The following is a 56,984-nucleotide window of genomic DNA, read 5'->3' as shown; positions in this document are numbered from 1 at the left end:
CACCGACGCCACCTCTGGTCCGGAGACCAACCAGCAGGGCGTCCAGACCGGTGGGACGCAGATCAACCTGAAGTTCAACGACGCGGGCAAGAAGGCGTTCGGGGCGATGACCACGCGGCTCGCCGCGCTGCAGTCCGACGCCGACCGCAACCGCTCGGCGATCATCGTCGACGGTCAGGTGCTGGAGGCGCTCGGCACCCGGGAGCCCATCACCAACGGCGAGGCGCAGATCACCGGCGGGTTCACCCCCGCCAGCGGAAAGCTGCTCGCCGACGAGCTGAAGTTCGGCGCGCTGCCGTTCTCGTTCACCCAGCTGACCAACGACCAGATCAGCCCGCAGCTGGGCCAGGACCAGCTGCAGAAGGGTCTGCTCGCCGGCGCCGTCGGCATGCTGCTCGTGGTGCTGTACTCGCTGTTCCAGTACCGCGTGCTCGGCCTGGTCACGGTCGCGTCGCTGGTCATCTCGGCCCTCTTCACCTACGGCCTGGTGACCTTCCTCGGCTACGCCAACAACTTCCGCCTCACGATGGCCGGCGTCACGGGTCTGATCGTGGCGATCGGTGTCACCGCAGACAGCTTCATCGTCTACTTCGAACGCGTCCGTGACGAAGTCAGATCCGGCCGACCACTGCGGTCGGCCGTGGAGACTGGCTGGCAGCGCGCGCGGCGGACGATCATCATCTCCGACGTCGTGAACTTCCTGGCATCGGCGGTCCTGTACATCCTGTCCGAGGCCAACGTGAAGGCCTTCGCGTTCACCCTCGGCCTCACCACGCTCATCGACATCGTGGTCGTCATGATGTTCACCCACCCGCTGCTCACGCTGCTGGCGCGCACGAAGTTCTTCGGGAGCGGCCACAAGTGGTCCGGCTTCGACCCGGACCGGCTGGGCGCCAAGGGCGTGACGTACGCCGGTCGCGGCCGGGTGACGATCGCGGACCGCCGTCGCGCGGCCGCAGGAGGACAGATCTGATGGCCAGCTTCGCCCAGTTCGGCAACGACCTCTACACCGGTCGCCGGCAGATCAACTTCATCGGCCGTCGCAAGCTCTGGTACGGCATCACCGCGGTGCTGCTGCTCATCGCCGCGCTCGGCCTGTTCGGCCGCGGCCTCAACCTGAGCCTGGAGTTCAGCGGTGGCGCCGAGCTCAAGGTCCGTGGGGTCACCAACACCCAGAACTTCGACACCCGCGCGCAGGACGCCGTGCACCAGGCGACCGGCACCGAGGACAACCTGATCGTCACCAAGCTGGGTGACCGGGACATCCGTATCCAGACCGAGAAGCTCGGCAACGGCACGGCCGCTGCCACCGAGGAGGTGCGCGGCGCCCTCGCCAAGGAGTTCGGTGTCCCGGCCGCGCAGATCGACTCCCAGTTCATCGGTCCCTCGTGGGGTGAGACCGTCACCCGCAAGGCCGTGCAGGCGCTGCTGTGGTTCCTCGCGCTGCTCAGCGTGGTGCTCGCGCTCTACTTCCGCACCTGGAAGATGGCCCTGGCGGCGATCGTCGCGGTGATCCACGACCTGTTCTTCACGGTCGGCATCTACGCCCTGACCGGCTTCGAGGTGTCGCCGGCGACGATGATCGGCTTCCTGACGATCCTCGGGTACTCGATCTACGACACGGTCGTGGTGTTCGACAAGGTGCGCGAGAACACCCACGAGGCGTTCGTGACCGGTCAACGCAACTACGACCAGGCGGCCAACTATGCGGTCAACCAGACGCTGGTCCGGTCGATCAACACGACCGTCGTCGCGCTGCTGCCGATCGGGGCCATCCTGGTCGTCGGCTTCACGATGCTCGGCCCGGGCACGCTGCTGGACCTGTCCCTGTCGCTGTTCATCGGTATCGCGGTCGGCGCGTACTCCTCGATCTTCATCGCGACCCCGCTGCTGGCGGACCTGCGACGTGGGGAGCCGGCCATCAAGGAGCTCGCGGCCCGCGCGAAGGCGTACCAGACCTCGCAGCGTGCAGCGCTCACCGAGGCCGACACCCCACGCGCGACGCCCGGTGAGTCGGCGTCCGGTGTCGTCGAGCCGGAGCGCGCGGCGGCCGCCGCGGCCGCTCGGGCCACCCGTACCAAGAAGCGCGAGACCCACCCGCTGGCTCGCCTGGACCGGGATCGGGACCGCTGAGCATGGGCACGGCCTCCGAGGAGCTGCTGAAGCACACGCGGGACGTCCCCGACTTCCCGAAGCCGGGGGTGCTGTTCAAGGACCTCACCCCCCTGTTCGGGGCGCCGGACGCGTTCACCGTGGTGATCGACGACATCGCCGCCCAGCACCGCGGGCACGTCGACGCCGTCGCCGGCGTCGAGGCGCGCGGCTTCATCATCGGTGCGCCGATCGCGCTGGCACTCGGCGTGCCGTTCGTCCCGATCCGCAAGGCGGGCAAGCTGCCCGGCGAGACCGTGTCGACGGCGTACGCGCTCGAGTACGGGACGGCCGAGGTCGAGGTGCACGCCGGTGCGTTCGAGGACCACCGCCGGGTGCTCGTCCTGGACGATGTCCTCGCGACCGGCGGTACGGCGGCAGCCGCGTGCGCCCTGGTGGAACGGGCCGGGGGAGAGGTGCACGCCGTCCAGGTGCTCCTCGAGCTAGCGTCCCTGCACGGCCGCACGCACCTCGAGGGCTACGACCTGCGGACCGTGGCGACCGTCTGAGGCCGGGGTCAGACCGCGTCCTCCGCCTGCCGTGCGTACGCCGATCCGGCGACCTCTAGACTTTCGTCATGGCTGAGGAGTTCCGGCACCAGGCACCCAGCACGTCACGCGTGCGGGCCCGGTTGGTGCGCCTCGGCGGCCCCCGTCACAGCAGCTCGAACCGCGTCCTCGAGCCGCTGCTGCGGACCGTGCGGACGACGCACCCCAAGGCCGACACCGCCCTCATCGAGCGGGCGTACGAGGTGGCCGAGCGCTACCACCGCGGCCAGATGCGCAAGAGCGGCGACCCGTACATCACCCACCCGCTCGCGGTGACGACGATCCTCGCCGAGCTCGGCATGACACCGCCCACGCTCGCGGCGGCCCTGCTGCACGACACGGTCGAGGACACCGAGTACTCCCTGGACCAGCTGCGCTCCGACTTCGGCGACGAGATCGCGATGCTGGTCGACGGCGTCACCAAGCTCGACAAGGTCACCTACGGCGACGCCGCGCAGGCCGAGACCGTGCGCAAGATGGTGATCGCCATGGCCCGCGACATCCGAGTGCTGGTGATCAAGCTCGCCGACCGGCTGCACAACGCCCGGACGTGGCGGTACGTCTCGGCCGAGTCCGCGCAGCGCAAGGCCACCGAGACGCTGGAGATCTTCGCCCCGCTGGCGCACCGCCTCGGGATGAACACCATCAAGTGGGAGCTGGAGGACCTCTCCTTCGCCACGCTCTACCCGAAGGTGTACGACGAGATCGTCCGGATGGTCGCCGACCGCGCGCCCGCCCGCGAGGAGTACCTCAAGGGTGTCCGCGACCAGGTGACCGCGGACCTGCGGGCGGCCAAGATCAAGGGCACCGTGACCGGTCGGCCCAAGCACTACTACAGCGTCTACCAGAAGATGATCGTGCGCGGCCGTGACTTCGAGGACATCTACGACCTCGTCGCGCTGCGCGTCCTGGTGGAGTCGGTGCGCGACTGCTACGCCGTCCTCGGCACGATCCATACGCGGTGGAGCCCCCTGCCCGGGCGGTTCAAGGACTACATCGCGATGCCGAAGTTCAACATGTACCAGTCGTTGCACACGACGGTCATCGGTCCGGACGGCAAGCCGATCGAGATCCAGATCCGGACCTACCAGATGCACCGAAGGGCCGAGTACGGCGTCGCCGCGCACTGGAAGTACAAGGAGGACGCGCGCAGCGCCGCGGTCGGTGAGGTCGCACCGGCCGGGGACGCCGGTCCGATCAACGACATGGCCTGGCTGCGCCAGCTGCTGGAGTGGCAGCGGGAGACCTCCGACCCGGGCGAGTTCCTCGAGACGCTGCGGTTCGACGTCGGCAGCCGGGAGGTGTACGTGTTCACCCCGACCGGCGAGATCATCGGGCTCCCAGCGGGATCCACTCCGGTCGACTTCGCCTACGCCGTGCACACCGAGGTCGGGCACCACTGCATCGGCGGGCGGGTCAACGGGCGCCTGGTGCCGCTGGAGAGCCCGCTGGAGAATGGCGACGTCGTCGAGATCCTGACCTCCAAGGCCGACGGCGCCGGCCCGAGCCGTGACTGGCTGACGTTCGTCAAGAGCCCCCGCGCGCGCAACAAGATCCGCCAGTGGTTCTCCAAGGAGCGCCGCGAGGAGGCCATCGAGTCGGGCAAGGAGCAGCTGGCGCGTACGGTCCGCAAGCAGGGTCTCGGTCTGCAGCGGCTGATGTCGCACGACTCGCTCACCAACGTCGCCGAGCAGCTGCGGTACCACGACATCGACGCGCTGTACGCCGCCATCGGGGACAGCCACGTGTCGGCCGAGCACGTCGTGCGTCAGCTGGTCGCCTCACTCGGCGGCGAGGACGGGACGACCGAGGACATCGCCGAGGCCACGACGCCGGCCTCGGTCCGCAAACGGCTCAACGACCCGGGCGTGACAGTGGTGGGCACCGACGACGTCTGGATCAAGCTCGCCCGCTGCTGCATGCCGGTGCCCGGGGACGACATCATCGGGTTCGTCACCACCGGCAAGGGCGTCTCGGTGCACCGTCGCGACTGCACGAACGCCGAGCAGCTGCTCAGCCAGCCGGAACGCCTCATCAACGTCGCCTGGGCGCCCTCGGCCGAGAGCGTGTTCCTGGTCCAGCTGCAGGTCGAGGCGCTGGACCGCAACCGGCTGCTGTCGGACGTCACCCGGGTGCTGTCCGACCAGCACGTCAACATCCTGTCCGCGAGCGTGAGCACCAGCCGGGACCGGGTCGCCATCTCCAAGTTCACCTTCGAGATGGGAGACCCGAGCCACCTGGACCACGTCATGCGCGCCGTGCGCCGGATCGACGGGGTGTTCGACGTCTACCGGATCACCGGAGCGGGGGAGCGACGCCAGGACGCCTCGGCCTGACCGAGTTGTCCTGGCGGCGGAAGCGCCCCGGCGTCAGGCCGGCGACAGGAAGCAGGCGAGCGCGGCCGCGTACATCGCCTGGTCCTCGGCTCCGGTGAGCTCCCGCGTCGAGTGCATCGACAGCGTGGGCGCCCCGAAGTCGACGGTGGACCCACCGGTGAGCGCAGAGGTGATCGGCCCGACGGTCGAGCCGCAGGGCAGGTCGCTGCGCATCACGAAGTCCTGGCACGGCACGCCCGCCTGCTCGCACGCCAGGCGGAACGCCGCACCGCCCATCCCGTCGGTGGCGTACTTCAGCCCCGTGTTGGTCTTCAGTACCGGGCCGCCGTTCATGGCGATGGTGTGCTGGGGCTCGTGCCGGTCGGCGTAGTTCGGGTGCGTGGCGTGGGCCATGTCGCCGGAGGCGATGACTCCGCCGGCGATCGACCGGTGCAGGTCCTCGCGGGACCCGCCCAGGGACGCCGTCATCCGCTCGAGCGTCGTCATCAGCAGGGACGACGCCGCGCCGCGCTCGGAGACGCTGCCGACCTCCTCGTGGTCGAACAGGGCGATCACCTGGATGGTCGGACGCACCGGCTCGACGTCGACGGCCGCGATCAGCGCGCGCGTGGCCGCGTAGCTGGTGGCCAGGTTGTCCTGCCGTGCGCCGGCCACGGTGTCGCGCCGCAGACCGGTACGTCGCGCGGGCGTCAGGTCGTGGGTCATGAAGTCCCAGCCGAGGACGTCCTCGGCGGCGACGTCGAGCTGGTCTGCCACGAACCCGATGAAGTCGCCCGGCTCCTCGCCGAGCCCCCAGTGCGGGGCCATGTGCTGCTGGGCGTTGAGCTTCAGACCTTCGGTCCGTACCGAGCGGTCCAGGTGCGGCGCCAGCTGGGAGACGCGTAGCACCGGGTCGTCGACACGCAGCAGCTGTGCCTGGATGCCGTGGGCACCGCGCACCGCGACCCGGCCGGACAGGCCCAGGTCACGGTCGAGCCAGGAGCTCTCCAGCGCGCCGCCGTACACTTCGACGCCGAGCAGCTGCCAGCCGGCGCGAGCGAGGTCCGGGCGCGGCTTCACCCTCAGGTTGGGGGAGTCGGTGTGGGCACCGATCAGCCGTAGGGGCGAGGCGGCGTCCGCCGCGTGCTCGGTCGACCAGGCGATGAGCGAGCCACCGCGCACGAGGTAGTAGCGCCCGCGACCGGTCGGCCATGCGTCCGTCTCGTCCAGCCGAGTGAAGCCGGCGCCGTCCAGCATGGCCGCGGTGGTCTCACAGGCGTGGAACGGCGACGGGCTGGCATCCAGGTAGATGCACAGGCCGTCGGCGCTGTCGTCGGTGGTGAATCCGGAAGGGGAGTAGGTGAGTGTCGAGGAGTCAGCCACCGAACTCGGCCAATCCGCCGCGGGCCTGGTCGAGCCACACCTGACGGGCCGCGAGCGCGTCCTGGGCGGTCTTGATCTTGCGCGCGTCACCGGTCGCCTCGGCCTTGGCCAGGTCGTCCTTGAGCCCCTGCACCGCTGCTTCCAGCTGGTCGACCATCGACTGGGCTCGCGCAGCGTGCTCGGGGTCGGTCTTCTTCCAGCGGGCGTCCTCGGCGTCGCGCACGGTCTGCTCGACCTTGCGCATGGCCCGTTCGATCCGGTCCATGTCCTTGCGGGGCACCTTGCCGGCGGCGTCCCACCTGTCCTGGATCGTGCGCAGGGACGCCTTGGTGGCGGGGAGGTCCTTCACCGGGAGCAGCGCCTGCGCCTGCGTGAGCAGCTCCTCCTTGACCTTCAGGTTCGCCTCGAACTCGACGTTCTCGGCGGCGACGACCTCGTCCTTGGCGTGGAAGAAGGAGTCCTGGGCGGCCTTGAACCGCTGCCACAGCGCGTCGTCGTCCGAGCGAGCCGCTCGCCCGGCCTGGCGCCACTCGCCCATCAGCCGCTTGAACGCCGACGCGGTCGGCCCCCAGTCCTTGCTGGCCGCGAGCCGCTCGGCCTCGGTGACCAGGCGCTCCTTCTCGCGCTTGGCGTCGGCGTGCTGCTCGTCCAGGCGGGCGAAGTGCGAGCGGCGGGTCTTGTCGAACCCGTTGCGGGCAGTGGAGAAGCGGTGCCAGAGGGTGTTCTCGCGCTCCTTGTCCAGACGAGCCTCGCTGCGCTGCAACGCCTTCCACTCATCCAGCAGCTGGCGCATCCGCGTCGTGCTCTGCTTCCACTGGACCTTCTCGACCGGCTGCGCCGCGATCGTCTCGGCCTCGGCCACGACCGCCTCGCGCTTCTCCAGGGCCGCCTTCTTGGCGGCAGCGCGAGCCTCACCCTCGACCTGCGACTTCGCCTTGAGCGCCGTCGCGATCTGCTCCACCGTGGCGTCGAGCTGGGCGAGGTCGCCGACGACGTGGGCGTCACCGATCTGTGCCCGCAGCGCCTTGAGCGACTCCTGCCCGTCGTGGGTGCTCAGGTCGGTCTGGGTGACGCGCTGCAGCAGCAGGGTCGCGGTGGACGCGAGCTCGTCGTACTTGCGCGCGAAGTAGGACAGCGCCTCCTGGGGGGTCGAGCCGGGATACGAGCCGACCTCGCGCTCACCGTCCGGGGTCGTCACGAACACGGTGCCGTCCTCGGCGACCCGACCGAACGAGGCGGCGTTGCTCGCCGGAGCGTGCACCGGGTCCGGTACGGCAGCGGCCGGGCTGTCAGCGGCCGGCGGGTGCGGCGTCGGGCGGACCGCCGCGGGCGTCGGGATCGATCCTGGCGTCGGGACGGACGGCTTCGGGTCGGTGGGCTCCGGGGCAGGTGCGGCCGACTCCGGCTCGGGCGCAGGAGCGGTGGCCGGTGTTTCGGGCTCGGGTGCAGCAGCCGCGGCCGGCGCCGCGGGCTCGGGCGCTGCAGGCGTGGCCGACTTCTCGGCGTCGGCCTCGGCCTCGGCGGCAGCAGGGGGCTTGTCGGTGTGGTCCTCAGACGGTGGGGTCGCCGTCTCGGACAATGGGTGGGGCTCGCCGGCGACTGGAGTCGCGGTGGTGTCGTCCTGGGACGGGCTCGGCGCGGCCGCGCTCTCCTGGACCGGCGCCTGCGGCGTCGACGCGTCCGTGGACAGCTCGTCGGCCGACGCCGTGGTGACGGTGTCGTCGGTCGGGGTGTCAGACATGGTGCTCAGGCCTTCTTCTCAGTGACAGCAACGGACAAGATGCTGATGGGCTGTGCAGGTGGGCCGTCATAGGGATTGGCGGATGTGCTCTCGACGCCAGCCTTCGCGATCCGCGCCAGGATGTCCATGCCCGAGGTCACCCGGCCAAAGATGCTGTACCCGCCCCCGTCGGTCGGAAGCGCCGTCGTGTCGTACACGAAGAAGAACTGACCGCCATTGGTGTCCGGGAGTTGCCCGCGCGCCATGGCCAGCGTCCCGGCAGGATAATTGCCGTCGACCGGGGCGTTCTCGATGCCGTAGCCGTAACCCGGTCCGCCGGAGCCGGTCCCCGTGGGGTCGCCGCACTGCAGCACATGCAGACCGGCGGTGGTCAGCCGGTGACAGGGGCTGTCCTTCCAGTACGCCTTCTGCGCCAGTTGCACGAACGACGCGACAGTCTGCGGTGCCTTGGCGCCGTCGAGCTCGAGGGTGATGTCACCACAGTTCGTGTGGATGGTCGCCTCGAACGTCTTGCCAGCCGCGGTCGCCTTGTCGGGCGGCGCGGAGAACGACGGCACGGAGCCCGGCAGCTGTGGTGGAGCCGAGCAGGCGCCACCGGAGGGCGAGGCCGCGGACGTCGTGGTGGACGCGGCCGATGGCGTCGCGTCGGCGGTGGGGGAGGACCCCGCACCTCCGGAGGTCTCGGAGCCGCACGCAGCGAGGGCGAGGGCGAGCGCCACGGCGGCGCCCACAGCAACGGAACGGGTCCGGGTTCGGGGCAGCACGCAGCAACTCCTGACATAGCGACGGGTGCGGGACAGTCTACGGATGTCGTTGACAGGCGGAACGCTGGATTCATCACGACCTGGTGACGGTGGATGCCGGCCCCCGCACTCACCCCGTGCCGGGGAGGACGCCGCCGCCCGTAGGCTGCTGGCGTGCTGACCGTCTCCTTCCCCGCCGCAGCGTTCGGCACGAACTGCTACGTCCTCGCCCCCGGTCGAGGGCAGGAGTGCGTCGTCGTCGATCCCGGGATCGGCGTCGAGGAGCAGCTCCGCGAGGTGCTGCGTGAGCTCGACCTCAAGCCCACGGCTGTGCTGCTGACGCACGGGCACGCGGACCACGTCTACTCCGTGACGCCCGTCTGCGGCGGCCGGATCGGCGCGTACATCCACGAGGACGACCGCTACCGACTCAAGGACCCGCTCGGTGGCCTGGGCTCCGGGCTGGTGGCGATGCTCGAGCAGCAGTTCGGGACGAAGGCGTCGTGGACCGAGCCCGAGGACGTCCGTGAGCTCACCGACGCGCAGTCGCTGGAGCTCGCCGGCCTGCGGATCGGCGTCCGCCATGCCCCCGGCCATACCGAGGGCTCGGTGATGTTCTCCCTCGACCAGGTGCCCGACGGGCTGCCGGACGAGGTCGAGGTGTCATCGAGCCTGCTCGCCGGCGACGTGCTGTTCGCCGGGTCCATCGGGCGCACCGACCTGCCCGGCGGTGACGACGAGGCGATGCAGCGGTCGCTGCGCGACGTCGTCCTGCCGCTGCCGGACACCACCCTCGTGCTGCCCGGCCACGGACCCGCGACCACCATCGCCCGCGAGCGTGTGACCAACCCGTACCTGACCAACCTGTAAGGATCACCATGGCCAGCAAGGTCACCCCCATCAGCGGCTTCCAGGAGTGGCTGCCGCGCGAGCGCATCGCCGAGCAGTACGTCCTCGACACGATCCGCGAGGTCTTCGAGCTGCACGGTTTCGCCTCCGTCAGCACCCGGGCCGTCGAGCCCGTGGAGCGCCTCTCCGACCAGGGCGAGGACGCCGACAAGGAGATCTACGCCGTCTCCCGGCTCGCCGGCGGCGACGACGAGGCACGTCTCGGGCTGCACTTCGACCTGACCGTCCCCTTCGCCCGGTACGTCCTGGAGAACTCCGGGAAGCTGACGTTCCCGTTCCGCCGCTACCAGATCCAGCCGGCCTGGCGGGGCGAGCGGCCGCAGCGCGGGCGCTACCGCGAGTTCATCCAGGCGGACGTCGACATCATCGACGCCGCCGAGCTGCCCGGGCACTACGAGGCAGAGCTGCTGCTGGTCATCGCGGACGTCTTCGGCCGGCTGCCGGTCGGCGCCTACCAGGTCCACGTCAACAACCGGAAGATCTGCGAGGGCTTCTACCGCGCGATCGGCATCGAGGACGTCATCGGGACCCTCCGGATCGTCGACAAGCTGGACAAGATCGGCGAGGACGGCGTCGCGTCGCTGCTCCTGGCCGCGGGGTGCTCCCAGGAGCAGGCCGACCGCTGCCTGGCGCTTGCCCGGATCCGGACCTCCGACACCTCGTTCGTGCAGCAGGTCCGCGCCCTCGGCGTGTCGCACCCGGTGCTGGAGGAGGGCCTCACCCACCTGGCGTCGGTGATGGAGACCGCCGCCGAGCACGCGCCCGGTGTGGCGGTGGCCGACCTGCGCATCGCCCGTGGCCTGGACTACTACACCGGCACGGTCTACGAGACGATGCTCGAGCGCGACCCCGGCTACGGCTCGGTCTGCTCCGGCGGCCGGTACGACGCGCTCGCCTCGGACGGCAAGCGCACCTACCCCGGCGTCGGCATCTCGATCGGTGTCTCGCGGCTGCTCGGCCTGCTGATCGGCGAGGAGGGCCTGACGGCCTCCAGGGAGACGCCGGCGGCCGTCCTGGTCGCGGTCAACGACGAGGAGACGCGCTCGGACTCGATCCGCATCGCGGCCGCGCTGCGGTCTCGTGGCGTGCCGACCCTGGTCGCGCCGAAGGCGGCGAAGTTCGGCAAGCAGATCCAGTTCGCCGACCGCCGCGGCATCCCCTACGTCTGGTTCCCGGGCGCGGGGGAGCGCGGCGGTGACGCGGTGAAGGACATCCGCTCCGGTGACCAGGTCGACGCCGACGCCGCGTCCTGGACGCCGCCGGCGGCCGATCTGCACGCGACGCTGGTGACCCCCGGCTCGTCCGACTGAGGTCGAGGGGGGCTAGGTCGCTGGGCTCTGCTCCGCAGTCGCGGTGTCGTGGCGCGAGAGCAGGCCCAGCGACGCCAGGTCGAGACCCACCATGTGCCGGACCACCTCGGTCGCCGACTCCTCGTGCAGCAGGGCGTCCAGCTTCCGTGCCGTCTCCACGCGGCGGGCGTACCGCCAGCGCGCCTGCGCCCAGACCAGGACCACCAGGCAGATCGGCAGTGCGGCGACCAGGATCCCGAGCAGCAGACCCAGCCGGTCGAAGCCGTCCTGGATGTCCCGGCCCGCCTGGGAGATGCTGCTGCCGGCCTGAGACGCCTTGTCGAACGGCGGCTTGAGGTCGTCGCCGACGACCGGCACCTTGCGCAGGCGGTCACCGGCGTCGCTCATGCTCGAGGCGAAGTCACGGCCGCCGTCCTCCATGTGACGCGCGGAGCCGCCGGCGTCGCTGATGTGGGTCGCGATGGAACGCCCCACCGCGACCCAGACCAGCACCCACGTCAGGACCAGGGTGTCGGTCACGAGCTGGCGGGTCCGGCGGCCGCGGAGGTCGGCGTACAGCTGCATGGCGCACACCCTCCCACCGCGAGACCGCCCGGTGAGTCGCAGTTGCCAGAACCCGCGCGCGACGCGCGGGCGAGCAGACACCCGGATGTCGTTGTGCCCTGGCAGAATCCGCTCGTCCGAGGAGGTGAACGGTGCAACGGTCGGTGCGTGGCTGGCTGGACCACCTGCGCGTGGAGCGCGGTGCGTCCGTGCACACCCTGCGCGCGTACGAGCGGGACCTGCGCCGCTACTGCGCGTTCCTGCAGGCGCACGGCGTGGACGACCCCCGGTCGGCGACGGAGGCGCACGTCACGCAGTTCGTGGCGCACCTGAGGGAGGGCGACTCCGACCACCCGCCCCTCGCGGCCAGCTCGACCGCGCGCACCCTGGTCGCCGTCCGCGGTCTGCACCGCTTCCTCGCGCTGGAAGGTGAGACCCCCGGTGACGCGGCCGGGTCCGTGACGCCGCCCCGGGCGCCGCGCCGGCTGCCGAAGGCCATCTCCCTGGACCAGGTCGAGCGGCTGCTGGCCGCCGCGAGCGTGGGCGACACCCCGGTCGCCTTCCGCGACCGGGCGCTGCTGGAGCTGCTGTACGGCATCGGCGCCCGGGTGAGCGAGGCAACCGGCCTGGACGTCGACGACGTCGACCTCGGGCAGCACAGCGTGCGCGTGCTCGGCAAGGGTTCCAAGGAGCGACTCCTGCCATTGGGTAGCTACGCGGAGGACGCGCTCTCGACCTATCTGGTCCGTGGCCGTCCGGCGCTGAGCTCGACCGGCACGCCGGCGCTGTTCCTCAACCAACGGGGCGGTCGGCTGTCGCGGCAGAGCGCCTGGACGATCATCCAGCGCACCGCGGAGCGCGCCGGGCTCGCGCACGTCAGCCCCCACACGTTGCGCCACTCCTTCGCCACGCACCTGCTTGACGGCGGTGCCGATGTGCGCGTCGTTCAGGAACTTCTCGGCCACGCCTCCGTGACGACGACGCAGATCTACACCATGATCTCGGTACAACAGCTACGTGAGGTCTTCGCCCAGGCACACCCCCGGGCGTTGTGACCGTACGTTAGGTTGGGCGCGATCGGCGTGACGCCGAACGCCATCGAACCCGGGAGTGATCTGGTGACATCTCAGGCCGCAACCGAAAACGCGTCGCACGAGCGCCTGCCCGGCACCGAGGGTGCCGAGAAGGGTCAGATCGGCCCGACCGGGCGCCCGCTGCCGGCTTTTCCTGCGCCGCAGCCCCTGGCGCAGCACGGCCCTGCCCGCGTGATCGCGATGTGCAACCAGAAGGGCGGGGTCGGCAAGACCACCAGCACCATCAACCTCGGCGCCGCGCTCGCGGAGTACGGCCGCAAGGTGCTGCTCGTCGACTTCGACCCCCAGGGCGCGCTGTCGGTCGGCCTCGGGGTCCGCGCGCACGAGCTGGACGTCACGATCTACAACCTGCTGGTCGAGCCCGGCCACGACATCAAGGACGTCATCCAGCACACCGCCACCCCGAACCTGGACATCATCCCGGCGAACATCGACCTGTCGGCCGCCGAGGTCCAGCTCGTCGGTGAGGTCGCGCGAGAGATGGTCCTCGGTCGAGCCATCCGCCCGGTGCTCGACGACTACGACGTCGTCCTGATCGACTGCCAGCCATCGCTCGGGCTGCTCACCGTCAACGCCCTCACCGCCTCCCACGGGGTGCTCATCCCGCTGGAGTGCGAGTTCTTCGCGATGCGCGGCGTGGCCCTGCTGGTCGAGACGATCGAGAAGGTCACCGACCGGCTCAACCCGCGGCTGCAGGTCGACGGCATCCTCGCCACGATGTACGACGGCCGCACCCTGCACAGCCGGGACGTCGTCAAGAGCGTGGTCGACCACTTCGGCGAGAAGGTCTTCCACACGGTCATCACCCGCACGGTGAAGTTCCCGGACGCGACCCTGGCCGCCGAGCCCATCACGACGTACGCCTCGACGCACGGGGCCGCCGAGGCCTACCGCCAGCTGGCGCGCGAGCTCATCGCGCGTGGCGAGGCGGCCTGATCCGAATGGTGGTCGAGGAGGTCTCCGAGCACTCGGAGGCCGGCTCCGCAGCGCCCCCGGTCGTCCCGGTGGACGCGGAGGCGACCCCCGGCGGGGTGCTGACCCGTCGCGCTGCCGTAGCACCGTTCCAGGTCAGCCTGGACGTCTTCTCCGGCCCGTTCGAGCTGTTGCTCGGGCTGATCTCCAAGCACAAGCTCGACGTGACCGAGATCGCCCTGTCGAAGGTCACCGACGACTTCATCGCCCACATCCGCGCCGCCCAGGCGGCCGAGGCGGACTGGGACCTCAGCCAGGCGTCGGAGTTCCTGCTCATCGCCGCGACGCTGCTGGACCTCAAGGCGGCGCGCCTGCTGCCACAGTCCGGGCCGGACGACGACGAGGACCTCGCCCTCATCGAGGCACGCGACCTGCTGTTCGCTCGGCTGCTGCAGTACCGCGCGTTCAAGGAGGTCGCCGGCACGTTCGCCCGGCGGATGGAGACGTACGGCCGGATGACCGCCCGGCAAGCAGGGCTGGAGGAGCGGTTCGCCGGCCTGCTGCCCGAGCTGATCATGAACGTCACGCCCGACCAGCTCGCCGTCATCGCAGCACGGGCGATGACGCCGAAGCCGGAGCCGACCGTCGGCCTGGCCCACCTGCACGCCGCCCAGGTGAGCGTGCGCGAGCAGGCGACGCTGGTCGTCGAGCGGCTCCGGGAGCGGCGCACGGCCTCGTTCCGGACGCTCGTCGAGGACGCGGACTCCACGCTGGTGATCGTGGCCCGCTTCCTGGCGCTGCTGGAGCTGTTCAAGGAGGCCGCGGTGGCGTTCGAGCAGGAGGAGGCGCTCGGCGAGCTCGTCGTGCGCTGGACCGGCGACGACGACGGCACGGTCGCGGTCAGCGACGAGTTCGACGAGCACGACACCGACGACGAGGCCGGTGAGAACCCCCGGGCCGGCGCGCCGGCGCCGGACGATCGAGGAGAGGACGCGCGTGAGCGACGACCCGACACCCCCTGACCTGCCCCCGCAGGTCGAGGCCGAGCCGGACGGTGAGCCCGCCGAGCAGGCCGCCGACCAGATCGCGTTCGACATCAACGACTTCCCCGGCGGCGCGCGGACGGCCATCGAGGCCGTGCTCATGGTGGTCGACCAGCCGGTCACCGACGAGGAGCTCGCCGGCGCGCTGGAGATCTCCCCGGACGACGTGCTGGGCCATCTGAAGGACCTGGAGCGGCAGTACGACGACGAGCAGCGCGGCTTCGCCCTGCGCGCCATCAACAACGCGTGGCGCATCTACAGCCGCGCCGACTACGCCCCCGTCATCGAGAAGTTCCTGCTGGACGGCCAGCACGCCCGGCTGACCCAGGCGTCGCTGGAGACGCTGGCGGTCATCGCCTACCGCCAGCCGATCTCGCGGTCGCGGGTGAGTGCCGTCCGCGGCGTCAACGTCGACGGCGTCATCCGGACGTTGCTCACCCGCGGGCTCATCCACGAGCTCGGCCAGGACACCGAGGGCGGTGCGATGCTGTACGGCACGACGCCCTACTTCCTGCAGCGGCTCGGTCTCGGGTCGCTCGAGGAGCTGCCGCCGCTGGCCCCGCACCTCCCGGACGTGGATGTCATCGACGAGCTGGTCGAGCAGGGGCACGGGTGAGCGGCGAAGGAGGGCGCAGCGGAGGCCGACCGAGCGCGACCGAAGTGGTGAGCGGGGTGCCTACGATGAGGACGAACGATCGAGTGCGAGGAGAATCATGAGCCCGGGGAAGCCGCGTCAGAGCGGCTCACGAGGTCAGGCCGGCGGACGGGGCAGCGGCTCCCGCGGCCAGAGTGGTCGCGGCGCCGGCCCGGCGAGGCGCGGCGGGTCGGGTACGACCAAGCGCAGCCAGCCGACGCAGCCACCGCGCGAGCGGACCCCGCGCAAGGAGGCCGTCGACGTCCACGACCCCGACGGCGTGCGCCTGCAGAAGCTGCTCGCGGCGGCCGGCGTCGGCAGCCGACGGACCTGCGAGAACCTCATCCAGGAGGGACGCGTCCAGGTCGACGGCAGCACCGTGACCGAGCTCGGCGTCCGCATCGACCCGCTCAAGCAGGTCGTGCACGTCGACGGCGAGCGCGTCCAGCTCGACGGCTCGCGGATCTACCTCGCGTTCAACAAGCCGTACAACGTCGTGTCGACGATGAGCGACGAGCTCGGCAGGCCCTCGGTCGGCGACTACGTCGATCAGCGCAAGGAGCGGCTCTTCCACGTCGGCCGGCTCGACTACGACACCGAGGGCCTGCTGCTGCTCACCAACGACGGTGAGCTGGCCAACCGCTTGCAGCACCCGTCGTACGGCGTGACCAAGACGTACGTCGCGCTGGTGCCCGGGCCGATCCCGCGCGATCTCGGCAAGCAGCTGCGCGAGGGCGTCGAGCTCGAGGACGGCCCGGTCTCGGTCGACTCGTTCAAGGTCGTCGACTCCCAGCCGGGCAAGGCGATGGTGCAGGTCGTGCTGCACGAGGGGCGCAAGCACGTGGTGCGCCGCATGCTCGAGGCGGTCGGCCACCCGGTCGAGAGCCTCGTGCGCACCGACGTCGGACCGGTCAAGCTCGGCGAGCTGCGCGCGGGCAAGCTGCGCCCCCTGACCCCTCGTGAGGTGGCGGCGCTCTACAAGGCAGCCGGTCTGTGACGGATCACGTCCTGGTCGTCGGCACCGGCCTCCTCGGCACCTCTGTCGGAATCGCGCTGTCGCGCAAGGGCTTTCGCGTGTCGTTGGAGGACGTCTCGCCGACCGCGGTCGCTCTCGCCCGGGACCTCGGCGCGGGGACGATCGGCACGGACGACAGTCCCGACCTGGTGATCGTGGCTGCGCCTCCGGACGTCGCCGGCCAGGTCGTGGCCGACCAGCTGGCCGCGTACCCGCGGGCGCACGTCACCGACGTCGCCTCGGTGAAGGTCGCGGTGGCCGATGCGGTCCGCCGCTCCGCACCCGATCACCTCGACCGTTACGTCGGTTCACATCCGATGGCGGGCCGGGAGCGGTCCGGTGCCGTCGCCGCGCAGGCGGACCTGTTCGAGGGCCGTACGTGGGTCATCTGCCCGCACGCGGCGACCGCGCCGGAGGCGACCGAGCTCGTCCGCCGCGTCGCGGAGGCGGTCGGCGCGGTCCCGGTCACCATGGACGCGGCCGAGCACGACGCCGCGGTGGCGACGGTCTCGCACCTGCCGCAGGTCGCCGCCAGCCTGGTGGCCGCACGGCTGCGGGAGGTCTCCGAGGACGCGGTCGCGCTGGCCGGCCAGGGCGTCCGGGACGTCACGCGCATCGCCGCCTCCGACCCGATGCTGTGGACCCAGATCCTCGCGGGCAACGCGAGTGCGCTCCTGCCGGTCGTGGAGCGGCTGGCCGGCGACGTCGCCGCGGTGCGGGACGCGCTGCGGCGCGTCACCGACGACCCGGACAGCGAGGGTGCCCGGGGTGTGCTCGCGACCGCGATCGCCGACGGCCAGCTCGGCCGGGCCCGCATCCCCGGCAAGCACGGAGCGCCGCCGACGACGTACGCCACGGTGCTGGTGGTCGTCCCGGACCGGCCGGGCAGCCTGGCCCACCTGTTCCACGACGTGGGGGCGGCCTCGGTCAGCATCGAGGACATCCGGATCGAGCACGCGCGCGGCGGACCGGTCGGTCTGGTGGAGCTGTCGGTGCTCCCGGCCGTCCTGGACCGGCTGCGCTCGGCCCTGACCGCCGCCGGGTGGAGTGTCCACGAGTGACGCGTCCGTACGACGCCACGCCGTACCCGCAGTACCCTTGTCGGCCGTGACGACGATCCCCGCCGAACCTCTCGTGATCGCCATCGACGGACCCTCGGGGTCCGGGAAGTCCTCGGTCTCCCGCGCCGTGGCCCGCTCCCTCGGAGTGGGCTACCTCGACACCGGCGCGATGTACCGCGCCCTGACCTGGTGGTGCCTGGAACGTGGCATCGACCTGACCGACCAGGACGCCGTCGCGCGCGCCTCCCGGGAGCTGCCCCTCGAGCTCGGCACCGACCCCGCCTCGCCGGGCGTGACCGTCGACGGCACCGCGATCGACACCGCGATCCGCGAGAGCCGCATCTCCGAGGCGGTCTCGCACGTGGCCACCAACCTGCAGGTGCGGGCCGACATGCAGCACCGCCAGCGGGCGCTGATCGCCCGGATCGCGCTCGCCCAGGGTGGCGTGGTGGCCGAGGGACGGGACATCACCACGGTCGTCGCGCCCGACGCCGAGGTACGCGTCCTGCTGACGGCCTCCGAGGAGGCCCGGCTGGCGCGTCGGTCCAAGGAGCTGCACGGCGATGCCGGCGCGGCCGCGGTCGAGGCGACCCGGGCGCAGGTCGTGCACCGCGACGCCCGCGACTCGACCGTCTCGCAGTTCATCGTCGCGGCGGACGGCGTCACCACCGTCGACACCTCCGACCTGGACTTCGAGCAGTCGGTCGAGGCCGTGCTCGCCGTGGTCGCCGCGCGGGGCGAGCGTGTCTGAGCCGCCCGCGGCGTACGGAGCGGCGGCCGGCCATCACCTCGGCCAGGTGATCGCCCCGATCCTCTACGACGCCCGGCGGCACGGGCTGCACCACGTCCCGCGCAGTGGACCGGTCGTCCTGGTCTCCAACCATGCGGGCTTCCTCGACGGCCCGCTCGTGTACTGCCTCGCGCCCCGCCCGGTGCACTTCCTGGTGAAGCGTTCGTACTTCTCCTCGGCGTGGGGCGCGCTGCTCAAGGGCGTCGGCCAGATCCCGATCGATCAGAACACCGGTGACCGTGCCGCCCTCGCGGCCGCGCGCGGCGTCCTGGCGCGCGGGGGAGCGGTGGGCGTGTTCCCGGAGGGCACCCGCGGTTCCGGCCAGGTGCGCGCCGTCCAGCAGGGAGCCGCCTGGCTGGCCCTGAGCGCCGACGCCCCGGTCGTCCCCGTCGCCTGTCTCGGGACCCGCGGCACCGGCGCCTCGCGCGGGTCCTGGCCGCGCCCGCGGGCCCACCTCGAGGTGATCTTCGGCGAGGCGTTCTCCGTACGGCCGCAGGAGGACGTCCGCGGCCGGGAGCGGCTGCGGATCGCCACCGACACCCTGCGCGACCGGCTGGCCCTGCACGTCGCGGACGCGGTGTCGCGGACGGGCATGGCGCTGCCGGGCGACGAGCCGCCCCGTACCACCTGACGCGGTACGCGACAATGGTGGTCTGCCCGACGGCAGACCACCCTCTACGCAAGGACGATCCCGTGTCTGACCAGCCCTCCCGCGATGCCGTGACCCCCGAGGACACCGCAGAGCACGACGCCTCGGTCGAGCAGGCTCTGCGCGTCGGCCTGGAGGACTTCGACCTCAGCGACGAGGACCGTGCGCTGCTGGAGGCCGAGGGTCCCGGTGAGGGCGACGACGCCGCCGGCGACGCGCGTCCGGTCGTCGCCGTCATCGGTCGTCCGAACGTCGGCAAGTCGACCCTGGTCAACCGCATCATCGGTCGCCGTGAGGCCGTGGTCGAGGACGTCCCCGGCGTGACCCGCGACCGGGTCGCGTACGACGCCGAGTGGTCCGGCCGCCGCTTCACGCTGGTCGACACCGGCGGCTGGGAGGTCGACGCGACCGGCATCCACCTGCGGGTGGCCGAGCAGGCGGAGATCGCCGTCGAGCTCGCGGACGCCGTGATGTTCGTGGTGGACGCGACCGTCGGAGCGACCGACACCGACGAGGCTGTCGTCAAGCTGTTGCGCCGGTCCGGCAAGCCGGTCGTCCTGGTCGCCAACAAGGTCGACGACCAGCGCACCGAGGCCGACGCGGCGATGCTGTGGTCGTTCGGTCTCGGCCAGCCGTACCCCGTGTCGGCGCTGCACGGCCGGGGGAGTGGCGACGCTCTGGACGCTGTGCTGGAGGTCCTGCCGGAGCGGTCGGCCGTCGCCGGCGCGTACGCCCCGGGCGGCCCCCGCCGCGTCGCGCTGCTCGGTCGTCCGAACGTCGGGAAGTCCTCCCTGCTGAACAAGCTTGCCGGCTCCGAGCGGGTCGTCGTCGACCACGTGGCGGGCACGACCCGTGACCCGGTCGACGAGATGATCGAGCTCGGCGGCCAGACCTGGCGCTTCGTCGACACCGCCGGCATCCGGCGCCGCGTCCACCTGACCCGGGGCGCCGACTTCTACGCCTCGCTGCGCACGCAGACGGCGCTGGAGAAGGCCGAGGTGGCGGTCGTGCTGATCGACGCTGAGGACAAGATCGCCGAGCAGGACATCCGGGTCGTGCAGCAGGTGATCGACTCCGGTCGGGCGCTGGTGCTGGCGTTCAACAAGTGGGACCTGCTGGACGAGGAGCGGCGCTACTACCTGGAGCGTGAGATCGAGAAGGAGCTCGTCCAGGTGCCGTGGGCGCCGCGGGTCAACGTCTCGGCGCGCACCGGTCGCCACCTGGAGAAGCTGGTTCCCGCGCTGGAGACGTCCCTGGACTCCTGGGACCAGCGCATCCCGACCGGCCGGCTCAACGCGCTGCTCGGCGAGATCGTCGCCGCGCACCCGCACCCGGTCCGCGGTGGCAAGCAGCCGCGCATCCTGTTCGCCACCCAGGCCTCCACGCGTCCGCCGCGGTTCGTGCTGTTCGCCTCCGGGTTCATCGAGGCGAGCTACCGGCGGTTCCTGGAGCGCAGGCTGCGTGAGGAGTTCGGCTTCGAGGGCAGTCCGATCGAGATCGCCGTGCGCGTCCGCGAGAAGCGCCGCCGCTCCTGATGCGTCACTCGCGGTAGGGGATGTGCGACCGGACGACGGGCACGTCGTAACCGTACGAGGCGAGCAGCTCGCGCGCCGAGTCGGTGGCGGCCCGCCCGTTCGGCGACGGTGAGATCGCCAGGGCGCGGATCGGCAGCGGCGCGGTCGTGGAGACGATCGGCGTGCCCTGTTCGCCAGCACCGGTGAGGACCAGGTACGGCGCCATGCCGTACGCGGTCGCCCGGTGGCGGACCACGCCGGGCGGCAGCGCCGCCTCGTCGAGCCAGTGGTGGATGCCGACGCAGTACCGCGTCTCCCGCTCGTCCACGAAGCCGGGGTGCTTGATCAGCATCAGCGCCGCCTCCAGGTCGTCGCGCAGCTGGCCGAGCGCGTCCATCGCCCCGGCGTCGCGAGGCCTGATGACCCCTCCGTCCGCGGCATCGCTCATCTCCTCGGGCAGCTCGTCGAAGACCGCGTCGACGAGCGCCCGTTGATCGTCCTCGCCGTAGCGCACCGGTCGCCAGGGTCGGTGCTGCACCCTGATGTCGTGCGGGTCTGCCTGCGAGCCGCCGAGCACACTGAGCGGCGCCTGCGGATCGAGCCCGACCGCGTACGACTCGCCACCGCCCCCGTAGAGCCGCCACATCACCAGCAGGTCGCCCTCCTGTGCGGCGCTGAGGATGAAGCACGTCGCCGGCGACGGCCCCTCGCCGGGATCGTCCGGACGGGTCCACTGCGTGTCGTCGAGAAGCGGCAGCAGCGCCTCGTACCGGCTGTCCGTACGGATGCGCCGCTCCAGCTCCTGGTGCAGCGTCCTGGCCCCGAGGGTCACCTCGCCGGCGTCGTTGAGGAACGGCGAGGCGGTGCACCACAGCGTGTGGGACTGCACGATGGCCAGCAGGCCGGGGCCGTCGGTGTAGTGCCAGACGAGACCCGCGGCCGGCTCGGTGAGCTGGTCCATGTACGCGAGCGTACGAGTGTCTGCTCGAACCGCTACGTGCTCGCGGAGCCGATTGGGACCCGGGCGAGTCGCTGCGCTAAGGTTCAGGTCGCTCACCAACCCGTCAGGGCCTGGTGAGCATCGGGCTGTGGCGCAGTTTGGTAGCGCACTTGACTGGGGGTCAAGGGGTCGCAGGTTCAAATCCTGTCAGCCCGACCACATCGGGTCTGACCTGTTCTCAACGGGTCAGACCCGTTTTCGTGCCCGGCCTCGCTCGCTGCCCTTGCGCGACGAGGTCAGGCCTCCATCCGTAGGGCCGCATTCATCGCGAGGGCCAGCATGTTGTCGCGCACCTCGTGCTGGGTGCGCCAGCTGCGGTGGTCCCAGGCGGCCCCGCTCAGGTCGTCTCCGCCGTAGAGCAGCTGCGCGAGCCGCACGTCGCGGAAGCGCGCGACCGCCGCGATGGAGGCCGCCTCCATGTCCACGGTCACGCAGTCCTCGTCGCGGCGGGCGGCGATCTTGGCGGGGGTCTCGCGGAAGAAGGCATCCGTGGTCCACGTCCGTCCGGCGACGTACGGCACCCCGTGCTCGGTCAGCGTCGCCTCGAGGGTCGCGACCGCGGCGGGGTCGGCGTCCACCACGCGCCCCGGTGGCAGGTAGTGGTGCGAGAGGCCTTCGTCGCGCAGCGCGGACGTCACGACGACCAGATGACCCAGGGTGACGTCGGGGCGCAGGGACCCGGCGCCGCCGCACGCGGCGAAGGAGCGGCAGCCGAGGGCGATCAGCTCCTCCACCAGGCTCCCTGCCGCCGCCCCGGAGACGGGCATCGGCACGAGGCCCACGCGTCGCCCTTCCATGTCGACCTCGAAGAGCGGGTGCGGGCCGTCCTCCCAGCGGTTCTCCACGACCTGGCGCCCGTCCAGCCGTCCTACCAGCCGCTCGATGCCGTCGTGGAACCACGACAGGACGCACGCTCGTGGCACGTCGACCGGCTGCCGGACGTCGACCGGCTCGATGAACGCCTGCGGACTCGCGTCGTACTCCAGCAAGGGGATGATCTGCCGCTCGTCTGCTGCCACGGAGGGAGTCAACCAGTCGCCCACTGCGGATCGCATTCCCGCGTAGCATCCGCGCATGGGGAGACCGGGGTGGCGGTTCGGGACAGTGGTCCTCACGGGCGTCCTCGCGCTCGTCGCCGGCGTCGTGATGGCGGTGCGTGAGCGGACGACGTCCTTCGGCTGGTTCGCGTACTCGCCGTCGGACGGCGACGACCTGCCTCGTTTCGTGACCGACCAGCAGCTGGCCGCTGTCGCAGTGGCCGTGACCGGCCTGCTGCTGCTCGCCTGCTGCGTCGGATACCTGCTCGCCCTGCGGGTCGCCGGACCACCTCCCTCCCGGCCGCCCACCTGAGGCGTCGTCCCGGGACGAGCCGGTGCCTCATCGTTCATCGACACTCGATGTATCCGGCGCCACGCTCGCCGCTCCTTGACCCATGTCGCCGGCGAGCCTGTCGAGCGCTGGACCAGCAGGGGGAGTGCGGGGCGAGCCGGGCCGGACGATCACCGGCTCCGGACTGCCGGCGGCACGAAGGAGCGAAACCATGTCTCGTGCTGTCACGACTGTCGTTGCCGCTGCCGGTGCCGCGCTGATCGGGGGAGTCGGCCTGGCGCAGCCCGCGCAGGCTTCCGAACCGAGCTGTGCCGGGCTGAGTCCGGTGAGCACACTGAGCTCGGTCACCTACCTCGACCGCCTGATCCGGGCCTGGGGGGCCGGCAACACCCAGCAGACCGCCTGCTACGCCGACACCACGCTGCGCAATGCGCTGTGGAGCCTGTCCGACACCGGCGGCAGCCACTGGGTCCGGACGAAGGACGAGGGTGCTGCGGGCACCGTCTACGCGACGTACCACGACGCGGCCCGCGGCGGGACGATCACCGTCTCGGTCACCAACGTCCTGCCGCGGTCAGGCGGTGGGTGGCACGCCGCCCGCTACTACTCCATGTCCAACACCGCGAACGAGCACGCCTCACGGGCGGACGCCGCGATCCGCTCCTGGGGGCGCGGCGACCGGGTCGCGACCGGGTACTTCGCCACGGCGACGGTGACCAACACGCTGTTCGCCTACCGCAACCCGGGCGGCAGCTACTGGCACGCGATCTCGGGCGAGGGCGCCGCCGGGCACAGCTACACGACGTACCGGTACGGGACGACGAGCGCGAAGCTCACGCTCGGCGTCGCGAACCCGGGCATCACCGGCACCTGGGCGCACGACGTGGACCAGGTCTACATCGGGCGGTAGGCGTCGCACCGGTCGACATCGCGGGACCCGGTAGGGCTGCCGCGATGTCGGCCGGCGCCCGTACAGTGCGGCCATGCCTCGGTACGTCGCCTTCCTGCGCGGGATCAACGTCGGCGGACACACCGTGAAGATGCCGCAGCTGCGCGCGCTCGTCGCCGACCAGGGGTACGACGACGTCGAGACGTTCATCGCCAGCGGCAACGTCGTGCTCACGTCCCGGCAGCGAGCTGCGACGGTGGAGTCGACTCTCACGAAGGCGTTCGAGAAGGAGCTCGGGTACGCGGTCGCGACGTTCGTCCGGACCCCCGCCCAGCTCGCCGACATCATCGACGCCGACCCGTTCGCGCCGATCGAGGACGGACACAAGGTCCAGGTCGGCTTCCTGGAGTCCGAGCCGACGGCTGCGTGCAGGAAGGGCGTCGAGGCGCTGTCCAACGACTACGACACGCTGCGCTGCCACGGCCGGGCGGTCTACTGGCTGACCCGTGGCGGCATCAGCGGGACGCAGATCAAGCCGGCCACCTTCGACCGGGCCGTCGACGCGTCGACGACGTTTCGGAACCTCACCACCGTGCGGCGACTGGTCGACAAGTGCGCGAAGGCGTAGCCGGGAGGGCGGGCGCACGCGACAATGACTCATGCGATGCGCCCTCACCGGAGCGACCGGGTTCGTCGGCGGCGAGCTGGCCCGTCAGCTGCGTGCCGCCGGTCACGAGGTCCGGGTACTCGCCCGGACACCCGCCAAGGCCGCGGGCCTGGAGTCACGGGGATGCGAGGTCGTCACCGGGGACCTCGACGACGTCGCCGCCCTCGACGCCCTGCTGACCGCCGACGAACCGCTCGACGGGTTCTTCCACGTCGCCGGCTGGTACCGCGTCGGCGAGCGTGATCCCCGTCCGGGCTGGACGGTCAACGTCGACGGCACCCGCAACGCGCTCGACGCCGCTCGCCGAGCCGGCGTACGCCGCATCGTGTACACCAGCACCCTGGCGGTGAACTCCGACACCCGCGGCGTCGTCCTGACCGAGGACGACTCGTTCACCGGCAGACACATCTCCACGTACGACGAGACGAAGGCGCGCGCCCACGCCATCGCCGACGCGTACGCTGCCGGCGGGCTCCCGGTCGTCACGGTCATGCCGGGCGGGATCTACGGGCCAGGGGACACCTCGCAGGTCGGCGAGCTCATCGCCCAGGTCGTCGCCGGGCGGCGGCCCCAGGTGCCCCGCCGCGGGGGCCGGCTGGTGTGGGCGCACGTCGCGGACGTGGCCCGCGGTCACATCCTCGCTCTGGAGCAGGGCGAGCCGGGACGCTCGTACATGCTCGCCGGCGAGCCCGCCACGCTCGCCGAGCTGCTCACGCGGACCGCGCAGATCGCGGGCACGAAAGGCCCCCTGCTCGTCCCCGACCCCCTCGTGCAGGCGTCGGCCCGACTCATGAGGCCGGTGTCGGCCGTGGTGCCGCTGCCCCAGACGTACCACCCGGAGGCGCTGCGGGTCTCTCTCGCGAGCTACCTCGGCACCCGCGAGCGCGCCGAGCGCGAGCTGGGCTGGCGGTGCCGGCCACTGCAGGAGGGACTGGATGAGACGGTCGCCGCGCTCCGGGCCGGCTGAGACGCTCAGCGCACCTGCGCGTCCTCGACGCCCGGCACCGGACGCTCACCGGTGGCGAGGCGGGAGTGCTTGCGCCCGTAGAAGCCGTAGACGACCAGCCCGACCACCAGCCAGGCGAGGAACCGCAGCCAGGTCTCCACGGCCAGGCTCGCCATCAGTCCCACGCAGCACAGGGCCGACACGATCGGCAGCAGCGGCACCTGCGGGGTGCGGAAGGGGCGCTCCATCCGCGGCTTGGTGCGACGCAGCACGGCCACCGCGATGGACACGACGACGAACGCGAACAGGGTGCCGATCGACACCATCTCCGCCAGCGTCTTGAGCTTCACGAACGCCGCGAGCAGACAGACGACGGCCGTCGTGGCGAGCGTGATCCGCAGCGGCGTGTGGAACCTCTCGTGGACCTTGCCGACGGAGGGCGGCAGCAGACCGTCGCGGCACAGCGCGAACCCGATCCGGCCCATGGCCACGATGTCGACCAGGATCACCGAGCTCAGCCCGGCGACCGCCGCGATGCCGATGAGCACGCCGGCCCAGCTCATGCCGACCCGGTCGAAGGCGTTGGAGATCGGCGCGCCCTCGGACAGGTCCGTGTACTTCACCATGCCCGTGATGACCAGGCACACGAGCAGATAGAGCACCGTGCAGATGGCGAGGGTGCCGATGAGGCCGCGCGGCATGTCCTTGGCGGGGTCCTTGGTCTCCTCGCCGAGGTTGGCGACCGCCTCGAACCCGCTGTAGGCGAAGAACACGACGGCGGCGGCGACGAGCACGCCGGCGAATCCGTATGCCGCCGGGTCGACCCCGCTGACGTACTGCCACAACGGCTGGGTGAGGCCGGACGTCTTCTCCTCCGGGGTCTGCGACGGCGGGACGAACGGCTTGTAGTTGGCCGCCTTCACGAAGAAGACGCCGGCAACGATGACGAAGACGCAGATCGAGACCTTGATGACGACCAGCGCGTTGGTGACCAGCTTCGACTCGCGGATGCCGACGGCGGCGACGATGCCGAGCACGAGGGCGATCGCCACGGCCCCGAGGTTGATCGAGGAGGTCTCGCCGAAGACCGACGTCGGGAGGTCGAAGGCGTCCTGCAGGTAGCCGGACCAGCCGCGCGAGACCACCGCGGCTCCGAGGGCGAACTCCAGGATGAGGTCCCAGGCGATGATCCAGGCAAAGACCTCGCCGATGGTGGTGTACGCGTACGTGTACGAGCTGCCGGCGGTGGGCACCGCTGCGGCGAGCTCGGCGTAGCACAGGGCCGCGAGCAGGCTGACGAAGCCCGCGATGGCGAAGGAGATCACCACGGCCGGACCCGCGTGGTTCTTGGCCTCGACGCCGGTCAGCGTGAAGATCCCGGTGCCGATGACGATGCCGATCCCGAAACCCATCAGGTCCCAGGCGGTCAGCCGCTTGCTGAGGCGGGCGTGGTGCCCGCCGTCGCTGCCGTCCTCGTTCTGCTGAATGACGGTGTCGACGTCCTTGGTGCGCACGAGGTCGCGAATGCCGCTCATTTTCGGACCGTAGACCCGTTGTCACCCGAACGGGGGATGCGCGCCGCGCCGGGCGTGACGTCTCAGAAGTCGAGGCAGCCCAGCGCGTCGCACCCGTCGCAGCCGTCGAGTCCGTCGAAGAGGTCTCCGGCGGAGCCGACGAAGTCGCCGACGCCGGACACCAGGCCGTCGACGCCGTTGGTCACGCCGTCCAGGAAGCCGAAGCTGCCCGCGACGGTGTCACCGAGGCCGCCGACGCCGTCGGCGAGCGCTGAGATGTCGAAGGCGGAGCCGGCCAGGTCGGCGAGGCCGTCCACCAGCATCCAGGCGCCCGGGTCGAGCAGGGCACCGCTGGTCGCGTCCATCAGCTCGACCATCCGGTGATGGTTGAGGACCTGGGAGATGACCCTGGCCCACTGGTCGGCCAGACCGAACACCATGGCGTACGGCAGGTAGCGCGCGAACAGCCCGGCCGCCTCCTCGACCCGGATCTGACGTGCCTCGGCGGTCGCGAGGTACTGCCGGAACCCGAGCGTCTGGACCCGCACCGCGGTGCCGTCGGCGGTACGCGGCGTACGACCGCGGCCCCAGAGCGCCATGACCAGGCCCGCGAGGAGTACCCCGCTGGGCAGCGCCCACCAGTACTCCGTCACGTGGCGGCGGGAGTAGGTGTAGAGCCCGAGCGCGATGAAGCCCGCCGCAACCACGACCAGGAGACCGAGGCAGCCGAGCAGCGCGTTCCGCGAGCGCGGGTGCTTGCGGTACCACCCACGGTCGACGACCTCGCGGTAGAGGCCGATCTGCGCCTCCCGCAACGAGATGCCGAGGTCACCCTTGAGCGTGGACATCCGCTGCACGGGACCGGCCCGGAAGAGCGCGGCCAGGATCGCGCGCTCCGTCGGGGTCACTCGCTGGTCCATCGGCGGCTGCGGGCGCCGACGCAGCTCCCAGTCGTCGTCCACCCGTGCGATGTCGAACCAGCCCCGCACCGACAGGTCGACCACGAGCGAGCCGAGGTCGCGCGGGTCGGCCGAGCCGTCCACGAGGACGCCGGCGATCGCGGGGGAGACGCCCTTCGGGGGGTGGAACTGGACCGGGGTCGCACCGGACCACTCCTTGCCGCCACGGACCCGCCTGACCTTCGCCGGAGCGCCCTCGACCGGGGTCAGGCCGGGCGTGATCCCGACGTACACCTCGTCCCGGCGCCGCCGACGCATCCACAGCACCGTGACGATCGCCAGCAGCGGAAGCAGCGCCCCCGCGACGATGTAGGCGATGTCCTCGTTGGTCGCAGCCGTGTGCACCCTGTCTCCCTCCCGATGGCGCGGACATACTGGCAGGCATGCGCAGCGATGAACCGACCGGGCGGGACATTCCCGTGGACGACGACCTGAGTGTCGGGGCACCGACCTCGTACGCAGCGGGCGTCCCGGCGGTCGCTCGGGCCCTGCGGATCTCCGTGGACCAGATGGGTCCGACCCGCGCCACCCGCACCCTGCTGCGGGTGAACCAGCCCGACGGCTTCGACTGCCCGGGCTGCGCCTGGCCGGACCCCGCGCAGACGCGGCGAGCGGAGTTCTGCGAGAACGGCGCGAAGGCGGTGGCCGAGGAGGCGACCACCCGACGGGTCACCCCCGAGCTGTTCGCCCGCCACAGCATCGACGACCTGCACGAGAGCACCGACCACTGGCTCGGCTCGCAGGGACGGCTGACGACGCCGATGTACAAGGCCGCCGGCGCCGATCACTACGAGCCCGTCTCGTGGGACCGCGCGCTCGACGTGCTCGCCACGCACCTGCGCGGTCTCGACGACCCGGACGAGGCCGTCTTCTACACCTCGGGGCGGACGAGCAACGAGGCGGCGTTCGTCTACCAGCTGTTCGCGCGCGCCTTCGGGACGAACAACCTGCCCGACTGCTCGAACATGTGCCACGAGTCGTCCGGCTCGGCCCTGATCGAGACGATCGGCGTGGGCAAGGGCACCGTGTCGATCGAGGACCTCGAGCAGGCCGAGCTCATCGTCATCGCCGGCCAGAACCCCGCCACGAACCACCCGCGCATGCTCAGCACCCTCGCGACGGCCAAGGAGCGCGGTGCGGTCGTCGTCGCGATCAACCCGCTGCCCGAGGTCGGGCTCAAGGCGTTCCGGGACCCGCAGACCGTCCGGGGCGTCGTCGGCGGCGGGGTGCCGATCGCGGACGACTTCCTGCAGGTACGGCTGGGCGGCGACCAGGCGCTGTTCCAGGCGGTCGGCCATCTGCTGCTCCAGCGCCCCGACGTCCTGGACCGTGACTTCGTCGAGCGCCACACCTCCGGGTTCGACGCGTACGTGCAGGCGCGTGCCACGGTCGACTGGCCGCTGACCGAGCGCGCCACCGGGCTGTCGCGCTCGCAGATCGAGCGGCTGGCCGACCGGTTCGCCGCCTCCGGTGCGACGGTCGTCTGCTGGGCGATGGGCCTGACCCAGCACCGGCACAGCGTCCCCACCATCCGCGAGATCGTGAACCTCTTGCTGCTCCAGGGCAACATCGGTCGTCCCGGCGCAGGGGTGTGCCCGGTGCGTGGTCACTCCAACGTCCAGGGCGACCGCACGATGGGCATCTACGAGAAGCCCGCCGAACCCTTCCTCGCCGCTCTCGACGCCGAGTTCGGCATCACCGCACCTCGCGCCCACGGGTACGACGTGGTCGAGTCGATCCGCGCCTTCCGCGACCGGCGGGCCCGGGTGTTCGTCGGTATGGGCGGCAACTTCGTCCGGGCCACACCGGACAGCGCCGTCACCGAGGAGGCGCTGCGGCAGGCCGACCTGACCGTGCAGATCTCGACCAAGCTCAACGGCTCCCACGCGGTGACCGGGCGCGAGGCCCTGATCCTGCCGACGCTCGGGCGGACCGAGCGGGACGAGCAGCTGACCGGGTCGCAGCGGGTGACGGTCGAGGACTCGATGAGCATGGTGCACGCCTCCCAGGGGCGGCTGCGTCCGGCCTCGGCGGACCTGCTGAGCGAGGTCGCCATCGTCTGCGAGCTCGCCCGGCGGGTGCTGCCGGACGTAGCGATCGACTGGGCGGCGATGAGGGCCGACTACCGGACCATCCGGGCGCACGTCGCCCGGGTCGTACCCGGCTTCGAGTCGTACGAGTCCCGGATCGACCGGCCGGGTGGGTTCCGGCTGCCGAGCGGCGCGCGGGACACCCGCACCTTCGCCACGTCGACGCAGCGGGCGCGCTTCACGGTCAACCCGCTACACGTGATCGACTGCCCGCCCGGTCACCTGATCCTGCAGACCGTCCGCAGCCACGACCAGTACAACACCACGATCTACGGCCTGGACGACCACTACCGGGGCGTGCACCAGGGCAGGCGGGTCGTCTTCGTCAGCCCCGAGGACCTCACCGAGCTGGGGTACGCCGACGGCGACCACGTGGACCTGGTGTCGGTCTGGCCGTCGCCGGACGGCGGCACGCAGGAGCGCCGGGCGCCCCGCTTCCGCGTCGTCTCGTACGCGACCGCTCGCGGGTGCGCGGCGGCGTACTTCCCGGAGACCAACGTCCTCGTGCCACTCGACGCCACCGCCGAGACGAGCAACACCCCGACCTCCAAGTCGGTCGTGATCCGCCTGGAGCCCGCGACGGCGGACCGGGCGCCGGTGCGCTGATGGGACGGGTCACGACGCGCCGCCCGGTGCTGCGGATCGACCTGGACGGGGGAGAGCGGCGCCGGCCCGACACGCTGGTCGTGGAGGAGCCGCTGGAGATCCGGGTCGACGGCGAGGTCCTCACCGTCACGATGCGGATGCCCGGCCACGACGTGGAGCTGGTGCACGGGCTGCTGCGCTCCGAGGGCGTCATCGCCAGCAAGGACGACGTCACCAGCGCGCGCTACTGCGTCGGCGCGGTCCAGGACGAGCAGGGCCTGCAGGTCAACACCTACAACGTCATCGAGGTGGCCCTCCTCGGGCAGCGCGGGCTGCCCGTCTCGACGCAGCGTGGCCTGGTGATGCACAGCGGGTGCGGTCTGTGCGGAAAGACGTCCATCGACGCCATCCGGCAGAGCCTGCCGGGCCCGCTGGACCCCGACCGGGCGGGTGGCCTCGCCCCGGCGGTCCTGGTCAGGCTGCCGGACGCCCTGCGCGAGGAGCAGACGGTGTTCTCCCGTACGGGCGGGACGCACGCGGCGGGGCTGTTCACCACCGGCGGCGAGCCGGTCGTGGTCCGGGAGGACGTCGGCCGGCACAACGCCGTCGACAAGGTGCTCGGGTGGGCGGTGCTGGAGGAGATGGACGTGCGCGACCTGGTCCTGGTTGTCTCCTCCCGGGCGTCCTTCGAGATCGTCCAGAAGGCCGCCATGAGCGGGGTCGGCGTGCTGGCGACGATCTCGGCGCCGTCCGAGCTGGCGGTCGCCGCAGCGGACGAGCTCGGTATCACTCTGGCGGGGTTCGTGCGCAGGCGGTCCCTCAACGTCTACTCACACCCGCACCGCCTAGCATCGTCCCCGTGACGGAGACGGGGACCGGGGCCGCGCGCGAGCCGGTGGTGAGCGGGCGCGTGTGGACGGTGCCCAACGCGCTGTCGATGCTCCGGCTCGTGGGCGTTCCGGTCTTCCTGTGGCTCATCCTGACCGAGCACGACACCGCCGCGCTCATCGTGCTCGCGCTCTCCGGCGTCACCGACTACCTGGACGGCAAGATCGCCCGGCGGTACGGCCTGATCTCCCGCCTCGGGCAGCTGCTCGACCCGATCGCGGACCGCCTCTACATCCTCTCGACGCTGCTCGGGCTCGCCTGGCGGGACATCATCCCGTGGTGGCTCGTCGCCGTCCTGCTCTCGCGCGAGCTGTTCGTCCTGGCGCTCGGTCCGTCGTTGCGCCGTCACCAGCTGGCGATCCCGCCCGTCCACTTCGTGGGCAAGGCCGCGACGTTCAACCTGATTTACGCGTTCCCGCTGCTTCTGCTCGCCGAAGGTGGTTCGGTAGTGGCCGACATCGCCCGCCCGATGGGCTGGGCGTTCGCCTGGTGGGGCACCGGCCTCTACTGGTTGGCCGCGGTCATGTACGCCGCCCAGATCCGGGGCATGGTCAAGCACAAGAAGGCGGTCTCTGCATGAACGAGCCATCCGGCTCGAGCTCCCCACGTCGTGTCGGTTCGAGCATGTCGTTGCTCACCGACCTCATGGAGCACCCGCTCGACCCGGGCTACCAGGCCGCCGCCGACCGTCGGGCGGCATCCGGCGGCCCCGCGAGGTCCGGCGGGCTGCGCAGCCCGCTGGTGATCGTCACCTGCGTGCTGATCGGCCTGCTCCTCATCGCTGCGGCCCAGACGCTGCGCCTGCCACAGGACGCCGCCGACCGTCAGCGACAGCAGCTGGTCGACCAGATCCACGGCCAGCAGAAGGCCATCGACGGCAAGACCCGCACCATCTCCGACCTGCAGCACGAGATCAGCGACGCGCAGCGCCGGGTGCTGGACCAGGGGAGTGGGGTCAGCGTCGCCGAGCAGCTCGAGCGCGTCGAGCTCGCCTCCGGCGCGGTGGCGGTGCACGGTCCGGGCGTCAAGCTCACCCTCGACGACGCACCGTCCAACCCGGACGCCGACGAGCAGTCCAACAGCGAGGAGGAGAGCTCCATCACCTCCAGCGACCTGCAGATCCTCACCAACGGGTTCTGGCAGGCCGGCGCCGAGGCGATCTCGATCAACGGCCAGCGCCTCACGTCCACCTCGTCGATCCGCTTCGCCGGGCCGGCCATCACGATCGACTTCCGTCCGATCGCCCGCCCGTACGTCGTGTCGGCCATCGGCGAGCCCGGCGGCATGCGCAAGCGGTTCGAGGAAGGCCCCTCCGGTGACTACCTGAAGGCGCTGCCCTCCCAGATCGACATCCGCGTGAAGATGGACGACGCTGACAGGCTCAGCGTGCCGGCGTCGTCCTCGTCCGTCCTGCAGTACGCCCGCACCGCATCGACGAAGACCGCGACAGGGTCGACGTCCACCCAGAAGGAGACCCCGTGATCCCCGCCGCCGGACTCGTCATCGGACTGGTCGCCGGCCTGTTCCTCCACCCGGAGGTTCCGGTCGGGCTCCAGCCGTACCTGCCCATCGCGGTCATCGCTGCTCTCGACGCCATCTTCGGTGCGCTGCGGGCTGTCCTGGACGGCATCTTCGACGACAAGGTCTTCGTCGTCTCCTTCCTGTCCAACGTGGTCGTCGCCGCGCTCATCGTGTTCCTCGGCGACCAGCTCGGCGTCGGCTCGCAGCTGTCGACCGGTGTGGTCGTCGTGCTCGGCCTGCGCATCTTCAGCAACGTCGCCTCCATCCGTCGTCACCTCTTCAAGGCCTGATCCTCATGCCCAGCCGTAAGAAGCGCCCCCACCTGCGACGCCGTGCTCAGTCGCCGGCCGGGGCGCCGCCGTCAGCCACCGACCGCACCACCCCGCCCGCCGACGAGGCGGCCGCGGTCACCGAGCCGGGAGACGGCGAGAGCGTGCCGCCGACGACCGACGCCTCGTCGGTCGAGCCCGACGAGATGACCACGGCGCCGTCGCCCGGCACCGAGCCGTCGTCCGCCGAGCGGGCGGACGACGCCACCGACGCGGACGCGCCTGCGCAGGCTGCTGGACCGGACGACCACTCCGACCGGACGCCCGCGCCCGAACGAGCCGACGAGCGCCCGGCCGACACCGCTGAGGCGACACCGGCGGCCGAGTCGCCGGTTCCGGACTCCGACGGGGACCTCGCACCAGCGGACCGTCCCGCTGCGAGCGCGGGTCCGAGCGAGCCGGCTGAGCGATCCGGTGTCCCGTCCGAGCGACCGACCGAGTCGGCCGCTGCCGACGAGCCCGGTCCAGCCGTCGACCCCGTCCCTGGTCACGACGGTCCGGACCGGGTCGACCCCCCGGCCGGCGGTGCCGCGGACGACAAGCGAGTCGAGCCCACCTCGTCGGCGCCGAGCGACGAGGCGGTGGCGCCGGCTGTCGAGGAGCCCGCCGACGTACGTCCGGGCGCGCCCGTCACAGCGGAGGCCGAGGACGCTGACAGGACCCAGGAGGCGACGTACCCCCACCCGGCGGCACGGTCGGGGGAGCCGACGCCGGAGCACGAGCCGCAGCAGCCCCCGGACGCCCGGACGCCGGTCCGCGCCGAGCTGCCCGCCCGACCGGGCAATGGTGCGACCGCGGTCCCGTCCGCAGCGACGGCCGCCCAGCCCGCGACAGACGCGCGTGCCGACGACGTACCGCCGTCGAGACCGGAGCCCGCGGAGCCGCCTCGCGTCGAGCCGAGCGACAGAGGGCCGAGCGACACCGTGCCGGCCCGCTCGGTACCGGCCGACGAGAGCGAGCCCTCGGCCTGGGGGCGGCTCGGCCGGATGGCGATGCCCCGGCTGACCAAGGGCAACCTGCTGGCCGCCCTGCTCGCGCTGGCCCTCGGGTTCGCCACGGTGACCCAGGTGCGCCAGACCCGCACCTCGGGCCTGGAGAACCTGCGGCAGTCCGACCTGGTGTCCCTGCTCGCCAACGTCAACAACCAGTCCAGCCGCCTCGACAAGGACGTTCGTGACCTGACCCGTACCCGCGACGGCCTGAAGTCGGGGGACAACGACGGGGCCGCCCTGAGCGCCGCGCGTGACCGGCTCGCCTCGCTGGGCATCCTCGCCGGCACGGTCAAGGCCACCGGGCCGGGCATCAAGATCGTCGTCAACGACCCCGACCGGGCGATGATCGCCGCGAACCTGCTCGACACCGTTCAGGAGCTGCGCGGCGCCGGCGCCGAGGCGATCCAGATCGGGGACGCGCGCGTCGTCGCCGACAGCTGGTTCGGCACCTCGAAGGACGGCACGCTGGTCGTCGACGGCAAGCCCGTGCGGGCGCCGTACACCATCCTCGCGATCGGTGACTCGCACACCATGTCGACGGCGATGGCGATCCCCGGCGGGGTCGTCGAGCAGCTCAAACGGATCGGTGCCCACCCCACGGTTCTCGAGCTGGGCCGCGTCGAGGTGACCGCGTTGCGGGCCGTCTCGGACGCTCGTTACGCTCAGCGCGACGACCAGGGGAAATGACGCGCCTTCTCTGAACAACGAGTACCCCTGACTACCAAGGAGATTGCATGAGCGAGCTCGAGTACCCGGCTGACCTGCGCTACACCAACGATCACGAGTGGGTCGCGGACAAGGGCGACGGTGTCGTCCGCGTGGGGATCACCGCGTACGCCCAGGACGCACTCGGCGACGTCGTGTACGTCAGCCTGCCGGCCGTCGGCGACTCCGTGACCGCCGGCGACAGCTGCGGTGAGGTCGAGTCGACCAAGTCCGTCAGCGACCTGTACTCCCCGCTCGACGGCGAGGTCGTCACGGTCAACGAGGGCCTGGACGGCGCGCCCGAGCAGGTCAACACCGCCCCGTACGCCGAGGGCTGGATGTTCGAGCTGAAGCTCTCCGACCCGGCCGCGGTCGAGGCGCTCATGGACGCCGAGGCCTACCAGGCGACGCTCGGCTGAACCGCCGGCGGTGCAGCGCCCGTCCGTGCGCTCATCGCCCACCCGCATTCCGCTCTGCTGGACCGCGGGGTCCCCTAGAGTGACTCCTTGGACCACGACCGGTCATCGGCTGCTGGCGGATGACCTGCTCGACCGACGAACGACGACAGGTAGGTGGACATGTCCGACCAGGACCCGGGCGCGCAGCGGGACAACATTCCCGGGGGCGAGCGCAGCGGCCAGGTCGATCCCAGCGGCCCGCAGGGCAGCTACGCCGACGACGCGACCACGGCGAGGATCCCCAAGTTCACCGAGCCGACCAGCCCGGAGTTCGTGCCCGACGGGGAGACCCGTCTGTCCAACACCGACCAGGCCACCGTCGAGGCCCTGCGGCCCGGCACGGCGCTGCTGATCGCGCTGCGCGGCCCGAACACCGGCGCGCGCTTCCTGCTGGACGCCGACGAGGTGAGCACCGGTCGGCACCCTGACAGCGACATCTTCCTCGACGACGTCACCGTCTCCCGCCGGCACGCGGTGTTCCGCCGCACCAGTGGAGGCTTCGAGGTCCAGGACGTCGGCTCGCTCAACGGCACGTACGTCAACATGCAGCTCGTCGACTCGGCTCCGCTCCGGACCGGTGACGAGGTCATGGTCGGCAAGTTCCGCCTCGTCTACTACGGCAGCGCGCAGCCCGCGTCGTGACCTCGCCCAGCGGCCGCGGTCTGACGATCGGTGCCGTGCTGGAACGCCTCCGGTCCGACTTCCCGGACCTGACCGTCTCCAAGGTGCGCTTCCTGGACACCGAGGGCCTCGTCTCTCCGCAGCGTCGCGACTCGGGCTACCGCGAGTACTCCGAGCGCGACATCGAACGGCTCCGCTTCGTGCTGACGGCACAGCGGGACCGCTTCTGGCCGCTGCGGGTCATCCGCGACGCCCTCGATGCGTTCGACCGTGGGCTGCCGCCGGAGGAGGGTCCCTCCGGCGGGCTCCCCGCGGTGCCGCCGCCGGTGGGGGACGACGACCTGCCGTCGGCGGACGACCTGTCGACCCCGCTGCGCCGGCTGCGCCTCACCCGCGCCGAGCTCTCCGACGGAAGCGGGCTGGCCCCGTCCCAGGTCACCGAGCTGGAGACCTTCCACCTGATCACCGCCGACGCCGAGGGGTACTTCGGGGAGGCCGACCTGACGGTGGCGCGGGCGGCCGAGGCACTGGCGGCGTACGGCGTGAGCGGCCGCCACCTGCGCGCGTTCCGGCTCGCGGCCGACCGCGAGATCGGCCTCGTCGAGCAGACGGCCGGGTCCGACGGCGCCAAGCGCGCCGACGTCCTCGCGCGCTGCCTGACCCTGCACGTCGCCCTCGTACGCGCGGGCCTGCAGGAGGGCCGAACGTAGTCGCGCCGACCGGGTAGCGTGGGAGGCGTGAAAGAGGTCGACGTGATGGGTGTCCGGGTCGAGATGCCGACCAACAACCCGATCGTGCTGCTGCGCGAGCGCGGCGGTGAGCGGCACGTCCCGATCTGGATCGGTGCCCCCGAGGCCACGGCGATCGCGTACGCCCAGCAGGGCGTGACGCCGCCCCGGCCGTTGACCCACGACCTGCTGGTCGATCTGCTGACCGGGCTGGGGCACCGCCTCACCGAGGTCCGGATCACCAAGATGGAGGAGCAGGTCTTCTACGCCGAGCTCGTGGTCGACGGCAACACGCGGATCAGCTCCCGTTCCTCGGACGCCATCGCGGTCGCCCTGCGCGCTCACGTCCCGATCCTGGTGGACGAGGCGATCCTGGCCGAGGTGGGCGTGGTCGTCCCCGTCGAGGAGGAGGACGAGGTCGAGCGGTTCCGCGAGTTCCTCGACCAGGTCTCGGCCGAGGACTTCGAGGCTCCGCCGGACGAGACGAGCGGTCCGACCGACACGTGACCGGGGTACTGGACCCGACCTCACCGTCAACCTAAACTCAAGACTTGTCACGGGCGGCGCGCGACACGCCGACCGTCGGTGCCGGTGGTCGTTGACCCCGGCCGACCCCCGGAATAGCGTCATCGTGAAGTCACCTGGTCGGCATGTCGTCCTTGAACGCGGACGAGTCATTCGGAGGTTGTCGTGGGCACGACGGGCGAAGTGCGATCTGCGGAGTCGACGACTCCGGCGCCCCGGCAGGAAGCACTGTTCACCGAGGGTGTACCGGAGGCGCTGTCCGACTCGGTCGGCTACCGCGGCCCGGCCGCCTGCCGCGCGGCGGGCGTCACCTACCGCCAGCTCGACTACTGGGCCCGTACGGGCCTGCTCGAGCCGTCGGTGCGCAACCCCTCCGGCTCGGGCCACCAGCGGTTGTACAGCTTCCGCGACATCCTGGTGCTCAAGATCGTCAAGCGGTTGCTCGACACCGGCGTCTCGCTCCAGCAGATCCGTACAGCGGTGTCGGCGCTGCGCGACCGCGGTGTCTCCGACCTCGCCGGCATCACGCTGATGTCCGACGGCGCGACGGTGTACGAGTGCACCTCCGACGACGAGGTCATCGATCTCATGCGCGGCGGCCAGGGCGTGTTCGGCATCGCGGTGGGCTCGGTGTGGCGCGAGGTCGAGGGCAGCCTGGCCGAGCTGCCGAGCGAGCGTCCCGACGCAGAGGCGCCGGCACCGCACCCCGGTGACGAGCTGCGGCTGCGGCGGGAGCAGCGCAGCGCCGGATAGTGCTGGTTCGCCGGTCCCGGTGCTGCGGTGTGGGCTCGCCGTCGCGCGAGCCCACCTGGTCGCTCACTGGTAGATTGGTGGCGCCGAACACACCGGACGGGAGAGTCCTCATCAGCGACGATGGGGCGCCGAAGGAGCAAACTCCCCGGAACCTCTCAGGCGCCAGGACCGCCCGGATCAGGCATCTCTGAAGCGTTCACGTACGTGACAGAGGGGGAGACGCACCCACCCGGCCAGCAGGTCCGGGTGGCCGCCTCACCACCGGGAGTGTCATGAGCCACGTGCCGCAGCCCCAGCACCCTGACTTCGTCGCCCGTCACATCGGCCCCGCCGATGACGACGTCGCCGCCATGCTCAAGGTCGTCGGCCAGAGCAGCCTGGAGAGCCTGCTCGACCAGGCGATCCCCAGCGTCATCCGCGCGGGCGCCGCGCTCGGCCTGGAGGCAGCCGAGTCCGAGCCCGCGGTCATCCGCGAGCTGCGCGACAAGGCCTCGCGCAACACGGTGCTGACCTCGATGATCGGCCTGGGCTACTACGGCACGCACACCCCGGCGGTCGTGCGGCGCAACATCCTGGAGAACCCCGCCTGGTACACCGCGTACACGCCGTACCAGCCGGAGATTTCTCAGGGCCGTCTCGAGGCCCTGCTCAACTTCCAGACCGTGGTCAGCGACCTGACCGGTCTGGCGACCGCCGGCGCCTCCCTGCTGGACGAGTCGACCGCGGTGGCCGAGGCCATGACGCTGATGCGCCGCGGCAGCAAGGTCGCCAAGGACGCCGTCCTGGTGCTGGACGCCCAGCTGATGCCGCAGTCGATCGCCGTGACCCGCACGCGCGCCGTGCCGCTCGGCATCGAGGTGGTCGTGGCCGACCTGACGACCGTGTCGGACGCCGCCGCGCTGCGCGCGCTGGCCGGCGACCGCGACGTCTTCGGTGTCGTGGTGCAGTACCCGGGCGCCGACGGCTCGATCCGCGACTGGCGAGGCCTCGCGGATGCTGCGCACGAGGGTGGTGCTCTGGTGACCGCCGCTGCGGACCTGCTGGCGCTGACCATGCTCACCCCGCCCGCCGAGTGGGGCGCCGACATCGCCGTCGGCACCACCCAGCGCTTCGGCGTGCCCATGGGCTTCGGCGGCCCGCACGCCGGCTACATGAGCGTGCGCTCCGGCCTGGAGCGCACCATGCCGGGCCGACTGGTGGGCGTCAGCGTCGACGCGGACGGGGCGCCGGCGTACCGCCTGGCGCTGCAGACCCGCGAGCAGCACATCCGGCGGGAGAAGGCGACCTCGAACATCTGCACCGCCCAGGTGCTGCTGGCCGTGATGGCCTCCATGTACGCCGTGTGGCACGGCCCGGACGGCCTGACCCGGATCGCCCGGGCGACGCACGCCAAGGCGGTCGCTCTGGCGGACTCGCTGCACGCTGCCGGTGTCGAGACGACGGCCGACCATTTCTTCGACACCCTGACGGCCGTGGTGCCCGGCCGTGCGGACGCCGTGGTCGAGGCCGCCGTCGCGCACGGGGTCAACATCTTCCGGGTCGATGCCGACCACGTGTCGCTGAGCGTCGACGAGACGACGACCGCCGAGGACCTGCACGCCGTCGCCTCGGCGTTCGGCGTGAACATCCCGACCCTGGGCGACGGTGAGCCGAACTGGCCGACCGTGCTGCGTCGTACGGGGGAGTTCCTCACCCACCCGGTGTTCCACGCCCACCGCAGCGAGACGTCCATGCTGCGCTACCTGCGGGCGCTGTCCGACCGTGACTACGCGCTCGACCGCGGCATGATCCCGCTCGGCTCGTGCACGATGAAGCTCAACGCCACCACCGAGATGGAGTCGATCACCTGGCCGGAGTTCGCGAACCTGCACCCGTTCGCGCCGGCCGACCAGACCGTCGGCATCCGCGAGCTGATCAGCGACCTGGAGGGCTGGCTGTGCAAGATCACCGGCTACGACTCGGTGTCACTGCAGCCGAACGCCGGCTCGCAGGGTGAGTTCGCCGGTCTGCTCGCGATCCACGCCTACCACCAGGCGAACGGCGAGGCACACCGCAACATCTGCCTGATCCCCGCGTCCGCGCACGGCACGAACGCCGCCAGCGCGGTCATGGCCGGTCTGAAGGTCGTCGTCGTCAAGACCGCGCCGACCGGTGAGGTCGACCTGGAGGACCTGAAGCAGAAGCTGAAGGAGCACGGCGAGAGCCTCGCCGCGATCATGGTGACCTACCCCTCGACGCACGGCGTCTTCGAGGACACGATCACCGAGCTCTGCTCGCTCGTGCACGAGGCCGGCGGTCAGGTGTACGTCGACGGTGCGAACCTCAACGCGCTCGTCGGGCTCGCGCAGCCCGGGGAGTTCGGCGGCGACGTCTCCCACCTGAACCTGCACAAGACGTTCTGCATCCCGCACGGCGGTGGCGGCCCGGGGGTCGGTCCGGTCGCGGTGCGGGCTCACCTGGCCCCGTACCTGCCGAACCACCCGCTGTCCGACGAGGCCGGTCCGGCCACCGGTGTCGGCCCGATCTCGGCCGCTCCGTTCGGGTCGGCGTCGATCCTGCCGATCTCCTGGGCGTACGTGCGTCTGATGGGTGGTGCCGGGCTCACCGAGGCGACGCAGACGGCCATCCTGTCGGCGAACTACGTGGCCGCCCGGCTGCGCGAGCACTTCCCGGTGCTCTACGCCGGCGAGAACGGCCTGGTCGCCCACGAGTGCATCCTGGACCTGCGCGGCATCACCAAGGACACCGGCGTGACCGTCGACGACGTCGCCAAGCGGCTCATCGACTACGGGTTCCACGCGCCGACGATGTCGTTCCCGGTGGCGGGCACGCTCATGGTCGAGCCCACCGAGAGCGAGGACTTGCACGAGCTGGACCGCTTCTGCGAGGCGATGATCGCGATCCGCGGTGAGATCCAGGCCGTGGCCGACGGTGCCGTCCCGGTCGCGGACAGCGTCCTGCGGCATGCCCCGCACACCGCGGTGTCGCTGACGCAGGACTGGGACCACCCGTACACCCGCGCGGAGGCCGCCTACCCCGCCGGGGTGGACCCGCTGCGCAAGTACTGGGCGCCGGTGCGCCGGATCGACGGCGCGTTCGGTGATCGCAACCTGATCTGCTCCTGCCCCTCGCCTGAGGCGTTCGAGGACTGAGGCGGTCATGACCTGCTGACCGTGCAGGAGGCCGGAGGCACCCATCGGTGCCTCCGGCCTCCTCGCGTCGGCGCCCGACCAGCGCGTGGACTCAGGTGCGCAGCGTGGCGAGGTGCTCGGCGATCCGGCCGATGGCCTCGGTGAGCATCTCCACGTCCGGGAGGGTCACCAGCCGGAAGTGGTCGGGCTCGGGCCAGTTGAAGCCGGTGCCGTGCGTGACCAGCAACTTCTTGGACCGCAGCAGTCCGAGGACGAACTCCTCGTCGTCCCGGATGCCGTACACCTCGGGGTCCAGCCGGGGGAAGCAGTACAACGCCCCCTGCGGCCGGACGCAGCTCACCCCGGGGATGTCGTTGAGCAGCTTGTACGCGGTCATGCTCTGCTCGTAGAACCGACCACCGGGGACGATGAGGTCGTCGATCGACTGGTAGCCGCCGAGCGCGGTCTGGATGGCGTGCTGAGCCGGCACGTTGGCGCACATCCGCATGTTGGCCAGCAGAGTCAGGCCCTCAAGGAAGTCGGCCGCCAGATGCTTCGGCCCGGAGATCATCAGCCAGCCGGCCCGGTAGCCGCACACGCGGTACGCCTTCGACAGACCGCTGAACGTCAGGCACAGCACGTCGTCACCCGCGAAGGTCGCGGTGTGGTGGTGCTGGAGCTCGTCGAACACGATCTTCTCGTAGATCTCGTCGCTGAAGACGACCAGGTCGTGCCGTCGTGCGAGGTCCACGAGGTCGCGGACCAGCTGCTCGGAGTAGACGGCGCCGGTCGGGTTGTTCGGGTTGATGATCACGATCGCCTGGGTGGCCGCGGTGATCTTGGACTCGATGTCCTCCAGGTCGGGCTGCCAGCCGTTGCTCTCGTCGCACAGGTAGTGCACCGGGGTGCCACCCGACAGCGTCACCGCTCCGGTCCACAGCGGGTAGTCCGGCGCGGGGACGAGGATCTCGTTCCCGTCGTCCACGAACGCCTGCAGCACCATCGTGATGAGCTCGGAGACGCCGTTGCCGATGAACACGTCGTCGACGGCCGTGTCGCGCAGGCCTCGTCCCTGGTAGTACTGCGCGACGGCGGTCCGGGCCGAGTAGATGCCCTGTGAGTCGGAGTACCCCTGGGCGTCCGGCAGGTGATGGACCATGTCGGCGACGATCGCGTCGGGTGCCTCGAAGCCGAACGGAGCGGGGTTGCCGATGTTCAGCTTGAGGACCCGGTGGCCCTCGGCCTCGAGCCGCTGGGCCTCGACGAGGATCGGCCCCCGGACGTCGTACCGGACGTTCTTCAGCTTGTCGGACTGACGGATCTGGCGCACGTGGTCAGCCTGGCACAGCCGTCGTCGCGCGGGTCGCTGCCGTCCGAGGGACGACCGCGGGCGGGCCTCGTGGACCGAGCCGCGGTCACGCGGCCGACTCGCCGCCGACGTGCACCGAGACCGTCGAGCCGGACTCCGTCTTCGACACGGCGATCCGGGCGGGTACGCGCTGGCGCAGCTCGGCGACGTGGCTCACGATCCCGACGCTGCGGCCACCGGCGCGCAGCGTGTCCAGCACCTGCATCACCTGTTCCAGACTCTGCTCGTCCAGGGAGCCGAACCCCTCGTCGACGAACAGCGTCTCCAGCTCGATGCCACCGGACTCCTGGCGGACGGCCTCACCGAGACCGAGAGCCAGGGCGAGCGAGGCGAGGAACGCCTCCCCACCGGACAATGTGGCCGTGTCGCGGGTCCGGCCGGTCCAGGCGTCGTGGACCACGAGGCCGAGGCCGCTGCGCAGGCCGCCCTTGGCGCGGGCGTCGGAGTGCGCGAGCTCGTAGCGCCCGTCGGTCATCGTGCCGAGCCGCTCGTTGGCCAGCCGGGTGACCTCCTCCAGCCGAGCGGCGAGGACGTAGGAGGAGAGCCGCATCCGTCGTACGTTGTCGCCGCCGCCGTTCATGGTGTCGGCGAGCGCGGCGACCGACTCCAGCTCGGTCTCCACCGGCTGACCCGCCCGGATCGCGTCGAGCAGGTCGCGGGCCACGTCGCCCAGGCGTCCGGCCGCTCGCTGGGACGTCGCCATCACCGACCGCGCGGCGCGAGCCCGGGCGACGGCCGTGTCGGTGGCGGCGCCGAGGTCGTCGAGCGCGGGCGGCTCCTGCTGCTCGGCCGTACGGACCTCGGGCTGGTCCAGCACCGCCAGGGCACGCTCACGTCCGGCGTGATGCCGACGCAGCTGCTCCTCCAGGGTGTCCCGGCGGCTCTGGTCCCGCCAGGCCCGATGCGCGTCCTCGACCGTCTCGAAGCCGTGCTCGTCGACCAGAGCGGTCAGGTCCGCGTGCGCCCGGTCCGCTGCGGCCGTCAGGGCATCGGCGGTCGTCCGCGCCGCGCGGGCCCGCTCGACGGCGCGGACGACGGCGGCATGGGCGGCCTCGGCGTCCCGCAGCCCGGTGGTCCACGGCTCCGACTCGTCGTCGGCGGGGTCCGGTGCGTGCCGTACGCAAGGGCACGAGCCACCATGCTCGTCCAGCAGCTCGCGCAGCCGCCGGTCGAGCTCGGACCGGCGAGCCAGGGCGGCATCGTGCTCTGCGCGTCGTACGGCGACCTGCTGGTCGACCTGCTCACGCCGCGCATCGGTCCCGGTCAGCGCGCGCTGCCCGGTAGCGATCCGGTCGATGATCGAGGCGAGCTCCGCGGCCGACCGCTGCGCCGCCCCGACCGCGGACGAGGCCTCCTCGAGCAGCCGCGCGACGTGCGCTGCGGACGGCAGGTCGTCGTCGGCGCCGAGCTCCCGCCAGTCGCGCTCCAGCCGTTCCCGAGCCGCCGTCAGCGCCGACTCCGCACCGGCCTGACGGGCGGTGGCCTCCCGCAAGGCTGCGCCGGCGAGCTCGGACGCCGCCTCCGCCGCGTCGATCGTCTCCGCGGACAGGTCGATCAGGGGCAGCGAGGCGGGCGCGGGGTGCTCCTCGGCACCGCACACCGGGCACGGCTGCCCGCGACGCAGGTCCAGGGCGAGGCTCGCCGCGACGTGCTCCAGCCGGAGCGACCGCATCCGCAGCACGTCCTTCTCGGCGGTCGCGAAACGCCCGCCCGCCACCCGGACGGCCGTACCTGCCTGCTCGGCTGCCGACCCGGCCTGGGTCCACGCCTCGCGCGCCAGGTGCACCCGTTCGACCGCGGACCGACGGTGGCGCGCCGAGTCGACAGTCACTGCCTGCTCCGCCAGGACCTCGTGCTCCCGCTCGAGCCCGGTCAGGATCTCCTGGAGCCTGGCGAGCTCCGTACCGATCTCCGCCCGCTCGGCCTCCAGACGTCGTACCGCGTCGGCCGAGGACGTCGCCAGCCTGCGCGCCTCCTCGACCTCCTGCGCGGCCGGTCGGGCCGCGCGCAAGAGCTCACCGGCCGCGGCCAGCGCCTCCCACTGACCGTCGTCGTCCGAGGACAGGTGAGGAGCCACTGTCCGCAACGACTCCTCCGAGGCCTGCATGGCCACATCCGCACGATCGCGCTCGTCAGCCGCCCGTGCCGCCGTCCGCCGGCTGGGCTCCACCGCCGCGGCGCGCCGCGCACGGGTGAGCTCGTGCTGGTGCTCCTGCGCCCACGCGGCGCGCGCGTCGTGGTCGGCGAGCACCGCCCGCGCACTCAGCGCCTGCGCCTGCAACGCCTGCAGCCGCCGTGCGGCGGACAGCTGCTCGCGGGCGCGCTCGGCGTCGGACTCCGCGCGCTCGGCTGTCGCCATCGCCGCGTCGGCACCGGCGGACGCCCGGCGCAGCTCCTGCTCCAGCGCGGCGGGCAGCGCGTCGGTCGCGAGCTCACTCCACGGTGGGGCGTCCTCGTCGCGGTGCGGCAGGTCGCTCAGCACCGACTCCAGCACACGCAGCTCCTCCCGGACCCGTTGCCGCGCGTCGACCGCAGCGGCGGTCAGCGTGCGGCGGCGTGCGGCCACCCAGTCCTCCAGGTCGGCGAAGCGCTGCACGTCGAACAGCCGGCGCAGCACGGCGCCCCGGTCCTCCGGCTTGGCCTGCAGGAAGGCGGCGAACTGCCCCTGCGGCAGCAGGACGACCTGCGCGAACTGCTCCAGGCCCATGCCGAGGGCCTGCTCGACCGCGTCCCCGACCTCGTCCAGCCGGGTGCTGACCGCCGTCCAGCGGCCGTCGACGCGTTCCTGCAGGACGACCTTGGCCTGGCGACGCGTCATGCCGTCCCCGCGCTTCTTGGGGGCCAGGTGCTCGGGCGTGCGTTCGATGTGCAGGCGCCGTCCGCCGACCGTGACCTCCAGGGAGACCTTGGGTACGGCGCCCGGGGCCGCGTGGTCGCTGCGCAGGCTCTCGCGGTGCCCGCGGCGCAGGCCGGGCACCTGTCCGAACAGCGCGAAGCAGATCGCGTCGAGGATGGTCGACTTGCCGGCACCGGTCGGCCCATGGATGAGGTGCAGGCCGTGGCCGGACAAGGTGTCGAAGTCGATGGACTCGGATCCAGGGAAGGGACCGAACGCCTCGATGCGCAGGTGGTGCAGCCTCACGCCGCGCCGCTCCGTCCCCGACCGACGTCCGCGACGTGACCCTCGTCGTCCTTGCGCCGCCGCGCCCGCCCCGCGGCGGCGAGTCCGTCGCGGACGACGTCCCGCTCGTGGTCGGTGGCGGGGACACCCTCGCGGACGTGCTCGAGGAAGTCGCAGCACAGGTCGAGGTCGGACCGGCCGCGGGTGCGCTCGGCGTAGGTGCGGACGTCCGCCCCCGAGCCCGGGCTGTCGAACAGCAGCTGCAGGGTGTGCGGGAAGCGCGAGCGGACGCGGTCCATGGCCCCCCGCGGACGGACCGCGTCCGTCAGCGTGACCTGGCACCAGGCGTCCTCGGCGTCCCGGTAGGCGTCGGCGCTCAGCAGGTCGTCGAGCTCTCCGCGCAGCCGGCGCAGCGGGCGCTCGACCGGTGCTTCGACGAACTCGTGCGACGCCGTTGCGCCGCTGAGGTCGATCAGCCAGGACCCCTTCACGTGGGCCGTCTCGCTGAACGACATCGCGACCGGTGAGCCGCTGTAGCGCACGTGGTCGCGCGGCTGCTGGGCGCCGTGGAGGTGGCCGAGGGCGACGTGGTCGACGCCGTCGAACACCTCGACCGGGACCGCGCCCATCCCACCGACGCTGATGTCCCGCTCGGAGTCCGACGTGGTCGCCCCGGTGACGAACGCGTGCGCCATCGCCACCGACCGCCCGGGTCGCCGTGCCGCGTCGATCCGGATCCGCTCCATCACGCGCCGCAGCACAGCCGCGTGGGTGGTCTCCTCGCAGCCCAGCTCCTCGGCGACGAGCGACGGCTCGAGGAACGGGATGGGGTAGACGTGCGTGTCCCCGACGGTCACGGGCACGCCGACCGACGCCAGCGTCGTACGGATGTGCACCCCGGACGGCTCCATGACGCGGGCGCCGAACCCCAGCCGGGTGGCGGAGTCGTGGTTACCGCTGGAGACGATCACCTGGACACCCGCGGCCTGCAGGCGGACCAGCGCGTCGTCCAGCAGGGCGACGGTGTCGGGACCGGGCAGGGCCCGGTCGTACACGTCGCCGGCGACGAGCACCGCATCGACCCGCTCGGCCCGGACGAGCTCGACGAGGTGGTCGAGGTAACGCGCCTGTGCACCGAGCAGCCCCGCACCGTGGAAGGACCGTCCCAGATGCCAGTCGGAGGTGTGAACGAAGCGCACGCCGGGCAGGTTATGAGCAACGACCGACAAGGACGGGCACGCCACGCGGCGTGCTCTCGAACGAGTGACACGGCGGCGGCCGTGTGATGGGGTGTGCGCCATGGGCGAGGACGTCAGCAGTACGTCGTACACACGCGAGCAGCGCCAGCGCTACCGCGAGAAGGTCAGGCAGAACCTCGACGTGTTCGAGCGGATGCTGACCACCAGCAGCTTCGAGTTCGACCGGCCCCTCACGGGGATGGAGATCGAGCTCAACCTGGTGGACTCGGCGTACCAACCGACCATGACCAACGCCGACGTGCTGGAGACGATCGCCGATCCGGACTACCAGACCGAGCTCGGGCAGTACAACATCGAGCTGAACGTCAACCCCCGGCCGCTGCCGGGCAAGGCGGCGCTGGAGCTCGAGGACGACCTGCGCAGGAGCCTCAACCGCGCCGAGAGCATGGCCAACCGCACCGGTGCACACATCGTGATGATCGGGATCCTCCCGACGCTGATGCCCGAGCACTTCACGACCGAGTGGATGAGTGCGAACGCCCGGTACGCCGCGCTGAACGAGGCGATCTTCGCCGCGCGTGGCGAGGACCTGTGGATCGACCTCGAGGGGCCCACGGGCGAGGGGCTCGCGACGTACGCCGACTCGATCGCGCCGGAGTCGGCGTGCACCTCGGTGCAGCTGCACCTGCAGGTCCAGCCCCAGGAGTTCGCCGCCCACTGGAACGCCGCGCAGGCGCTCTCCTCGATCCAGCTCGCGGTCGGCGCGAACTCGCCGTACTTCTTCGGCAAGCAGCTGTGGCACGAGAGCCGCGTCGAGATCTTCCAGCAGGCGACCGACACCCGCGCGGAGGAGCTGAAGAACCAGGGCGTCCGCCCCCGGGTCTGGTTCGGCGAGCGCTGGATCACCTCGATCTTCGACCTGTTCGAGGAGAACGTGCGCTACTACCCGGCGCTGCTGCCGGAGACCAGCGACGAGGACCCGGTCGCGCTGCTGGAGGCGGGGGAGGCGCCGCAGCTGGCCGAGCTGCGCCTGCACAACGGCACGGTCTACCGCTGGAACCGCCCGATCTACGACATCGTCGGCGGTCGTCCGCACCTGCGCGTCGAGAACCGCGTGCTGCCGGCCGGGCCGACCATCATCGACTGCCTCGCCAACTCCGCGTTCTACTACGGCGTGGTCCGGATGCTCGCCGAGAGCGACCGCCCGATCTGGACCCGGATGAGCTTCGCGGCCGCTGAGGAGAACTTCCGGCAGGCCGCGCGCCGGGGCATCGAGTCGCGGGTCTACTGGCCCGGGTTCGGCGAGGTGCCGACGGACGAGCTCGTCCTGCGGCACCTGCTCCCGCTGGCGCACGAGGGGCTGGACCGGTGGGGCGTCGCACCCGAGGTCCGCGACCGCTTCCTCGGGGTGCTGGAGGACCGGTGCCGGCAGGGGCGCAACGGCGCGTCCTGGCAGATCGCCTGCGTCGACGCGCTGGAGGAGCGGGGCAAGGACCGGCCCACTGCGCTGCGCGGGATGCTGGAGCGCTACGTCGAGGGCATGCACAGCAACGAGCCGGTGCACACCTGGCCGCTGCCGTAACGCCTCAGGTCACGCGGTTCCAGACGTCGATCGTCGGGACGCCGTGGTGCTCGCCCAGGACGCTGACCGAGCCGGCGTCCAGCGAGATCTTGGCGCCGAAGCGGGGCTGCTCGCGCAACCAGACCGTGGTCAGGATGCGCAGCAGGTGCCCGTGGGCGACCAGGACGACGTCTCCGCGGTGCAGGTCCGGCCACACCCGGTTCAGGACGTGGCTGGCGCGCGCGGCGACGTCCTCGACGGTCTCGCCGGGCGTCTTCCCCGGGGCGACGCCGTACCTGAAGATCTCCCACTGGTAGCCCAGCTGCTCGCGCACCTGCGGTGTGGTGAGCCCCTCGTAGGCGCCGTAGTCCCACTCGCGCAGGTCGTCGTCGATGCGCACGTCACGCAGCCCGGCCAGCTCGGCGGTCCGCCGGGCGCGGGTCATCGGCGAGCAGTACACCGACACGACGTCGTACGCCGTGAGCAGCGCGGCGGTCTGGCGCGCGGCTTCCTCACCGACCGGTGTCAGGGGGACGTCGGTGGTGCCGGTGTGCTGGCCCGACCTACTCCACTCCGTCTCGCCGTGGCGAAGCAGGACGAGGCGGCCCTGGGGGAAGGTCGGTTCGGCGCTCACACTCTCGGAGGCTACTGGCAGGGTGGCCTCATGACGACCCAGAGCTCGCACCGTTCGATCTCCCTGTCCCGCGACTCCGCCGGGCGGTTCACGGCGACGAACACCCGTGGCGGCACCCTGTCCTTCGGCAGCGGCGCGGACGACGACTTCACTCCCGTCGAGCTGCTGCTCACCGCGATCGCCGGGTGCTCCGCGATCGACGTCGACATCCTCACCAGCCGCCGCAGCGAGCCGGACACCTTCCGGGTGACGGCGGAGGGGGAGAAGCTGCGCGACGAGCAGGGCAACCACATGGGCCCGATCACCGTGACCTTCGAGGTGACGTTCCCGCAGGGTGAGGCCGGCGACCAGGCCCGCACCGTGCTGCCCGACGCGGCTCGGCAGTCGCACGAACGCCTGTGCACCGTCTCGCGCACGGTCATGCTGCCGACCGAGCTCACCACCACGGTCGCCACCGGCTGACCCCGTATCCACATCCCGCAGCGGCGAGGGACCCGTTTCCACAACCGGAAACGCGCTCGCGCGCGGTGGTGCGCCTCCCGGCAGACTGTGAGCCGCCTGAGGGAGGAAGGGTGACATGCCTGCTGATGACGTCGTGCTGTCGTACGACCTGCCGGTGCCTGCGCGCCGCGCGTTCTACCTGTACGTGGACCGCATCGGCCGCTGGTGGCCCGGCACCTACACCAACGATCCGGCGGCGTACGACCGCGTGGTCATCGAGCCCCGAGTGGGCGGCCGGGTGCTCGCGCGGTACACCGGCGGACATGCCGAGGACTGGGGCACGGTCCGGCACCTCGATCCGGCGGGCGCGCTCGAGCACAGCTTCAACCTCTCGCACCGCAGCGGGGTGCCCAGTGTCATCCGGGTGGAGTTCTCCGACCACGACTCCGGCTCACGGATGCGCTTCCGGCACACCGGGTGGAACCGCGACAACTCCACCGACCGGCACCGCTTCAACGACTGGCCCTTGGTGCTGTCCGGCTACGTCGATCACGTCCGCCGAGCCGCGGCACATCAGGACTGAGCGGGCGAGCGCACGAAGAGCTGGACCGACCCGACAGGGACGAAGCCGGCGGCGAGGAAGGTTCGCAGGGCACGAGCGTTGCCGGGAGCCACGGCTGCGGCGACGGGGCCGCCGATGCTCGCGACGGCCGCCGTGATCAGAGCTCTGCCGTCTCCGTCGGCCGTCTCGACGCCGATCTCGGGCAGGCCGGCGATCCCGCGGCCGACGGTCACCAGACCGTCGCCCCGCGCCCGGCCGAGCACCCGGACGTCGTGGCGAACCCGTTGCGCGAGCGCGGCTCTGGGATGCTGCGCCCGGTCGGACCGGGCGACCAGCTCGATCTCGGTCGTCGCGCCGCCGGGGTGCAGGAGCAGCGCGTCGAGGCAGTCCACCCAGCCGTCTCCGACCAGACCGGCGAGGACCCGCGGGTCGTGCGCGCCGCCGTACCCGTCCAGCCGCTCCCGCGGCAGCCGGTCCACCAGGTCGTCGCGAACGGCGACGTACGCGTGCCCGGTCAGCGCGACGACCGCCTCCACGTGCGGGTGCCACGGTCGGACCAGGTCCCACCCTCCGTCGACCTGCGGGTAGGTGCCGTCCAGGGTGGCGAGCAGTGCCTGCTGCAGGTCGAGGCTCATGCCCCCAGCGTCGCAGCCGATCTGGTCTCGCACCCGGTCCACCTCTTACGGTGACGCCATGGCCCGCTACTTCGACGTGCATCCCCAGGATCCGCAGCCTCGGCTGATCCGCCAGGCCGCCGACCTGATCCGCGACGGCGGGCTGATCGCCTATCCCACCGACTCCTGCTTCGCCCTCGGCTGTCGGCTCGGCAACGCCGAGGGCAAGGACCGCATCGTGCGCATCCGGCGGCTGAACGCGCGACACCACTTCACCCTGGTCTGCCACGACTTCGCCCAGCTCGGTCAGCTCGTCCAGCTCGACAACTGGATGTACCGGGCGGTCAAGGCGACGACGCCCGGGTCGTACACCTTCATCCTGCCGGCCACCTCCGAGGTGCCCCGCCGTCTGCTGCACCCCAAGAAGCGCACCGTCGGCGTGCGGATCGTCGACCACCCCGTGGCGTGCGCGCTCCTGGAGGAGCTCGGCGAACCGCTCCTGTCCAGCACGCTCCTGCTCCCGGACCACGAGGAACCGCTGACCGACGGGTGGGAGATCAAGGAGACCCTGGAGCACCAGGTCGACGCGGTGATCGACTCCGGCGAGTGCGGCCTCGAGCCGACGACGGTGGTCGACATGTCCGGGGGGGACGCCGAGATCGTCAGGGTCGGCGCGGGGGACCCGGCACCGTTCGAGTGATCGTGCCCTCGCTCACCTAGAGTGAGCCCATGGGGAGCGAGCACACGCAGCAGGGGCACCGGATCCGTCTCGACTGGGGGACCAGCGGGGCCCAGGCCGTGGCCGGTTCGGCCGACATCGCGGTCGTCTGTGACGTCCTCAGCTTCACCACCACCCTGACGGTCGCGGTCGACCTGGGCGCCGAGGTGTACCCCTACGCATGGCGCGACGACGGCGTGGTCGAGTACGCGGCCGCCCGCGATGCGACGTACGCCGTCGGCCGGTTCGAGGCGCGCGACTCCGACTCGCTGGTCGCCGTGAGCCTGTCGCCGGCCAGCCTGCGCGCAGCCACCGGGCTCCGCCGGCTGGTGCTGCCCTCACCCAACGGGTCGACGATCAGCACCCACCTGCGGGACCGAGGCCTGACCGTCGTCGGGGCGGCGCTGCGCAACCGGACGGCCGTGGCGACGTGGCTGGCCACGCGGATGGCGGAGCCGACGACCACCCTCGCGCTCGTCGCCGCGGGGGAGCGGTGGCCCGACCGGTCGTTGCGCCCGAGCGTCGAGGATCTCTGGGGCTGCGGCGCCGTCCTGTCGGCCCTGCTCGGGCTCCTGCCGCACCTGCGCGCCGAGCTCAGCCCCGAGGCGCAGGTCGCGGTGCACGCGTACACCGCGATCAAGCGGGACCTCACCCCGGCGCTGCTGGACTGCGCCAGCGGGCAGGAGCTCCTCGCGATGGGCTTCCGCGACGACGTCCTCGCCGCCGCCGACGTCGACAGCAGCAGTGCGGTACCCCTCCTGGCCGGTGAGCGGTTCGTGGACGCGGCTCGGCCCGCCGGCTCGCTCGCGTCGTGACCGAAGGGTCGGACGACAGCTCCGACCAGAGCTCGTTCTCCGACGGTGTCGACCCGTGGCTGCGGCGGCTCGGCAATGTGCGCAACGTCGTCCGCCAGGAGATGGTCGCGCGTCAGCTGGCCTCCCACCTCGAGCAGCGAGCACGCGTCCTGGACGTGGGGGCGGGCCAGGGGACCCAGGCGATCCGGCTCGCCCGGCTCGGGCACGAGGTGACCTGCGTCGAGCCCGATCCCGCGATGCGCGACGCCTTCAGCGACTCGGTCGCACCGCTCGCTGGGTCGGTCCGGGCTCGCCTGACCCTCCACGACGCCGCCCTCGGCACGCTCGACCAGGTCCTTGCAGGCCGCACGTTCGAGGCCGTGCTCTGCCACGGCGTGCTCATGTACCTGCCGGCCTCCGAGCCTGCCGTACGCGAGCTCGCGTCCCTCGTGACGCGGGGCGGCCTGCTGTCGCTCGTCACCCGCAACGCCGAGGCCATCCCGTGGCGGCCGGCCCTGAGGGCTCAGTGGGAGGGCAGCCTCGCCGGGTTCGACGAGCTGGACGCGGCCGAGCACGACGGACGGGACGCGACCTACGTGAACGAGCTCGGGGTCCGAGCACGTGCCGACCGCCTCGCCGATCTGGTGAGCAGCATCGAGCGCCACGGCCTGCAGTTGGAGGAGTGGTACGGCGTCCGCGTCGCCAGCGACCGGTTCCCGGTCGACGAACCCCTGCCGCCGCAGGTCGAGCTGGCCGCGCTGCTCGACGTCGAGGAACGGCTCGGGAGACGGGACCCCTACCGCGGCCTCGGCACCCTCATGCACCTCATCGGCCGGCGTCCGACGTTCGACGGTGCATGAGACCGAGGTCACATCGAGCACGGGTACTTCCGAGTAATAGCTCCTGACCTCGCTGAATAGCCCTCGAAACTATCGGCGAAACCGTTTGGCCACCTCCCGTTGGTTGGACACGTTCGCAGTGGACGAATACCTTGATGCTCGTCCAAGGGGGACAAATCTTTGAAGATCCGATCGTTTCGGATTGGACATTCCTCGCCGATTCTTCGGCAACCTCGCCATGCCATTCGAAGGAAGCACACCATGAAGAAGCTTCACACCGTCCTGGCCGCCGCTGCGATCGCCGCCGCGCCTGCCGTCGTCGCGCCCACCACCGCGCACGCCGACGTCGTTCCCACCTACGTCCGCCTCAACCTCCAGGTGACCGACGCCGCTGGTCACTCGACCTACGGCTCGCTGCGCTGCAACCCCGCGGGTGGCTTCCACAAGGACCCGGCGGCCGCCTGCTCCGAGCTCATCAAGGTCAACGGTGAGCCGCAGCACCTGTTCGTCCACCCGGAGGTCATGTGCACGAGGGACTACCGCCCCGTCACCGCTCGGATGACCGGCTACTGGGGCGACCGGATGGTCAGCTACACCAAGACGTTCGGCAACGCCTGCAACATGTGGGCCGCGACCGGTCCCGTCTTCGCGATCTGACGCCGACACCTCGACCTGGTGGTCGCCGCGTCCCACACGAGGTGACCGGCTTCGACCACCCTCTCCCGCCGCGCGTCCACCGGCGCCCCGGCGGCCCCTTCGCAGATCCGACCCGACCTGAAGGAAACCACCTCACATGTCCAAGCTCATGAACCTCTTCGCCGCTCTCGCGCTCGCCGTCACCGGCCTCATCGCGGCCCCCGGCGCCGCGTCGGCGTCCACCACCTCGACGCCCGACTACGTCCGGCTGAACCTGCAGGTGACCGACTCCACCGGTCACGCCACGTACGGCTCGCTGCGCTGCAACCCGGCGGGTGGCAGCCACGCAGACCCGACCACTGCCTGCCGCCAGCTCGCCACCGTGAACGGCGACCCGGGCGCCCTTCACAACCTCATCATCCCCTTCTACCCCTGCGACCGCCTGCCGATCGAGCCGGTCACCGTCCGGATGACGGGTTACTGGGGAAGCACCCTGGTGGACTTCAAGCGCACGTTCATGAACTCGTGCGACGTGATGCAGGAGACCGGTTCGGTCTTCGCCGTCTGAGCAAGATCCTCCGGGGCGCGCCGATCATTTCTCGATGACCGGCGCGCCCCTCTCGGGAATTCATCGGCCATTGGCAAATTCCACATTGAACACCCTTTTCCGCTCGCACTTTCAATCACCCGAAAGAGATCACGACATGTCGAAGATCCACCGTCTCGCGGCCACGGCGGCCGTCCTCGCCACTGCAGGAGTGTCCGCGTTCGCCGGCTCGGCCGGCGCCTCGACGACGTCCACCCCGGACTACGTCCGGCTGCACATCCAGATCATCGGCTCTGATGGGCACTCGACCTACGGTTCGCTGCGGTGCGACCCGCCCGCCGGCCGCCACCACCGCCCTGCGGAGGCGTGTGCCGAGCTCGCCGCGGTCGACGGCAACCCGGCGGCGCTGAACGTGTCCGTCCCGTGGATCCGGTGCAACCCGCAGGCGCAGGAGCCGACGACGGTCCGGATGACGGGTTACTGGGGGAGCACGGTCGTCGACTACCGCCGCACCTTCGCCAACCCGTGCATGGTCATGACCACCACCGGGTCCGTCTTCAGCATCTGAGATGCCACGGGTTCGACTCGAGCAGAGGGAGTGGCCCGTCGTCCCCGTGGCAGCGGGCCCTCTCTCGTCGTCGTGGTGGCACGTCCCGTCCTGGTGGACCGCGCCGGCGGGCTCAGACCTGCTCGGCGCGAGCGTCGGGACCGGCACCCTCCTGGCGGAGGCCGAGAACGCGCGCGATCGAGGCGCCGGCGGAGACGAACGCCTCACCGGGCAGGACGGTGCGGTGCCCGGCGGCCGGCGACGACACCACCGCCGTGGGCCGACCCGCGGCCGTACGCCGCGCCGCGATCTGCGGCGCCCACTGGTCGGCGGGCCACACCCGGTCGTCCCCGCCGGTGACCAGGACGGTCTCGGCGTCGATGTCCTCGACCGGGATCGTGGCCGCCGCGACGACCTCCGCCGGAGCCGCGGCGAGACTCTCGGCGTACGTACGCCGGAACGCCGGGGGATCACCGGCCGGCCTGGACGGCGTCACGAACGGTACGTAGGGGAGGGGCTCACCCCGCCAGGTCCAGTGCGACGTCTCGCTGCCGTCCTCTCGGATGCCGGCCCAGGCGACCGGGCTGGGCGCGAACGCCACCACGGCCGAGAGCCTCGGGTCGCGGACGGCGGTCAGCAACGTCGCCTCGGCGCCGAAAGAAGTGCCGATCATCGCCAGGCGGTCGCACCGGCCCGCGAGCACGTCCAGCGTCTCGGTGAAGGTCTCCAGCGGCACGTCGTACGGACCCGGGGACTGGCCGGCCCCGCCGAACCACCGGATCGAGACAGCCGTCGCCCCGTGGGCTGCGAGCAGCCGGGCTCGCCCCTCGTCCACCCGGCCACTGGAGCCGGCGAGGACCAGAACCCCCGTGCCGCAGGGCCGTTCGGGCTCGATCAGGACGCCCTCCGGATGCGTGAGCACCTGATCCACGATGGGCCGCCTCCTCCTGTCGCGTGCGGCGCCGGATGCCGCTCGCCCAGTCTGCCGCTCAGTCCTGCAGCAACGGCACCGGGTCGCCCTGGTCGTGCCCGAGCAGGACGGCACGCGTGACGATCGCCGTACCGAACCGGTCGCGCAGCTGGTCGATGGTCGCGTCCAACGAGCCCCGCTCCTCGCGTTCGAACGGCAGCGTCAGCTGCAGCGGGTCGTCGTCCAGCAGGTTCGTCAGCGTCAGGCCGACCAGCGTGCACCCGCGCTCGTCGATGAGCGGCATGGCGTCGGCCAGCAGCTCGCGTGCAGCGCCCAGGATCGTCTCGGTCAGCATCGTCGGGGCGTCCAGCGTGTGCGACCGGGTCACGCGGGCGAAGTCGTCGAACCGCAGCCGCAGCACGACCGTCCTGGACAACCGGCTCGCGGCGCGCAGACGCTTACCAAGACGGTCGGCGATGCCCACCAGGATGCGCTCCAGGTCGGCGTGGGTCTTCGCTCCGCGGCCCATGGCCCGCTGGGAGCCGATGGACCGCCGGCGCCGGCCGGTCTCCACCGGCCGCGGGTCCCGCGCCAGCGCCAGCGCGTGCAGGTGCCGCCCCGACGCCAGGCCCACGGTGTCGGTGAGGTCGCCTTCGGTGAGCGCGGCGATCTGACCGACCGTGGCGATGCCGCGCTGGTGCAGGGCCTCGGCCGTCACCGGCCCGACGCCCCAGAGCCGCTCCACCGGCAGCGGGTGCAGGAACTCCAGCTCGCGCCCCGCGGGGACGACGAGCAGACCGTCCGGCTTCGCCACTGCGCTCGCGACCTTCGCAAGGAACTTGGTGGTCGCGACGCCGACGGTGATGGGCAGGCCGACCTCGTCGCGGATCCGCGCGCGCAGCCTGCGACCGATGGCCTCGGGCGAGCCCCCGAGGCGTCGCAGGCCGCCGACGTCGAGGAAGGCCTCGTCGATCGACAGCCCCTCGACCACCGGCGTGGTGTCACGGAAGAGTGCAAAGACCGCCTTGCTGGCCTCGGAGTAGGCCTCCATCCGCGGGCGCACCGTCACGGCGTCCGGGCACAGCAGGCGCGCGCGCCGCTCGCTCATGGGCGTCCGTACGCCTCGGGCCTTCGCCTCGTAGCTCGCGGCGGTCACGATGCCACCGCCCACCAGCACCGGCCGACCGCGCAGCGACGGGTCGTCCCGCTGCTCCACCGAGGCGTAGAAGGAGTCCAGGTCCGCATGCAGGATGGACGCCTCGGAGCGGGCCTTGATGGACACGAACACATGTTCGCATCGTCCGCCGACATGCAACAGGGCCCCGGATCGGCGGGCCGTGGCCCGGTGAGCGACCGAGGCATCGACGGGGGAGCGGCACCGTGCTAGCGTCGATGCCGAATCACGTTGTGCTGCAACATAATTCGCCGTTAATCGACATTATGAAGTTTGCCGTTCGAGCAGCGTGACGACCTCGTGGTGGGCCGTCTGCGGGAACATGTCGAACAG

56 protein-coding genes, 1 tRNA gene and 1 riboswitch (2 of these 58 only partly in view) are annotated in these 56,984 nt (G+C 71.5%); of the genes, 41 read left to right on the top strand and 16 right to left on the bottom strand.

All coding sequences use genetic code 11. The features are described from left to right. The 4 genes from secD to P4R38_RS18690 all read left to right on the top strand — a co-directional run. Positions 1–973: the 3' portion of a protein translocase subunit SecD gene (gene secD, locus P4R38_RS18705; RefSeq protein WP_277193475.1), read on the top strand. 896 nt of this gene lie to the left of the window's left edge; the window shows 973 of its 1,869 coding nt (coding positions 897–1,869); its start codon lies off the left edge, out of view; it ends in the stop codon at positions 971–973. Continuing rightward, entirely contained in the window at positions 973–2,133 is a 1,161-nt protein-coding gene (gene secF / locus P4R38_RS18700; RefSeq protein WP_275240062.1) for a protein translocase subunit SecF, read from the top strand. The genes secD and secF overlap by 1 nt, the downstream gene beginning before the upstream one ends. Positions 2,134–2,135: 2 nt before the next feature. Continuing rightward, positions 2,136–2,660, top strand: coding sequence for an adenine phosphoribosyltransferase (locus tag P4R38_RS18695; protein ID WP_277193474.1), 525 nt, complete (start codon positions 2,136–2,138; stop codon positions 2,658–2,660). Between the two features lie 68 nt (positions 2,661–2,728). Then, positions 2,729–5,035: a RelA/SpoT family protein gene (locus tag P4R38_RS18690; RefSeq protein ID WP_277193473.1), complete on the top strand. Its 2,307-nt coding sequence runs from the start codon at positions 2,729–2,731 to the stop codon at positions 5,033–5,035. Positions 5,036–5,068: 33 nt separating this feature from the next. Here P4R38_RS18690 and P4R38_RS18685 read toward each other — a convergent pair whose 3' ends face one another. From P4R38_RS18685 to P4R38_RS18675, 3 genes are read right to left on the bottom strand one after another with little or no spacing between them, the layout of a single operon-like run. Beyond that, on the bottom strand, positions 5,069–6,397 hold the full coding sequence (locus P4R38_RS18685) for a M18 family aminopeptidase (protein ID WP_277193472.1): 1,329 nt from the start codon (positions 6,395–6,397) through the stop codon (positions 5,069–5,071). Continuing rightward, positions 6,390–8,138: a DUF349 domain-containing protein gene (locus P4R38_RS18680; RefSeq protein WP_277193471.1), complete on the bottom strand. Its 1,749-nt coding sequence runs from the start codon at positions 8,136–8,138 to the stop codon at positions 6,390–6,392. The genes P4R38_RS18685 and P4R38_RS18680 overlap by 8 nt, the downstream gene beginning before the upstream one ends. A 5-nt stretch (positions 8,139–8,143) precedes the next feature. Beyond that, a complete protein-coding gene (locus P4R38_RS18675; protein WP_277193470.1) occupies positions 8,144–8,695 on the bottom strand; it encodes a peptidylprolyl isomerase in 552 nt (183 codons plus the stop codon). A gap of 360 nt (positions 8,696–9,055) precedes the next feature. On the opposite strand from P4R38_RS18675, the gene P4R38_RS18670 reads away from it, so the two are divergent. Together P4R38_RS18670 and hisS are read left to right on the top strand one after the other, a co-directional pair. Further along, a complete protein-coding gene (locus P4R38_RS18670; RefSeq protein WP_277193469.1) occupies positions 9,056–9,751 on the top strand; it encodes an MBL fold metallo-hydrolase in 696 nt (231 codons plus the stop codon). Positions 9,752–9,759: 8 nt separating this feature from the next. Beyond that, on the top strand, positions 9,760–11,100 hold the full coding sequence (gene hisS, locus P4R38_RS18665; RefSeq protein ID WP_277193468.1) for a histidine--tRNA ligase: 1,341 nt from the start codon (positions 9,760–9,762) through the stop codon (positions 11,098–11,100). Positions 11,101–11,112: 12 nt separating this feature from the next. On the opposite strand, the gene P4R38_RS18660 is transcribed toward hisS, so the two are convergent. Further along, entirely contained in the window at positions 11,113–11,664 is a 552-nt protein-coding gene (locus P4R38_RS18660) for a hypothetical protein (protein WP_277193467.1), read from the bottom strand. A gap of 131 nt (positions 11,665–11,795) precedes the next feature. Here P4R38_RS18660 and xerD point away from each other — a divergent pair, with 131 nt between their 5' ends. From xerD to der, 9 genes are all read left to right on the top strand, one after another. After that, on the top strand, positions 11,796–12,698 hold the full coding sequence (xerD, locus tag P4R38_RS18655) for a site-specific tyrosine recombinase XerD (RefSeq protein WP_277193466.1): 903 nt from the start codon (positions 11,796–11,798) through the stop codon (positions 12,696–12,698). Between the two features lie 63 nt (positions 12,699–12,761). Further along, the gene (locus tag P4R38_RS18650; protein WP_409201286.1) at positions 12,762–13,673 is read left to right on the top strand and encodes a ParA family protein; all 912 of its coding nucleotides are present in this window, start codon (positions 12,762–12,764) and stop codon (positions 13,671–13,673) included. Between the two features lie 5 nt (positions 13,674–13,678). Beyond that, the gene (locus P4R38_RS18645; protein WP_277193465.1) at positions 13,679–14,671 is read left to right on the top strand and encodes a segregation and condensation protein A; all 993 of its coding nucleotides are present in this window, start codon (positions 13,679–13,681) and stop codon (positions 14,669–14,671) included. After that, positions 14,646–15,308: an SMC-Scp complex subunit ScpB gene (gene scpB / locus P4R38_RS18640; RefSeq protein ID WP_409201285.1), complete on the top strand. Its 663-nt coding sequence runs from the start codon at positions 14,646–14,648 to the stop codon at positions 15,306–15,308. Before P4R38_RS18645 ends, scpB begins: the two co-directional genes overlap by 26 nt. A gap of 97 nt (positions 15,309–15,405) precedes the next feature. Beyond that, on the top strand, positions 15,406–16,323 hold the full coding sequence (locus P4R38_RS18635; RefSeq protein WP_275240076.1) for a pseudouridine synthase: 918 nt from the start codon (positions 15,406–15,408) through the stop codon (positions 16,321–16,323). Next, on the top strand, positions 16,320–17,402 hold the full coding sequence (locus P4R38_RS18630) for a prephenate dehydrogenase (RefSeq protein WP_277193464.1): 1,083 nt from the start codon (positions 16,320–16,322) through the stop codon (positions 17,400–17,402). The genes P4R38_RS18635 and P4R38_RS18630 overlap by 4 nt, the downstream gene beginning before the upstream one ends. Before the next feature lie 46 nt (positions 17,403–17,448). Then, positions 17,449–18,153, top strand: coding sequence for a (d)CMP kinase (cmk, locus tag P4R38_RS18625; protein WP_277193463.1), 705 nt, complete (start codon positions 17,449–17,451; stop codon positions 18,151–18,153). Further along, positions 18,146–18,823, top strand: a complete 678-nt coding sequence (locus tag P4R38_RS18620) for a lysophospholipid acyltransferase family protein (RefSeq protein ID WP_277193462.1) — start codon at positions 18,146–18,148, stop codon at positions 18,821–18,823. Before cmk ends, P4R38_RS18620 begins: the two co-directional genes overlap by 8 nt. A gap of 14 nt (positions 18,824–18,837) precedes the next feature. Continuing rightward, a complete protein-coding gene (der, locus tag P4R38_RS18615; RefSeq protein ID WP_409201284.1) occupies positions 18,838–20,376 on the top strand; it encodes a ribosome biogenesis GTPase Der in 1,539 nt (512 codons plus the stop codon). Between the two features lie 4 nt (positions 20,377–20,380). Here der and P4R38_RS18610 read toward each other — a convergent pair whose 3' ends face one another. Further along, a complete protein-coding gene (locus P4R38_RS18610; RefSeq protein WP_277193460.1) occupies positions 20,381–21,316 on the bottom strand; it encodes a DUF2971 domain-containing protein in 936 nt (311 codons plus the stop codon). A gap of 121 nt (positions 21,317–21,437) precedes the next feature. On the opposite strand from P4R38_RS18610, the gene P4R38_RS18605 reads away from it, so the two are divergent. Beyond that, a tRNA-Pro gene (locus tag P4R38_RS18605) sits at positions 21,438–21,514 on the top strand. Positions 21,515–21,591: 77 nt separating this feature from the next. On the opposite strand, the gene P4R38_RS18600 is transcribed toward P4R38_RS18605, so the two are convergent. Then, positions 21,592–22,374 (bottom strand): nucleoside phosphorylase, encoded by a 783-nt coding sequence (locus tag P4R38_RS18600; RefSeq protein WP_277193459.1) that lies wholly within the window; start codon positions 22,372–22,374, stop codon positions 21,592–21,594. Between the two features lie 55 nt (positions 22,375–22,429). Between P4R38_RS18600 and P4R38_RS18595 the strand changes: the two genes are divergently transcribed. The 4 genes from P4R38_RS18595 (at position 22,430) to P4R38_RS18580 (ending at position 25,207) form a co-directional block, all read left to right on the top strand. Continuing rightward, entirely contained in the window at positions 22,430–22,705 is a 276-nt protein-coding gene (locus P4R38_RS18595) for a hypothetical protein (protein WP_277193458.1), read from the top strand. 190 nt (positions 22,706–22,895) lie between these two features. Further along, positions 22,896–23,594, top strand: a complete 699-nt coding sequence (locus tag P4R38_RS18590; RefSeq protein ID WP_277193457.1) for a hypothetical protein — start codon at positions 22,896–22,898, stop codon at positions 23,592–23,594. Positions 23,595–23,667: 73 nt separating this feature from the next. Further along, on the top strand, positions 23,668–24,201 hold the full coding sequence (locus P4R38_RS18585; RefSeq protein ID WP_277193456.1) for a DUF1697 domain-containing protein: 534 nt from the start codon (positions 23,668–23,670) through the stop codon (positions 24,199–24,201). 31 nt (positions 24,202–24,232) lie between these two features. Further along, positions 24,233–25,207, top strand: a complete 975-nt coding sequence (locus P4R38_RS18580; protein WP_277193455.1) for an NAD-dependent epimerase/dehydratase family protein — start codon at positions 24,233–24,235, stop codon at positions 25,205–25,207. Positions 25,208–25,212: 5 nt separating this feature from the next. Here the strand turns inward: P4R38_RS18580 and P4R38_RS18575 are convergent, their stop codons facing one another. Both P4R38_RS18575 and P4R38_RS18570 read right to left on the bottom strand, forming a co-directional pair. Then, complete coding sequence (locus P4R38_RS18575) at positions 25,213–26,721, bottom strand: APC family permease (protein WP_277193454.1); 1,509 nt, start codon at positions 26,719–26,721, stop codon at positions 25,213–25,215. A 62-nt stretch (positions 26,722–26,783) separates the two neighbouring features. Beyond that, the gene (locus tag P4R38_RS18570; protein WP_277193453.1) at positions 26,784–28,004 is read right to left on the bottom strand and encodes a DUF2207 family protein; all 1,221 of its coding nucleotides are present in this window, start codon (positions 28,002–28,004) and stop codon (positions 26,784–26,786) included. A gap of 38 nt (positions 28,005–28,042) precedes the next feature. On the opposite strand from P4R38_RS18570, the gene P4R38_RS18565 reads away from it, so the two are divergent. The 12 genes from P4R38_RS18565 (at position 28,043) to gcvP (ending at position 41,006) form a co-directional block, all read left to right on the top strand. Further along, a complete protein-coding gene (locus tag P4R38_RS18565) occupies positions 28,043–30,355 on the top strand; it encodes an FdhF/YdeP family oxidoreductase (protein WP_277193452.1) in 2,313 nt (770 codons plus the stop codon). Beyond that, positions 30,355–31,197, top strand: coding sequence for a formate dehydrogenase accessory sulfurtransferase FdhD (gene fdhD / locus P4R38_RS18560; RefSeq protein ID WP_277193451.1), 843 nt, complete (start codon positions 30,355–30,357; stop codon positions 31,195–31,197). Before P4R38_RS18565 ends, fdhD begins: the two co-directional genes overlap by 1 nt. Then, complete coding sequence (locus P4R38_RS18555; RefSeq protein ID WP_275240098.1) at positions 31,194–31,802, top strand: CDP-alcohol phosphatidyltransferase family protein; 609 nt, start codon at positions 31,194–31,196, stop codon at positions 31,800–31,802. The genes fdhD and P4R38_RS18555 overlap by 4 nt, the downstream gene beginning before the upstream one ends. Next, a complete protein-coding gene (locus P4R38_RS18550) occupies positions 31,799–32,704 on the top strand; it encodes a DUF881 domain-containing protein (RefSeq protein ID WP_277193450.1) in 906 nt (301 codons plus the stop codon). Before P4R38_RS18555 ends, P4R38_RS18550 begins: the two co-directional genes overlap by 4 nt. After that, positions 32,701–33,033 carry a small basic family protein gene (locus P4R38_RS18545; RefSeq protein ID WP_275240100.1) on the top strand — a complete coding sequence of 111 codons (333 nt, stop codon included), beginning with the start codon at positions 32,701–32,703 and terminating at the stop codon, positions 33,031–33,033. Before P4R38_RS18550 ends, P4R38_RS18545 begins: the two co-directional genes overlap by 4 nt. Positions 33,034–33,038: 5 nt before the next feature. Then, the gene (locus tag P4R38_RS18540; protein ID WP_277193449.1) at positions 33,039–34,751 is read left to right on the top strand and encodes a DUF881 domain-containing protein; all 1,713 of its coding nucleotides are present in this window, start codon (positions 33,039–33,041) and stop codon (positions 34,749–34,751) included. Positions 34,752–34,798: 47 nt separating this feature from the next. After that, positions 34,799–35,188, top strand: a complete 390-nt coding sequence (gcvH, locus tag P4R38_RS18535) for a glycine cleavage system protein GcvH (RefSeq protein WP_275240103.1) — start codon at positions 34,799–34,801, stop codon at positions 35,186–35,188. 159 nt (positions 35,189–35,347) lie between these two features. Beyond that, on the top strand, positions 35,348–35,869 hold the full coding sequence (locus P4R38_RS18530) for an FHA domain-containing protein (protein WP_275240105.1): 522 nt from the start codon (positions 35,348–35,350) through the stop codon (positions 35,867–35,869). Beyond that, positions 35,866–36,558, top strand: a complete 693-nt coding sequence (ftsR, locus tag P4R38_RS18525) for a transcriptional regulator FtsR (RefSeq protein ID WP_275240107.1) — start codon at positions 35,866–35,868, stop codon at positions 36,556–36,558. Before P4R38_RS18530 ends, ftsR begins: the two co-directional genes overlap by 4 nt. Before the next feature lie 27 nt (positions 36,559–36,585). Beyond that, positions 36,586–37,083 carry a bifunctional nuclease family protein gene (locus tag P4R38_RS18520; protein ID WP_277193448.1) on the top strand — a complete coding sequence of 166 codons (498 nt, stop codon included), beginning with the start codon at positions 36,586–36,588 and terminating at the stop codon, positions 37,081–37,083. A gap of 201 nt (positions 37,084–37,284) precedes the next feature. Continuing rightward, complete coding sequence (locus tag P4R38_RS18515) at positions 37,285–37,854, top strand: MerR family transcriptional regulator (protein WP_275240111.1); 570 nt, start codon at positions 37,285–37,287, stop codon at positions 37,852–37,854. Between the two features lie 87 nt (positions 37,855–37,941). Continuing rightward, a riboswitch (glycine riboswitch) is annotated at positions 37,942–38,035 on the top strand. A gap of 91 nt (positions 38,036–38,126) precedes the next feature. Continuing rightward, the gene (gene gcvP, locus P4R38_RS18510) at positions 38,127–41,006 is read left to right on the top strand and encodes an aminomethyl-transferring glycine dehydrogenase (protein WP_277193447.1); all 2,880 of its coding nucleotides are present in this window, start codon (positions 38,127–38,129) and stop codon (positions 41,004–41,006) included. A gap of 91 nt (positions 41,007–41,097) precedes the next feature. On the opposite strand, the gene P4R38_RS18505 is transcribed toward gcvP, so the two are convergent. From P4R38_RS18505 to P4R38_RS18495, 3 genes are all read right to left on the bottom strand, one after another. Then, positions 41,098–42,315, bottom strand: a complete 1,218-nt coding sequence (locus tag P4R38_RS18505; protein WP_277193446.1) for a pyridoxal phosphate-dependent aminotransferase — start codon at positions 42,313–42,315, stop codon at positions 41,098–41,100. Positions 42,316–42,400: 85 nt separating this feature from the next. Continuing rightward, positions 42,401–45,496 carry an AAA family ATPase gene (locus tag P4R38_RS18500; protein WP_277193445.1) on the bottom strand — a complete coding sequence of 1,032 codons (3,096 nt, stop codon included), beginning with the start codon at positions 45,494–45,496 and terminating at the stop codon, positions 42,401–42,403. After that, positions 45,493–46,674 carry an exonuclease SbcCD subunit D gene (locus P4R38_RS18495; protein ID WP_277193444.1) on the bottom strand — a complete coding sequence of 394 codons (1,182 nt, stop codon included), beginning with the start codon at positions 46,672–46,674 and terminating at the stop codon, positions 45,493–45,495. Before P4R38_RS18495 ends, P4R38_RS18500 begins: the two co-directional genes overlap by 4 nt. 100 nt (positions 46,675–46,774) lie before the next feature. Between P4R38_RS18495 and P4R38_RS18490 the strand changes: the two genes are divergently transcribed. Next, positions 46,775–48,256, top strand: a complete 1,482-nt coding sequence (locus P4R38_RS18490; protein ID WP_277193443.1) for a glutamate-cysteine ligase family protein — start codon at positions 46,775–46,777, stop codon at positions 48,254–48,256. A 4-nt stretch (positions 48,257–48,260) separates the two neighbouring features. Here P4R38_RS18490 and P4R38_RS18485 read toward each other — a convergent pair whose 3' ends face one another. Beyond that, positions 48,261–48,869 (bottom strand): histidine phosphatase family protein, encoded by a 609-nt coding sequence (locus tag P4R38_RS18485; protein WP_275240119.1) that lies wholly within the window; start codon positions 48,867–48,869, stop codon positions 48,261–48,263. Between the two features lie 30 nt (positions 48,870–48,899). On the opposite strand from P4R38_RS18485, the gene P4R38_RS18480 reads away from it, so the two are divergent. Both P4R38_RS18480 and P4R38_RS18475 read left to right on the top strand, forming a co-directional pair. After that, the gene (locus P4R38_RS18480) at positions 48,900–49,331 is read left to right on the top strand and encodes an OsmC family protein (protein ID WP_275240121.1); all 432 of its coding nucleotides are present in this window, start codon (positions 48,900–48,902) and stop codon (positions 49,329–49,331) included. Positions 49,332–49,446: 115 nt separating this feature from the next. Next, positions 49,447–49,893 (top strand): SRPBCC domain-containing protein, encoded by a 447-nt coding sequence (locus P4R38_RS18475; protein WP_275240123.1) that lies wholly within the window; start codon positions 49,447–49,449, stop codon positions 49,891–49,893. Here the strand turns inward: P4R38_RS18475 and P4R38_RS18470 are convergent. Continuing rightward, complete coding sequence (locus P4R38_RS18470) at positions 49,884–50,507, bottom strand: N-acetyltransferase (protein WP_277193442.1); 624 nt, start codon at positions 50,505–50,507, stop codon at positions 49,884–49,886. The two genes, P4R38_RS18475 and P4R38_RS18470, sit on opposite strands and share 10 nt — an antisense overlap. A gap of 58 nt (positions 50,508–50,565) precedes the next feature. Between P4R38_RS18470 and P4R38_RS18465 the strand changes: the two genes are divergently transcribed. The 6 genes from P4R38_RS18465 (at position 50,566) to P4R38_RS18440 (ending at position 54,588) form a co-directional block, all read left to right on the top strand. Then, positions 50,566–51,186, top strand: coding sequence for an L-threonylcarbamoyladenylate synthase (locus P4R38_RS18465; RefSeq protein ID WP_277193441.1), 621 nt, complete (start codon positions 50,566–50,568; stop codon positions 51,184–51,186). Between the two features lie 29 nt (positions 51,187–51,215). Further along, complete coding sequence (locus P4R38_RS18460; RefSeq protein ID WP_277193440.1) at positions 51,216–52,019, top strand: 2-phosphosulfolactate phosphatase; 804 nt, start codon at positions 51,216–51,218, stop codon at positions 52,017–52,019. Continuing rightward, on the top strand, positions 52,016–52,858 hold the full coding sequence (locus tag P4R38_RS18455) for a class I SAM-dependent methyltransferase (RefSeq protein ID WP_277193439.1): 843 nt from the start codon (positions 52,016–52,018) through the stop codon (positions 52,856–52,858). The genes P4R38_RS18460 and P4R38_RS18455 overlap by 4 nt, the downstream gene beginning before the upstream one ends. A gap of 240 nt (positions 52,859–53,098) precedes the next feature. Next, entirely contained in the window at positions 53,099–53,494 is a 396-nt protein-coding gene (locus tag P4R38_RS18450) for an SSI family serine proteinase inhibitor (protein WP_275240130.1), read from the top strand. A 136-nt stretch (positions 53,495–53,630) separates the two neighbouring features. After that, positions 53,631–54,041 carry an SSI family serine proteinase inhibitor gene (locus tag P4R38_RS18445; protein WP_277193438.1) on the top strand — a complete coding sequence of 137 codons (411 nt, stop codon included), beginning with the start codon at positions 53,631–53,633 and terminating at the stop codon, positions 54,039–54,041. 136 nt (positions 54,042–54,177) lie between these two features. Continuing rightward, a complete protein-coding gene (locus P4R38_RS18440) occupies positions 54,178–54,588 on the top strand; it encodes an SSI family serine proteinase inhibitor (RefSeq protein ID WP_277193437.1) in 411 nt (136 codons plus the stop codon). A 112-nt stretch (positions 54,589–54,700) separates the two neighbouring features. Here P4R38_RS18440 and P4R38_RS18435 read toward each other — a convergent pair whose 3' ends face one another. From P4R38_RS18435 to P4R38_RS18425, 3 genes are all read right to left on the bottom strand, one after another. Then, positions 54,701–55,498: an acyl-CoA thioester hydrolase/BAAT C-terminal domain-containing protein gene (locus P4R38_RS18435; protein WP_277193436.1), complete on the bottom strand. Its 798-nt coding sequence runs from the start codon at positions 55,496–55,498 to the stop codon at positions 54,701–54,703. A 58-nt stretch (positions 55,499–55,556) separates the two neighbouring features. Further along, positions 55,557–56,759, bottom strand: coding sequence for a DNA polymerase IV (dinB, locus tag P4R38_RS18430; protein ID WP_277193435.1), 1,203 nt, complete (start codon positions 56,757–56,759; stop codon positions 55,557–55,559). Positions 56,760–56,915: 156 nt separating this feature from the next. Continuing rightward, a protein-coding gene (locus P4R38_RS18425) for a methyltransferase domain-containing protein (RefSeq protein ID WP_275240136.1) crosses the window boundary here: on the bottom strand, positions 56,916–56,984 show its 3' portion. 1,068 nt of this gene lie beyond the right edge of the window; only the last 69 of its 1,137 coding nucleotides appear in the window; the start codon falls outside the window, past its right edge — the gene reads right to left on this strand; it ends in the stop codon at positions 56,916–56,918.

This window comes from Luteipulveratus flavus (genome assembly GCF_029439465.1).
Taxonomy (GTDB): domain Bacteria; phylum Actinomycetota; class Actinomycetes; order Actinomycetales; family Dermatophilaceae; genus Luteipulveratus; species Luteipulveratus flavus.
This window is presented reverse-complemented; position numbering and strand designations above follow the sequence as displayed.

Coding starts and splice junctions, on each gene's coding strand:
- secF (WP_275240062.1), top strand. CDS start 973: ATGGCCAGCTTCGCCCAGTTCGGCAACGACCTCTACACCGGTCGCCGG.
- P4R38_RS18550 (WP_277193450.1), top strand. CDS start 31,799: ATGAACGAGCCATCCGGCTCGAGCTCCCCACGTCGTGTCGGTTCGAGC.
- P4R38_RS18490 (WP_277193443.1), top strand. CDS start 46,775: ATGGGCGAGGACGTCAGCAGTACGTCGTACACACGCGAGCAGCGCCAG.
- P4R38_RS18470 (WP_277193442.1), bottom strand. CDS start 50,507: ATGAGCCTCGACCTGCAGCAGGCACTGCTCGCCACCCTGGACGGCACC.
- P4R38_RS18635 (WP_275240076.1), top strand. CDS start 15,406: ATGAGCCCGGGGAAGCCGCGTCAGAGCGGCTCACGAGGTCAGGCCGGC.
- P4R38_RS18445 (WP_277193438.1), top strand. CDS start 53,631: ATGTCCAAGCTCATGAACCTCTTCGCCGCTCTCGCGCTCGCCGTCACC.
- P4R38_RS18465 (WP_277193441.1), top strand. CDS start 50,566: ATGGCCCGCTACTTCGACGTGCATCCCCAGGATCCGCAGCCTCGGCTG.
- P4R38_RS18690 (WP_277193473.1), top strand. CDS start 2,729: ATGGCTGAGGAGTTCCGGCACCAGGCACCCAGCACGTCACGCGTGCGG.
- gcvH (WP_275240103.1), top strand. CDS start 34,799: ATGAGCGAGCTCGAGTACCCGGCTGACCTGCGCTACACCAACGATCAC.
- P4R38_RS18595 (WP_277193458.1), top strand. CDS start 22,430: ATGGGGAGACCGGGGTGGCGGTTCGGGACAGTGGTCCTCACGGGCGTC.
- P4R38_RS18475 (WP_275240123.1), top strand. CDS start 49,447: ATGCCTGCTGATGACGTCGTGCTGTCGTACGACCTGCCGGTGCCTGCG.
- P4R38_RS18540 (WP_277193449.1), top strand. CDS start 33,039: ATGCCCAGCCGTAAGAAGCGCCCCCACCTGCGACGCCGTGCTCAGTCG.
- P4R38_RS18460 (WP_277193440.1), top strand. CDS start 51,216: ATGGGGAGCGAGCACACGCAGCAGGGGCACCGGATCCGTCTCGACTGG.
- der (WP_409201284.1), top strand. CDS start 18,838: ATGGTGGTCTGCCCGACGGCAGACCACCCTCTACGCAAGGACGATCCC.
- P4R38_RS18590 (WP_277193457.1), top strand. CDS start 22,896: ATGTCTCGTGCTGTCACGACTGTCGTTGCCGCTGCCGGTGCCGCGCTG.
- P4R38_RS18480 (WP_275240121.1), top strand. CDS start 48,900: ATGACGACCCAGAGCTCGCACCGTTCGATCTCCCTGTCCCGCGACTCC.
- P4R38_RS18575 (WP_277193454.1), bottom strand. CDS start 26,721: ATGAGCGGCATTCGCGACCTCGTGCGCACCAAGGACGTCGACACCGTC.
- P4R38_RS18660 (WP_277193467.1), bottom strand. CDS start 11,664: ATGCAGCTGTACGCCGACCTCCGCGGCCGCCGGACCCGCCAGCTCGTG.
- P4R38_RS18585 (WP_277193456.1), top strand. CDS start 23,668: ATGCCTCGGTACGTCGCCTTCCTGCGCGGGATCAACGTCGGCGGACAC.
- P4R38_RS18695 (WP_277193474.1), top strand. CDS start 2,136: ATGGGCACGGCCTCCGAGGAGCTGCTGAAGCACACGCGGGACGTCCCC.
- P4R38_RS18610 (WP_277193460.1), bottom strand. CDS start 21,316: ATGGACCAGCTCACCGAGCCGGCCGCGGGTCTCGTCTGGCACTACACC.
- P4R38_RS18440 (WP_277193437.1), top strand. CDS start 54,178: ATGTCGAAGATCCACCGTCTCGCGGCCACGGCGGCCGTCCTCGCCACT.
- P4R38_RS18645 (WP_277193465.1), top strand. CDS start 13,679: ATGGTGGTCGAGGAGGTCTCCGAGCACTCGGAGGCCGGCTCCGCAGCG.
- fdhD (WP_277193451.1), top strand. CDS start 30,355: ATGGGACGGGTCACGACGCGCCGCCCGGTGCTGCGGATCGACCTGGAC.
- P4R38_RS18530 (WP_275240105.1), top strand. CDS start 35,348: ATGTCCGACCAGGACCCGGGCGCGCAGCGGGACAACATTCCCGGGGGC.
- P4R38_RS18680 (WP_277193471.1), bottom strand. CDS start 8,138: ATGTCTGACACCCCGACCGACGACACCGTCACCACGGCGTCGGCCGAC.
- P4R38_RS18565 (WP_277193452.1), top strand. CDS start 28,043: ATGCGCAGCGATGAACCGACCGGGCGGGACATTCCCGTGGACGACGAC.
- P4R38_RS18450 (WP_275240130.1), top strand. CDS start 53,099: ATGAAGAAGCTTCACACCGTCCTGGCCGCCGCTGCGATCGCCGCCGCG.
- P4R38_RS18580 (WP_277193455.1), top strand. CDS start 24,233: ATGCGATGCGCCCTCACCGGAGCGACCGGGTTCGTCGGCGGCGAGCTG.
- gcvP (WP_277193447.1), top strand. CDS start 38,127: ATGAGCCACGTGCCGCAGCCCCAGCACCCTGACTTCGTCGCCCGTCAC.
- hisS (WP_277193468.1), top strand. CDS start 9,760: ATGGCCAGCAAGGTCACCCCCATCAGCGGCTTCCAGGAGTGGCTGCCG.